General features: G+C 73.7%; 43 protein-coding genes and 1 pseudogene (1 of these 44 running past the window's edge). 26 read left to right on the plus strand and 18 right to left on the minus strand.

Features of this window, described 5'->3' with window-relative positions; all coding sequences use genetic code 11:
* Positions 1 to 161: 161 nt before the first annotated feature.
* Positions 162 to 779 carry a DUF4126 domain-containing protein gene (locus ACGF7U_RS24410; protein ID WP_393110304.1) on the minus strand — a complete coding sequence of 206 codons (618 nt, stop codon included), beginning with the start codon at positions 777 to 779 and terminating at the stop codon, positions 162 to 164.
* A 71-nt stretch (positions 780 to 850) separates the two neighbouring features.
* On the opposite strand from ACGF7U_RS24410, the gene nucS reads away from it, so the two are divergent.
* The gene (gene nucS / locus ACGF7U_RS24415; RefSeq protein ID WP_076472317.1) at positions 851 to 1,510 is read left to right on the plus strand and encodes an endonuclease NucS; all 660 of its coding nucleotides are present in this window, start codon (positions 851 to 853) and stop codon (positions 1,508 to 1,510) included.
* Between the two features lie 33 nt (positions 1,511 to 1,543).
* Here nucS and ACGF7U_RS24420 read toward each other — a convergent pair whose 3' ends face one another.
* Positions 1,544 to 3,040: an aldehyde dehydrogenase family protein gene (locus tag ACGF7U_RS24420; protein WP_393110306.1), complete on the minus strand. Its 1,497-nt coding sequence runs from the start codon at positions 3,038 to 3,040 to the stop codon at positions 1,544 to 1,546.
* A gap of 320 nt (positions 3,041 to 3,360) precedes the next feature.
* Here ACGF7U_RS24420 and ACGF7U_RS24425 point away from each other — a divergent pair, with 320 nt between their 5' ends.
* From ACGF7U_RS24425 to ACGF7U_RS24455, 7 genes are all read left to right on the plus strand, one after another.
* Positions 3,361 to 4,005, plus strand: a complete 645-nt coding sequence (locus tag ACGF7U_RS24425; RefSeq protein WP_393110308.1) for an FHA domain-containing protein — start codon at positions 3,361 to 3,363, stop codon at positions 4,003 to 4,005.
* A 72-nt stretch (positions 4,006 to 4,077) separates the two neighbouring features.
* Positions 4,078 to 5,145 carry an alpha/beta fold hydrolase gene (locus tag ACGF7U_RS24430; RefSeq protein ID WP_393110310.1) on the plus strand — a complete coding sequence of 356 codons (1,068 nt, stop codon included), beginning with the start codon at positions 4,078 to 4,080 and terminating at the stop codon, positions 5,143 to 5,145.
* 182 nt (positions 5,146 to 5,327) lie between these two features.
* Positions 5,328 to 7,118 (plus strand): 3-hydroxyacyl-CoA dehydrogenase family protein, encoded by a 1,791-nt coding sequence (locus tag ACGF7U_RS24435; RefSeq protein ID WP_393110312.1) that lies wholly within the window; start codon positions 5,328 to 5,330, stop codon positions 7,116 to 7,118.
* A 41-nt stretch (positions 7,119 to 7,159) separates the two neighbouring features.
* A complete protein-coding gene (locus ACGF7U_RS24440; protein WP_393110314.1) occupies positions 7,160 to 7,654 on the plus strand; it encodes a SigE family RNA polymerase sigma factor in 495 nt (164 codons plus the stop codon).
* The gene (locus tag ACGF7U_RS24445) at positions 7,651 to 8,730 is read left to right on the plus strand and encodes a hypothetical protein (protein ID WP_393110316.1); all 1,080 of its coding nucleotides are present in this window, start codon (positions 7,651 to 7,653) and stop codon (positions 8,728 to 8,730) included. Before ACGF7U_RS24440 ends, ACGF7U_RS24445 begins: the two co-directional genes overlap by 4 nt.
* 57 nt (positions 8,731 to 8,787) lie before the next feature.
* Positions 8,788 to 9,114, plus strand: coding sequence for a hypothetical protein (locus ACGF7U_RS24450; protein WP_393110318.1), 327 nt, complete (start codon positions 8,788 to 8,790; stop codon positions 9,112 to 9,114).
* A gap of 66 nt (positions 9,115 to 9,180) precedes the next feature.
* Complete coding sequence (locus ACGF7U_RS24455) at positions 9,181 to 9,990, plus strand: alpha/beta hydrolase (RefSeq protein ID WP_393110320.1); 810 nt, start codon at positions 9,181 to 9,183, stop codon at positions 9,988 to 9,990.
* Positions 9,991 to 10,014: 24 nt separating this feature from the next.
* Here ACGF7U_RS24455 and ACGF7U_RS24460 read toward each other — a convergent pair whose 3' ends face one another.
* The 5 genes from ACGF7U_RS24460 to mce all read right to left on the minus strand — a co-directional run bounded on the left by ACGF7U_RS24460 (position 10,015) and on the right by mce (position 17,495).
* Positions 10,015 to 11,211, minus strand: coding sequence for an AI-2E family transporter (locus ACGF7U_RS24460; protein WP_393110322.1), 1,197 nt, complete (start codon positions 11,209 to 11,211; stop codon positions 10,015 to 10,017).
* 203 nt (positions 11,212 to 11,414) lie between these two features.
* Positions 11,415 to 13,643: a hypothetical protein gene (locus ACGF7U_RS24465; RefSeq protein ID WP_393110324.1), complete on the minus strand. Its 2,229-nt coding sequence runs from the start codon at positions 13,641 to 13,643 to the stop codon at positions 11,415 to 11,417.
* A 174-nt stretch (positions 13,644 to 13,817) separates the two neighbouring features.
* Positions 13,818 to 15,089 (minus strand): cell division protein DivIVA, encoded by a 1,272-nt coding sequence (locus ACGF7U_RS24470; protein WP_393110326.1) that lies wholly within the window; start codon positions 15,087 to 15,089, stop codon positions 13,818 to 13,820.
* Positions 15,090 to 15,383: 294 nt separating this feature from the next.
* The gene (gene ccrA / locus ACGF7U_RS24475) at positions 15,384 to 16,739 is read right to left on the minus strand and encodes a crotonyl-CoA carboxylase/reductase (protein ID WP_393110588.1); all 1,356 of its coding nucleotides are present in this window, start codon (positions 16,737 to 16,739) and stop codon (positions 15,384 to 15,386) included.
* A gap of 285 nt (positions 16,740 to 17,024) precedes the next feature.
* Positions 17,025 to 17,495, minus strand: coding sequence for a methylmalonyl-CoA epimerase (gene mce, locus ACGF7U_RS24480; RefSeq protein ID WP_393110328.1), 471 nt, complete (start codon positions 17,493 to 17,495; stop codon positions 17,025 to 17,027).
* 63 nt (positions 17,496 to 17,558) lie between these two features.
* Between mce and ACGF7U_RS24485 the strand changes: the two genes are divergently transcribed.
* The 6 genes from ACGF7U_RS24485 to ACGF7U_RS24510 all read left to right on the plus strand — a co-directional run bounded on the left by ACGF7U_RS24485 (position 17,559) and on the right by ACGF7U_RS24510 (position 24,755).
* On the plus strand, positions 17,559 to 18,758 hold the full coding sequence (locus tag ACGF7U_RS24485) for an acetyl-CoA C-acetyltransferase (RefSeq protein ID WP_393110330.1): 1,200 nt from the start codon (positions 17,559 to 17,561) through the stop codon (positions 18,756 to 18,758).
* Between the two features lie 177 nt (positions 18,759 to 18,935).
* Entirely contained in the window at positions 18,936 to 19,871 is a 936-nt protein-coding gene (gene meaB, locus ACGF7U_RS24490; RefSeq protein ID WP_393110590.1) for a methylmalonyl Co-A mutase-associated GTPase MeaB, read from the plus strand.
* A gap of 86 nt (positions 19,872 to 19,957) precedes the next feature.
* Entirely contained in the window at positions 19,958 to 20,371 is a 414-nt protein-coding gene (locus ACGF7U_RS24495) for an Asp23/Gls24 family envelope stress response protein (protein ID WP_393110592.1), read from the plus strand.
* A gap of 107 nt (positions 20,372 to 20,478) precedes the next feature.
* Positions 20,479 to 22,167: a methylmalonyl-CoA mutase gene (locus tag ACGF7U_RS24500; protein ID WP_393110332.1), complete on the plus strand. Its 1,689-nt coding sequence runs from the start codon at positions 20,479 to 20,481 to the stop codon at positions 22,165 to 22,167.
* A 199-nt stretch (positions 22,168 to 22,366) separates the two neighbouring features.
* Positions 22,367 to 23,284, plus strand: a complete 918-nt coding sequence (locus tag ACGF7U_RS24505; protein ID WP_393110334.1) for a tetratricopeptide repeat protein — start codon at positions 22,367 to 22,369, stop codon at positions 23,282 to 23,284.
* Positions 23,285 to 23,351: 67 nt separating this feature from the next.
* Positions 23,352 to 24,755, plus strand: a complete 1,404-nt coding sequence (locus tag ACGF7U_RS24510; protein ID WP_393110336.1) for an arginase family protein — start codon at positions 23,352 to 23,354, stop codon at positions 24,753 to 24,755.
* Positions 24,756 to 25,002: 247 nt separating this feature from the next.
* Here ACGF7U_RS24510 and ACGF7U_RS24515 read toward each other — a convergent pair whose 3' ends face one another.
* Positions 25,003 to 26,967: a penicillin-binding transpeptidase domain-containing protein gene (locus ACGF7U_RS24515; RefSeq protein WP_393110338.1), complete on the minus strand. Its 1,965-nt coding sequence runs from the start codon at positions 26,965 to 26,967 to the stop codon at positions 25,003 to 25,005.
* 290 nt (positions 26,968 to 27,257) lie between these two features.
* Here ACGF7U_RS24515 and ACGF7U_RS24520 point away from each other — a divergent pair, with 290 nt between their 5' ends.
* Positions 27,258 to 32,309 (plus strand): NAD-glutamate dehydrogenase, encoded by a 5,052-nt coding sequence (locus ACGF7U_RS24520; RefSeq protein ID WP_393110340.1) that lies wholly within the window; start codon positions 27,258 to 27,260, stop codon positions 32,307 to 32,309.
* Between the two features lie 110 nt (positions 32,310 to 32,419).
* On the opposite strand, the gene ACGF7U_RS24525 is transcribed toward ACGF7U_RS24520, so the two are convergent.
* Together ACGF7U_RS24525 and ACGF7U_RS24530 are read right to left on the minus strand one after the other, a co-directional pair.
* Complete coding sequence (locus tag ACGF7U_RS24525) at positions 32,420 to 33,121, minus strand: class F sortase (protein WP_393110342.1); 702 nt, start codon at positions 33,119 to 33,121, stop codon at positions 32,420 to 32,422.
* A gap of 1 nt (position 33,122) precedes the next feature.
* The gene (locus ACGF7U_RS24530; protein ID WP_393110344.1) at positions 33,123 to 34,232 is read right to left on the minus strand and encodes a hypothetical protein; all 1,110 of its coding nucleotides are present in this window, start codon (positions 34,230 to 34,232) and stop codon (positions 33,123 to 33,125) included.
* 610 nt (positions 34,233 to 34,842) lie between these two features.
* On the opposite strand from ACGF7U_RS24530, the gene ACGF7U_RS24535 reads away from it, so the two are divergent.
* The gene (locus ACGF7U_RS24535; RefSeq protein ID WP_393110346.1) at positions 34,843 to 36,618 is read left to right on the plus strand and encodes a glycoside hydrolase family 6 protein; all 1,776 of its coding nucleotides are present in this window, start codon (positions 34,843 to 34,845) and stop codon (positions 36,616 to 36,618) included.
* Positions 36,619 to 36,730: 112 nt separating this feature from the next.
* Here ACGF7U_RS24535 and ACGF7U_RS24540 read toward each other — a convergent pair whose 3' ends face one another.
* From ACGF7U_RS24540 to ACGF7U_RS24560, 5 genes are all read right to left on the minus strand, one after another.
* The gene (locus ACGF7U_RS24540; RefSeq protein WP_393110348.1) at positions 36,731 to 37,114 is read right to left on the minus strand and encodes a hypothetical protein; all 384 of its coding nucleotides are present in this window, start codon (positions 37,112 to 37,114) and stop codon (positions 36,731 to 36,733) included.
* Between the two features lie 88 nt (positions 37,115 to 37,202).
* Positions 37,203 to 37,532 (minus strand): hypothetical protein, encoded by a 330-nt coding sequence (locus tag ACGF7U_RS24545; protein ID WP_393110350.1) that lies wholly within the window; start codon positions 37,530 to 37,532, stop codon positions 37,203 to 37,205.
* 16 nt (positions 37,533 to 37,548) lie between these two features.
* On the minus strand, positions 37,549 to 39,207 hold the full coding sequence (locus tag ACGF7U_RS24550) for a sodium:solute symporter family protein (RefSeq protein ID WP_393110352.1): 1,659 nt from the start codon (positions 39,205 to 39,207) through the stop codon (positions 37,549 to 37,551).
* A 298-nt stretch (positions 39,208 to 39,505) separates the two neighbouring features.
* Positions 39,506 to 40,480 (minus strand): hypothetical protein, encoded by a 975-nt coding sequence (locus ACGF7U_RS24555; protein WP_393110354.1) that lies wholly within the window; start codon positions 40,478 to 40,480, stop codon positions 39,506 to 39,508.
* A gap of 10 nt (positions 40,481 to 40,490) precedes the next feature.
* Positions 40,491 to 41,084: a hypothetical protein gene (locus ACGF7U_RS24560; protein ID WP_393110356.1), complete on the minus strand. Its 594-nt coding sequence runs from the start codon at positions 41,082 to 41,084 to the stop codon at positions 40,491 to 40,493.
* Between the two features lie 295 nt (positions 41,085 to 41,379).
* Here ACGF7U_RS24560 and ACGF7U_RS24565 point away from each other — a divergent pair, with 295 nt between their 5' ends.
* The 8 genes and pseudogenes from ACGF7U_RS24565 to ACGF7U_RS24600 all read left to right on the plus strand — a co-directional run bounded on the left by ACGF7U_RS24565 (position 41,380) and on the right by ACGF7U_RS24600 (position 52,019).
* Positions 41,380 to 42,882 (plus strand): catalase, encoded by a 1,503-nt coding sequence (locus ACGF7U_RS24565; RefSeq protein WP_393110358.1) that lies wholly within the window; start codon positions 41,380 to 41,382, stop codon positions 42,880 to 42,882.
* A gap of 229 nt (positions 42,883 to 43,111) precedes the next feature.
* A pseudogene (locus ACGF7U_RS24570) lies at positions 43,112 to 45,505 on the plus strand (nitrate- and nitrite sensing domain-containing protein); the annotation flags it as partial.
* Between the two features lie 377 nt (positions 45,506 to 45,882).
* The gene (locus tag ACGF7U_RS24575; protein ID WP_393110360.1) at positions 45,883 to 46,305 is read left to right on the plus strand and encodes a roadblock/LC7 domain-containing protein; all 423 of its coding nucleotides are present in this window, start codon (positions 45,883 to 45,885) and stop codon (positions 46,303 to 46,305) included.
* Positions 46,295 to 46,684 (plus strand): DUF742 domain-containing protein, encoded by a 390-nt coding sequence (locus tag ACGF7U_RS24580; protein ID WP_393110362.1) that lies wholly within the window; start codon positions 46,295 to 46,297, stop codon positions 46,682 to 46,684. Before ACGF7U_RS24575 ends, ACGF7U_RS24580 begins: the two co-directional genes overlap by 11 nt.
* Positions 46,665 to 47,267 carry an ATP/GTP-binding protein gene (locus ACGF7U_RS24585; protein WP_393110364.1) on the plus strand — a complete coding sequence of 201 codons (603 nt, stop codon included), beginning with the start codon at positions 46,665 to 46,667 and terminating at the stop codon, positions 47,265 to 47,267. Before ACGF7U_RS24580 ends, ACGF7U_RS24585 begins: the two co-directional genes overlap by 20 nt.
* A 123-nt stretch (positions 47,268 to 47,390) precedes the next feature.
* The gene (locus ACGF7U_RS24590; protein ID WP_393110366.1) at positions 47,391 to 48,428 is read left to right on the plus strand and encodes a lactonase family protein; all 1,038 of its coding nucleotides are present in this window, start codon (positions 47,391 to 47,393) and stop codon (positions 48,426 to 48,428) included.
* A gap of 133 nt (positions 48,429 to 48,561) precedes the next feature.
* Positions 48,562 to 50,322, plus strand: coding sequence for a substrate-binding domain-containing protein (locus ACGF7U_RS24595; RefSeq protein WP_393110368.1), 1,761 nt, complete (start codon positions 48,562 to 48,564; stop codon positions 50,320 to 50,322).
* 215 nt (positions 50,323 to 50,537) lie between these two features.
* Positions 50,538 to 52,019: a sugar transferase gene (locus ACGF7U_RS24600; protein WP_393110370.1), complete on the plus strand. Its 1,482-nt coding sequence runs from the start codon at positions 50,538 to 50,540 to the stop codon at positions 52,017 to 52,019.
* A gap of 11 nt (positions 52,020 to 52,030) precedes the next feature.
* Here the strand turns inward: ACGF7U_RS24600 and ACGF7U_RS24605 are convergent, their stop codons facing one another.
* Positions 52,031 to 53,158, minus strand: a complete 1,128-nt coding sequence (locus tag ACGF7U_RS24605; protein WP_393110372.1) for a PP2C family protein-serine/threonine phosphatase — start codon at positions 53,156 to 53,158, stop codon at positions 52,031 to 52,033.
* 57 nt (positions 53,159 to 53,215) lie between these two features.
* Here ACGF7U_RS24605 and ACGF7U_RS24610 point away from each other — a divergent pair, with 57 nt between their 5' ends.
* On the plus strand, positions 53,216 to 53,794 hold the full coding sequence (locus tag ACGF7U_RS24610) for a MarR family winged helix-turn-helix transcriptional regulator (RefSeq protein ID WP_393110374.1): 579 nt from the start codon (positions 53,216 to 53,218) through the stop codon (positions 53,792 to 53,794).
* A 62-nt stretch (positions 53,795 to 53,856) separates the two neighbouring features.
* Here ACGF7U_RS24610 and ACGF7U_RS24615 read toward each other — a convergent pair whose 3' ends face one another.
* On the minus strand, positions 53,857 to 55,512 hold the full coding sequence (locus tag ACGF7U_RS24615; RefSeq protein ID WP_393110376.1) for a SpoIIE family protein phosphatase: 1,656 nt from the start codon (positions 55,510 to 55,512) through the stop codon (positions 53,857 to 53,859).
* Positions 55,513 to 55,642: 130 nt separating this feature from the next.
* The gene (locus tag ACGF7U_RS24620; protein ID WP_393110594.1) at positions 55,643 to 56,908 is read right to left on the minus strand and encodes an ROK family protein; all 1,266 of its coding nucleotides are present in this window, start codon (positions 56,906 to 56,908) and stop codon (positions 55,643 to 55,645) included.
* A 49-nt stretch (positions 56,909 to 56,957) separates the two neighbouring features.
* Between ACGF7U_RS24620 and xylA the strand changes: the two genes are divergently transcribed.
* Positions 56,958 to 57,671: the 5' portion of a xylose isomerase gene (gene xylA / locus ACGF7U_RS24625; RefSeq protein ID WP_393110378.1), read on the plus strand. Its footprint extends 474 nt past the window's final position; only the first 714 of its 1,188 coding nucleotides appear in the window; its start codon is at positions 56,958 to 56,960; the stop codon falls past the right edge of the window.

Genomic DNA, 57,671 nt, shown 5'->3' on the forward strand with positions numbered 1-57,671 from the left:
CCTCGTCGCCCAGCACTGGAACAACTGACACAGACATTCCACGCAAGGGGGACCGCCGGCCGGCACCTGTCACGGGTGCCGGCCAGCGGCACATCCACACGCGACGGCCGGCACCCCGACACGGGGCGCCGGCCGTCGGCGCGTCGACCGGCGTACGGCGGTCAGACCCGGAAGCCGGCGGCCCGCGCCGCCGCACGTTCCCGGCGGCGGTCGGACCGGCGGCGCAGGACCCAGAAGAGGAACAGGACCAGCCCGGCAAGGAATGCCAGCACCAGCACCGGCAGGAGGATCGCCACCACCGACACGACCACGCTCGTGGCGTCTTCGGCGGTGCTGGCCACGGGGGCGCCGACGCCGGCCGTGGTGGCGTTGATGACCGGCCGGGCGGCGGACTTGAGCAGGTGCACGCCGAGGGCGATCAGCACCCCGGTCACCACCGGGACCCACTGGTTGGAGGAGAAGAAGCTCCCCGGGTCGCTCACCGTCACCGTCTCCGACGAGGCTCCCGCGCCGAAGGCCAGGCCGCCGGCGGTCGGCCGGACGACGGTCTGCACCACATCGTTGACGTGGTCGACCACGGGCACCTTGTCGGCCACCACCTCGATCACCAGCAGCACCGCCAGGATGGCGACCACCCAGCCGTTGCCGAGCCACTGCCAACCGGCGGGCAGGTCGATCAGGTCGGTGTAGCGGGCCAGCAGCCCCATGGTGAGCAGGGGGATGTAGGCGTTCAACCCCGCCGAGGCGGCGAGGCCGGTACCGGTGAGAACTTCGAGCACCGTCTCAGCATCGCACCGGCACGCCAGTGCCGCTCGCTGGCGCGGGCCGGGGTCTCGGCTACCCTCGTCGGGTGCGGTTGGTGATTGCGAAGTGCTCGGTGGACTACGTCGGACGGCTGTCGGCTCACCTGCCGCCGGCCACCCGGTTGCTGATGGTGAAGGCGGACGGGTCGGTGTCGATCCACGCCGACGACCGGGCGTACAAGCCGCTGAACTGGATGAGCCCGCCCTGTCGGCTGGAGGAGGCCCCCGGCGTCTGGCGGGTCGTCAACAAGGCCGGCGAGGAGCTGCGGATCACCCTGGAGGAGATCTTCCAGGACACCTCGTACGAGCTGGGCGTCGATCCGGGCCTGCGCAAGGACGGCGTGGAGGCGCACCTCCAGGAGCTGCTGGCGGCCAACCCGGAGACGCTCGGCGAGGGGTTCACGCTGGTCCGGCGGGAGTACATGACGGCCATCGGCCCTGTCGACCTGCTCTGTCGGGACGCCAACCAGGGCGCGGTGGCGGTGGAGGTGAAGCGGCGCGGCGAGATCGACGGCGTGGAGCAGCTCACCCGGTACCTGGAGCTGATGAACCGCGACCCGCTGCTCGCGCCCGTCGCCGGCGTCTTCGCCGCGCAGGAGATCAAGCCGCAGGCCCGCGTGCTCGCCACCGACCGGGGCATCCGCTGCGTGGTCGTGGACTACGACAAGCTGCGCGGCATCGAGCGGGACGAGCTCACTCTCTTCTGACGCCGTCCGCCCGGTCGATCGGTTATCCGACAGTCACCTGCCGTACATCGTCTTGATGGCCCGCACGAGCCGGGCGACGTCGGCCGGCGTCCGCTCGAAGGTCGTGGAGGCGAGCAGCGACCGGGCCCGCCGCCGGGTGATCGCCTTGGCGCGGCTGAACTCGCGCAGCCCGTCCTCGCCGTGGATGCGGCCGAAGCCGGAGTCGCCGACGCCGCCGAACGGCAGCGTGGACATCCCGGCGAAGGTCAGCGTCGAATTGACCGACGCCATCCCCGAGCGCAGTCGCCGGGCGATCGCCACCGCACGCCGCCGGCCGAAGACCGAACCCCCCAGGCCGTACGACAGGGCGTTGGCCCGGGCGACGGCCTCGTCGGCGTCGCGGACCCGGTTGACGGTCAGGGTCGGGCCGAAGGTCTCCTCGCGTACGGCGAGCGAGTCCTCCGGGACGTCCACCAGCACGGTCGGTCGCACGTACGGGGGCTGCACCGCGTCGGCGCCGCCGAGCACCGCCCGGCCGCCCCGGGCCAGCGCGTCGTCGATGTGCCGACGGATGATGTCGAGCTGGCTCGGCATGGTGATCGGGCCGATGTCGGCGTCGTCCGGGCCGACGGTCAACCGGCCGGCCCGCTCCACCACCTTGTCGACGAAGGCGTCGAAGACCGGCTCGACCGCGTAGACGCGTTCGATGCCGATGCAGGTCTGGCCCGCGTTGGTCAGCGCGCCCCAGACGCACGCCTCGGCGGCGGCGTCCAGGTCGGCGTCGGCGTCGACGATCATCGCGTCCTTGCCGCCGGCCTCCAGCAGCACCGGCGTCAACGACTCGGCGCAGGCCGCCATCACCTTCCGGGCGGTGGCGGACGAGCCGGTGAAGGCGATCTTGCCCACCCCGGAACGGCAGAGCGCCGCGCCGACGTCGCCGAGCCCGTGTACCGCGGTGAACACCGGCCGCTCCGGCACCACCTCGGCGAACGTGTCGACCAACCACTGCCCGACGGCGGGGGTGTACTCGCTCGGCTTGAACACGACCGCGTTCCCCGCCGCCAGCGCGTACGCGACGGAGCCGATCGGGGTGAAGACCGGATAGTTCCACGGGCCGATCACGCCGACCACGCCGTGCGGTTGGTATTCGAGGTGCGCGGAGAACTCGGCCAGGACGAGCCGCGAGCGGACCCGGCGGGGCCCCAGCACGCGGCGGGCGTTGCGGGCCGCCCAGTCGACGTGCTCGACGGCGGTGACGATCTCGACGACGGCGTCGGCGACCGGCTTGCCCCCCTCGGCGTGCACCAGGTCGGCGAGTTCCTCGATGCGCCGGGCGAGCAGGGCGCGCCACCGCAGCAGCCGCTCCTTGCGACCGGTGAAGCCGAGGCCGGCCCACCACTCTCCGGCCGGCCGGACCAGGTCCACCGCCCGTTCGACGTCCTCCACGGTCGCGACCGGGAGGCGACCGACCTCGGCGCCGGTCGCCGGGCTCGTCGAGACCAGCCGACCGTCCTCGATGACCGGGGCGCCCGGCAGATGTACAGCCGTCATGGCGGAAGTCTAGACCCGAAGATTACTCGCCGGTAGGCCACCGACCTGCCGGTCGGGCCCGCCCGACCCGCCCGTACCGGAGGGACCGCGCCCCGCGCCCGGCCTCGTCGAACGCGGCGGTGCCCCTTCCGTGAGAAGCGGTAGACGCCCCGGCGTGCCGGGCGGGGTCGCGTTCTCCGTCGGCCGGTGGCCGCCGGTCCGGTGAACCGGAGGTGTCCGGCCGGGGGAGCGGAGGTGACCGCCCGGCGGTCGATGGCGACTACGGTGTGGTGGCAGGCTGACGCGCGGGGTGACCGTGTGGGGTGGAGGGCTGGCTGTCCATGGAGGAACATCCGGAACTGATGCCGTTGTTGACGGTGGCCGGCGGGGCGATGCGGGGCCTGAGCTTCCGGGTCGGCCCCGCGCGGCAGGTGATCGGCCGCGCGCCGACGGCCGACATCGTCGTACGCGACGCGCACCTGAGCCGCCGGCACGCCGAGGTCTGGCTGACGGGCGAGGGCGCCTGCCTGGCGGACCTGGGCTCGACCAACGGCACCTGGCTCAACGACCGGCGGATCAGCGGCGTCGAACAGTTGGCCGACGGGGACGTCATCCGGGTCGGGCGCACCGAGCTGCGCCTCTTCGATCCGGGCGTGGCGCGGACCGATCCGGTGGGGCTCACCTTCGGCCGGCCGCGCCGCGACCACCGCCCGACGCTGCCACTGCCGATCGCGACCCCGGCCCTGCCGGGCGGCGATGCAGTCGCGGTGCCGGCCCTGCCGGGCGGCGACCTCGCAGCGGCCCCGGCCCTGCCGGGCGGCGACGCCGTCGCGGTCCCGGCCGTCGCGGGTGCCGGCGCGGTGGCGCCGTTGTCGGCCCCGGCCCTCGCGGGTGGCGATCCGATGCCGCCGTCGGTGACCGCGCCGGCGCTCCCGGCCGCCGACCCGCCGCTGCCGGTGGCCGCGGTGGGGGCCATCCCGTCCTGACCCGCCGCCACACCTCGCGACCAGGGAACATGGCGGGTGGACCCATGGACGCGGCCGGGCCGCCGTGGCAGCATGCCGCGGATGGAGACCGGACAGCAGCTCGTGTCGGCGAACGGAATCACCCAGGCGGTGCGGGTGGCCGGGCCGCCGGACGGCGTGCCGGTGCTGCTGATCCACGGCAACTGCTCGTCGGCGGCCTTCTGGGAGCCGCTGGTGCGGCGGTTGCCGGACACCCTCCGGGTGGTCGCCCCCGACCTGCGCGGCTACGGGTACACCGACACCGCCCCGGTGGACGCGACCCGAGGGCTGGCCGACTTCGCCGACGACGTCGCCGCGCTGCTCGACGAGCCGTCCCTGTTCCCGCCCGCCGCCCGGCCGGTGGTGGTCGGGCACTCGCTCGGCGGGGGAGTGGCCATGCGGCTGCTGGTCGACCACCCCGACCGGGTGGCCGCGCTGCTGCTCGCCGCGCCGGTCTCGCCGTACGGCTACGGGGGCACCCGCGACCTGGCCGGCACGCCCACCACCGCCGACTTCGCCGGCACCGGCGCGGGCACCGCCAACCAGGAGTTCGTCAAGCGGCTGGCCGCCGGCGACCGGGGCGCGGACAGCCAGGCCAGCCCGCGCAACGTGCTGCGGGCGGCGTACGTGGCGGACCCGGCCTCGCTCGGCGAGGACGAGGAACTGCTGCTGGACACCCTTCTCACCACGGCGACCGGCGACGACAACTACCCGGGCACGGCGGTGGACTCGGCGAACTGGCCCGGCACCGCCCCGGGTCGGCGCGGCGTGCTCAACGCGCTCTCCCCGGCGTACTTCCGGGTCGCCGACGAACTCGTGGCCGTGGCCGGCAAGGCGCCGATCACCTGGATCCACGGGGACGCCGACGTGATCGTCTCGGACACCTCGCTGTTCGACCTGGCCCACCTGGGCTCGCTGGGCGTGGTGCCCGGCTGGCCGGGGGCCCAGGAGTGCCCGGCGCAGCCGATGGTGGGGCAGACCCGGGCGGTGCTGGAGCGCTACGCGGCTGCCGGCGGCGCGTACCGGGAGGTGCTGCTGCCCGGCTGCGGGCACAGCCCGCACCTGGAGCGGCCGGCCGAGTTCGTCGCGGAGCTGCTGCGGCTGACCGAGGGGGCGGCCTGACGCCGGGCGACCCGACAACAGGGCCGGTCCGACGACCGGGGTGGCCCGACGAGCGGGCGGCCCGGCGGGTGGCCCGTGAAATATCCCACGGCGTCTCGACAACCGAACGTCACGTGGCAGACTCGCGCGCATAACCTTAGTGGCCGTTCATGCGGCCGTGCGGAGCATTGGGGAGGCCGGTCGTGGCGCGCGAGTTCACCAGCGTGGGCGTTGTGGGTCTGGGCACCATGGGTGCCGGCATCGTCGAGGTCTTCGCGCGCAACGGCGTCGACGTGGTCGCGGTCGAGATCTCCGCGGCCGCACTGGAGCGCGGCCGGGCCACCCTGACCGGGTCGACGGACCGGGCCGTGACCAAGGGCAAGCTCGCCGAGGCCGACCGGGACGCGCTGCTGGCCCGGATCGACTGGCAGGTCGGCCTGGACGCGCTGCACTCGGTGGACCTCGTCATCGAGGCGGTGCCCGAGCACCTGGACCTGAAGCAGCGGATCTTCGCCGAGCTGGACCGCGTCTGCAAGCCCGAGGCGATCCTCGCCACCAACACCTCGTCGCTGAGCGTCACCGAGATCTCCGTCGCGACCAGCCGGCCCAACCAGGTGATCGGCATCCACTTCTTCAACCCGGCGCCGGTCATGAAGCTGGTCGAGGTGGTCCGGACGGTGGTCACCTCCGCCGACGTGGTCGCCGACGTCGAGGCGCTCTGCGCACGGCTGGGCAAGGTCGATGTCACCATCAGCGACCGGGCCGGCTTCATCGCCAACGCGCTGCTCTTCGGCTACCTCAACCACGCCGTCGGCATGTTCGAGTCGCACTACGCGACCCGCGAGGACATCGACGCGGCCATGAAGCTCGGCTGCGGCCTGCCGATGGGCCCGCTGGCGCTGATGGACCTGATCGGCCTGGACACCGCGTACGAGATCCTGGACACCATGTACCGGCGCGGCGGGCGCGACCGCCGGCACGCCCCGGTGCCGCTGATCAAGCAGATGGTCACCGCGGGGCTGCTCGGCCGCAAGTCCGGCCGGGGCTTCTACACCTACGAGCGGCCGGGCTCCCCGGTCGTCGTACCCGACGAGCAGACGCCGGCGGCGACGGAGTCGGCGCTCGCTGACGGCGCCCGGGCCATCGCCAAGGTCGGCGTGGTCGGCTCCGGGACGATGGCCACCGGCATCATCGAGGTCTTCGCCAAGGCCGGCTACGAGGTCGTCTCGGTGACCCGGGGCGCGGAGAAGTCCGCCAAGGTCTTCGAGGCGGTCAAGACCTCGCTCAACAAGGGCGTCGTGCGCGGCAAGCTCAGCGAGGCCGACCGGGACGCCGCGCTCGGCCGGATCAACTGGTCGGCCACCCTGGAGCACCTCGCGGACGTCGACCTCGTGGTCGAGGCCGTGGTCGAGGAGCTGAGCGTCAAGAAGGCCCTCTTCGCCAGCCTCGACGAGATCTGCAAGCCGGGCGTCGTGCTCGCCACCACCACCTCGTCGCTGCCGGTGATCGACGTCGCGATGGCCACCCAGCGGCCCGCCGACGTGGTCGGGCTGCACTTCTTCAACCCGGCCCCGATCATGCCGCTGGTCGAGATCGTGCAGACCATCCGCACCTCGGCCGAGACCACCGCCACCGCCCGCGCGGTCTGCGCCGCGCTGGGCAAGACGGGCGTGGTCTGCGGCGACCGGTCCGGTTTCATCGTCAACGCGCTGCTCTTCCCGTACCTCAACGACGCGGTGAAGATGCTGGAGGCGAGCTACTCCACCGCCGACGACATCGACCACGCGATGAAGCTGGGCTGCGGCTACCCGATGGGCCCGTTCGAGCTGCTCGACGTGGTCGGGCTGGACGTCTCGCTGGCCATCCAGCGGGAGCTCTACCTGGAGCTGCGGGAGCCCGGCTTCGCGCCCGCGCCGCTGCTGGAGCACCTCGTCACGGCCGGCTACCTGGGCCGCAAGAGCGGCCGCGGGTTCCGCGACCACACCCGGCGCTGACCCCGGTCAACAGCGGGCCCCGGTGACGGCGTCCTGAGGGTGTGACCTTCGAGGAGTACGTCACCAGCCGCGGGCCGGCCCTGATCCGGCTGGCCCGGCTGCTGACCGGGGACGCGCACCGTGCCGAGGACCTCACGCAGGACGTGCTGGCCCGGGCGTACGTGCACTGGCGCAGGATCGCCCGAGCGGACCGGCCCGACGTGTACGTGCGCCGGATGCTGGTGAACGCCAACGCCTCCTGGTGGCGTCGCCGATCCAGCCGGGAGCTGGCCGTGGACACCTTCGCCGAGCGGGCCCACCGCGGCGACCTCGGTGGCGAGGCGGCCGACCGCGACGAGATGTGGCGGCTGATCCAGGTGCTGCCCGACCGTCAGCGTGCCGTGTTGGTGTTGCGCTACTACGAGGACCTGGACGACGCCACGATCGCCCAGATCCTCGGCTGCTCGCAGGTCACCGTCCGCACCCATGCGATGCGGGCGCTCACCCACCTGCGGGAGCGCTGCGGCCTCCCGACGACCAACGGGAGCCGGCCGTGACCGACCTGGACGAGCGGATCGCCTCGGTGCTGCGGGAGCGCGCCGAGGGGGAGACCGACACGCACCGGCTGCTGCTGGCCTCGCGGGCCCGGGGCCGTCGCCGCCAGCTGCGTCGCCGTACCGCCACCGGCACGGCGCTGGCCCTGGTCGGGGTGCTCGGCCTCGTCGGGGTGACCGGCACCGACGTCGGCGGGCTGACCGACCGGCTGCCGTGGACCGCCGCCACGTCCGGCGTCGCCGCCCCGGTGCCGCCCCGGGTCGACGGGGTACAGGGCGCCGCCCGGCGGCCCGACCTGGTGGGCGCCGACCCGAACGTGCTCCACCTGGGCGTGGACCCCGGCCGGGCCCGCTACCTGCGCTGGGCCGTCCACCCCGCGAACCGGGTCGAGTCGATCCAGTTCAGCGTCGGGGGCGGGCGGCCGGTCACGGTCGAGGTGAGCCCTTCCGCCGACGCCGTCGACCAACTCCTGCTCGACGGCGTACCCCTCCAGCAGTCCGTGACCGGGCTGACCTTCGACGGCTCCGTCCGGCAGTTCGGCGGCACGGCCGGTGGGCTAGTCACGGCCTGGCAGCCCGTGCCCGGCCTGTACGCCCGGGCGAGCACGCTCGGTGGCGACCGGATGGCACTCGCCAGGGCTGTGAACGCCGTCCGCTGGGACGAGCCACGACGGTGCGCGGTGCCGCTGCGCCTGGACGCCCTGCCAGCGGGCGCGACGGTGAGCGACTGCTCCGTCGACGCCACCGCCTTTCCGACCGGACTCCGGGTCGACCTCACCCTCCAACGGGAGTCGTCGGCGGTCATGTGGGTGCGGCTGGTGTACGGGGCACAGATCGCCGGGAGCACCCTCGAGAGCAACCGCACGGTGGGTGGGCGACCGGCGCACCTGCACCGGGACGGCAGGACGCTGGAACTGCTCGGCATCCCCAAGGCGCACGTGACCGCCGAGTTCGGCTCGCCGTTGCCCGGGACGGCCCCGCCCGCGGGCTACCCGGCTCTCACGGAGGCCGACGCGGCGACCGTGCTGGCCGGGGCGCGGATCGCGACGGACCTGACCGACCCCGACACCTGGGAGTGACGGGCGTCGCCGCCCGACCCGGGCCGGTCCGGCCGGCGGCCCGTACGCTTGGCAAGCGTGAGCCCCCGTCGCAACCGACCCCGCCGCGATGAGACGGCGCACCTCGACTCCGACCGGGTCCGCCAGGGCGTCGCCTCGGTGCAGCAGTGGCGCGACGGCGAGTGGCAGGTGCGCGGGATCGGCGGTGGCGCGTCCACCAAGACGTACCGCTGTCCCGGCTGTGACCAGGAAATCCGGCCCGGGGTGGCGCACCTGGTGGCGTGGCCGGCGGACGGCCGGGGCGACCTGACCGACCGGCGGCACTGGCACAGCGGGTGCTGGCGGGCCCGGGACCGGCGCGGGCCGGCCGTCCAGCGCGGCCGGGGCGCCCCCCGCTACGGCTGAGCGATCTGGATCACCCTGTTTCCGCCCCGCCCGGCGTTTGCCGACGGCACGGGTGAGACTGGAGGGGTGAGCACACCGATCCGCGCGTCCACCATCCTGCCCGGGCGCCGCGAGGACATCGAGCTGCACACCGCGGACGGCCTGCGGCTGGTCGGCGAGCTGGCCCGGCCGCTGGACCGCGAGCCGGTGGCCACCCTCGTCTGCCTGCACCCGCTGCCGACGCACGGCGGGATGATGGACAGCCACGTCTTCCGCAAGGCGGCGTGGCGGCTGCCGGCCCTGGCCGACCTGGCGGTGCTCCGCTTCAACACCCGGGGGACCACCAGCCTGCGCGGCACCAGCGAGGGCGCCTTCGACAACGCGGTCGGCGAGCGCTTCGACGTCGCCGCCGCGATCGAGTACGCCGAGTTCCACGAGCTGCCGGACATCTGGCTGCTCGGCTGGTCGTTCGGCACCGACCTGACCCTGAAGTACGGCTGCGACCCGGCGATCACCGGGGCGATCCTGCTCTCCCCGCCGTTGCGCTTCTCCGCCCCGGCGGACCTCGACCACTGGGCCGCGTCCGGCAAGCCGCTGACCGCCCTGGTGCCCGAGTTCGACGACTACCTGCGCCCCGACGAGGCGCGGGAGCGCTTCGCGGCGGTGCCGCAGGCCGAGGTGGTCGGGGTGCCCGGCGCGAAGCACCTCTGGGTCGGCGACGCCGAGACCGTGCTGGACGAGGTGGTCCGCCGGGTCAATCCGGCCGCCGCCGTGCCGCTGCCCACGACCTGGGACGGCCCGGTGGAGACGGGGGACGTCAGCGCGTACGCCGACCGCACCGTGGCCTCCTTCGCCGACCGTCCGGTGCCCGGCCCGCCCGCCGGTGGGGCCGGCTGACCGGGACGGTCGACGCCGGCGGGATCAGCGGGACTCCTGCCGGGGCAGGATCACCTCCCGCAGGATGAGCTGGAACGCGGCCACCGCCGGAATCGCGATCAGCGCGCCCACGACGCCCAGCAGGGACGCGCCGAGCAGCGCCGCGACCAGGGCCGCCACCTCGTTGACCGCCACCGACCGGCGCATGATCTTGGGATAGATCAGGTAGTTCTCCACCTGCTGGTAGACCAGGAAGAACACCGCGCAGGCGATGCCGATCCGCAGGTCGGTGGCGAAGGCGACCAGGCTGACGATCACCGCGCCCAGGGTGGCGCCGATCTGGGGGATCAGGTCGGTCACCGCGACCACCACGGCCAGCGCGAACGGGTACGGCAGGCCGACGACCAGCGCGAAGACGAACGTGGTCGCGCCGGCCAGCACGGCGATGCTGATCGCGCCCACCATGTACGCGCCGACCTTCGCCAGGATCTCGTCGCCGATCAGCCGCACCCGGTCGCGGCGGGACCGGGGCACGAGTGAGTAGCCCAGGTCGCGGAGCCGGTCGAAGTAGACCAGGAAGTAGATCGTCAGCACCAGCACGGTCAGCCCCCGGAACACCGTGCCGAAGACCAGCTGGGCCCCGCCGAGCACCCCGCCGAGGGCCTGGCCGACCCGCTCCGCGTTCGCCGCGTCCTGCACCCGCTCCATCAGGTCGTACCGCTCCACCAGGTCGTTGACCGTCCGGTTGCGGCGCAACTCCTCCAGATAGCTCGGTAGCTGGTCGATAAACTGCCCGGTCTGCGTGACGATCGGCGGCACCAGGGCGAACAGGCCCCCGCAGAGCAGCAGCACGACGGTCAGCGCGACCGCCGCCACGGCCGCGCCGTGCGGCAGCCCCCAGGAGCGCAGGCGGACCACGGCGGGGTGCAGGCCCACGGCGAGGAAGAGCGCGATGACCACCAGGATCAGGATTCCGGCCGCGTTGCGCAGGCCCAGGAAGAGGGCGTACGCGAGCAGCACCCCGACCGCCCCGGTGAAGCCGACCAGGAAGCTGCTGCGCCGCAGCGGTCGCCCCGGCGTGCCGAACCGACCCGAGCCGACGACCGGCTGCGCGGCGCCGCCCGCCGCCGCCTCGGCCTCGGGCACCACCCCGGCCGGTTCCCGCCCCGGCCCGGCGGCCGGGTCCGGGTTGGGGCCGGGCTCCCGGTCGGCGCCCGGCCCCGTCGGTCCGTCCTGTGCCATCCCGGACCTCCCTGGTCGACTCCCGCCGGCACCCGCTGGAGCGCCCGGACCCGGGACCCGTGTCCGGAGGCTCCGATCAGGAGCGTAGTGGCCGTTCGGGCGCCGACCGACCCCGTCCGTCGAGGGTGGGTGGCGTCGGCCGGGCGACCGGCGGCAGGCCGGCCACCGGGCAGGAGTCGCCTCCCGCCCGGTGGCCGGCGCGGTCAGTCCTTCTCGACGACGACCTTGCTCGGCTTGGCGCTGCGCTCGTCGGTGGTCGGCTTCGCCGGCCGCTTGCCGTTCTCGCCGGTGCTGGTGATCTTCGTCGGGGTGGCGTCCCGGCCGCCCTCGCCCGGCACCGCCGCCACGGTCGGCTCCCCGTCCACGCCGGCGCTGGCGGTGCCGCCGTCGACGGTGGTCACCGTCGCGACCCTGGCGTCGTCCGGCTGCCCTGCGTCGGCCGGCTCGATCCGGCCCTTGGCGGGCTGCCCGGCCGCCGCCGGCTCCACCTTGGCGGGCTTGCCGTCCGCGGCGGGGACGGTCTCCCTCTTCGCGCCACCCGCCGGCGCCGCGCCCGCCCCGGCCGGCGCGGTTTCCTTAGCCGTGCCCGCTCCGGCCGGCGAGGTTTCCTTCCTCGCCGCGCCCGCCCCGGCGGTCGTCCCGTCGCTGCGGGACACGGAGGGGCCGACCGCCCCGGCGGTCGACGCCTTCGCCCCGTTCGCCGTGGCCGCGCCGGACGCGGTCGGAGTCGGCCCGCCGCCGGCCACCGCCGCGGCGGCGCCGTCGGTCCCGCCCGGCCGGTCGGCCGCACCGAGCAGCCCCAGCCGGAGCTCGGCCACCTGCCGCTGGAGTTCGTCGGACTCCTGCCGCGACTTCCAGGTCTCCTGCCGCAGGTCGGCGAGCTGCTGCTGGGCCTGGGCGATCTCCAACATCACCTGGGCGAGCTGCTGGCGGCCGGCGGCGGCCTCCTGCTGCGTGGCGGCGAGGTGCTGCTGGGTGGTGGCGAGGTGCTGTTGCGTGGTGGCCGCGTACTCCTCGAACTGGCGTCGGGAGGTCGCCACGTGCTCGTCGGCCCTGCGCCGTTTTTCGGCCGCCTCCGACTCGGCCCGGCTGAGCAGCGCCGCGGCCTCCTCCTCGGCCTGCCGGCGCATCATCAGCGCGTCGCGCTCGGCGGCCTGGCGGACGGCGGCGGCGCCCTGCTCGATCTCCTGCTTGCGGCTGGTGTACTCCGACTCCAGCGTGGCGCGGCGCGCCTCGAAGCCGGACTCCAGCTCGTCGTGCCGGTTCTTGTGCTGCGTCTCCAGCTCGGCGAGGCGGGTCTTGTACTGCTTCTCCAGCTCGTCGCGGCGCTTGGTGAACTCCTGTTCGGCGGCGGACCGGCGCTGGGCCAGCTCGCGCTCCGCGGCCTCGCGGCGGCTGTTGACCTCCTGCTCCACCCCGGCCCGCCAGGCGCCCAGCTCCTGCTGCGTCTGCGCCCGGGCCTGCTGCACGTACGCCTCGGTCTCCGTGCGCATCCGCTGCACGTACGCCTCGGTCTCGGCGCGGTTGCGCTTGGCCGCCTCGGTGGCCTGGGTGGTGAGCCGCTCCGCCTCCTGGCGGGCCTTGTTCCGGGTGGCCCGGCCGGCCTCGGCGGCGTCGTCGATGATCTGCTTCGCGTCCCGCTGCGCCTTGGCGTGGGTCGCCCGGCCCGCCTCGGTGGCCTGGTCGATCAGGCGCTTGGCCTCCTGCTGGGCCTTGGCGTGCACCTCCTTGGCCGCCTCGCGCAGCTGGGTGGCCTCCTGCTGCGCCGTGGCGTGAGCCTCCTTGGCGGCCTCCCGGAGCCTGGTCGCCTCCTGCTGGGCCCGGTGGTGGATCTCCTTGGCCGCGTCCCGCAGCTGGGTGGCCTCCTGCTGGGCCTTCGCCAGGGCCTCCTGGGCGGCCTTGCGCAGCCGCGCGGCCTCCTCCTTGGCGGTCTTGACCGCGGCGTCGGCCTCGGCCCTGCGGGCCGCGCTGTGCCGCTCCTCCTCGGCCCGGCGGGCGGCCAGTGCGATCTCGAAGTCCTTGAGCGCGGTGGCGGCCTGCTCGCGGGCCTCCTCGACGATGTGCTCGGCGGCGGCCCGGCGCGCCTCGATCTCCTCGTTGGCGGCGGCCAGGATCGCGTCGGCCTGCTCCTCGGCGAGGGTGAGGATCTGCTCCACCCGCGGGCCGAGGTGCCGGAAGGAGACGTTCTCCAGGGCGCCGGACGACTTGCGTGCCTGGGCGAGGTCGCGCTGGAGCACCTCGACCTGGCCGGCCAGCTTGTGGATTTGTGTGTAGGCCTGTTCCCGTTCGGCCGCGAGGGCCGCGATCTCGTGCTCCGCACGAGCGACGTACCGGTCGACCTGTCGTTTCTCGTACCCCCGCAGAGCGGACTCGAAGCTGGGCTCCGTGGTCACGTCCCCGCCGAGAGCGAACAGTTCCTCGCCGTGCGACATGCTCCCATCCTCACACGCATCCGGGCCTGCTGGGGCGATACGGACGCCGTGGATGGGACCTACTTCACTGCCGTCACGCCCGGGCAATTCCCTGACCGGGAAACGCATACGGCGCGGGGCACACCGGTAACCCGGTGTCACCCCGCGCCGTCGGTCATGCCCCGGTCGGGTCGGTCAGTTGGACGTCTCGGCGGCCACCCGCTCGTCCGCGCCGTCGGCCTTCTTCGCCTCCGGCTTGGCGGGCGCGGCGGGCGCGGCCGGCGGCGCCGCCGGCACGCCCGGCACGATCCCGGCGAGGCCGGAGAGCATCTGGCCGAGCTGCGAGGTGACGGCGTCCTTCTGCCGGGTGAGGTCCTCGACCTCGCGACGCGCCGCCTGGGTGGTCAGCTCGGCCTCCGTGCGCGCCTCGGTGAGCAGCCGCTTCGCCTCGGCCTTCGCCTCGCTCAGCGTCTTGTCGGCCAGCGCCTTGGCCTTGTCGACCGTCTCGTTGGCGGTGCGCTCCGACTCGACCCGGCGGGCCTCGGCGCGCTGCTCGATCTCCTTGGCCCGCTCCTGGGCGGCGTGGGCCCGCTGCTCGGCCTCGCTGACCAGCTTCTGGGTCTGCGCGACCTGGGCCGCGTGCCGCTCCGACTCCTCGCGCTCGGCCTTCTCCCGGCGCTCGGCGAGCTGGAGCTCCAGGGCCTGGAGGTCCTTGTCGCGCTTGTCCCGCGCGTCCGTGAGCAGCTTGGTCGCCTCGGCGCGCTTCTCCTCGGCCTCCCGGGCGGCCTTCGCCCGCTGCTGGGTGATCTCCCGCTCGGCGGTCGCCCGGAGGGTGGCGACCTCGCGCTCGACGGTGGACTTCAGCTCGGCGACCTCGTGCGCCGTGACCGTGCGCAGCTGCTTCGTCTCCCGCTCGGCGTCGGCGCGCAGCGTGTCGGCCTCGCGCCGGGCCTGGACGCGGACCTCGGCGGCCTCCCGCTCGGCGGCGGTGCGGACGCTGCCCGCCTCCCGCTCGGCGCTGGCCTTCATCGCCGCCGCCTCGGCCCGCGCCTTGTCGGTGATCTCGCGGGCCTCGAGGCGCGCGGCGGAGAGGATGCCCTCCGACTCGCGCTTGGCCTCGTTGCGGTGGTCGTTGGCCTGCTCCTCGGCCAGCCGGAGGATCTGCTCGACGCGGGTGCCGAGGCCGGAGAGGGTGGGCCGGCTGTTCTCCTCGAGCTGCTTGTTGGTGTCGGCGAGCTTCTGCTCCAGCGCGCCCATGCGCTGTTCGGCCTGACGGAGCCGGCGCTGGGCGTCGTTCATGCGCTGCTCGGCCTCGGCGCGGGCCTGCTCGGACTGGGTCAGCGCGGCCGTCATCCGGCCGATGAAGTCATCGACCTGGTGGGTGTTGTAGCCGCGCAGGCCGACGGTGAAATCGGGCTGTGAGTTCGCGTTATCGAAGAACGCAAGAGGGGAGGACTGCTGGGGCATTGGGACATACTCGCAGACTCCCCAGGGTGCTTCGCAAGAGCGGTCCCGAGCTTTCGTGTCCTCTTTACATGGTCAACTGCCGGCGTGCCGGAAGCCCGGACCAATCGGCGATCTTGGCAGGTCCCGGGCGGGTCGGACGGCACGGAGAGTGACTACGGAAAGGGCCGCGGGATCGTCCCCGCGGCCCTTTGTCGCGCCATGGTCCGGGTCACTCGAATGAGCGCCGCCGCATCGGTGGTGAAAAGGCGATCCGCCGTTCGCCGCAATGGCCGACGGGCGGGTCGCCCCGTCGGGTCAGTGGCCGCGGAACCGGTTGATCGCGTCCTCGTGTCGGGAGCGCAGCTCGCGGTCGCGCACGCCCAGCCCGTCGGCGGGGGCGAGGCAGCGCACGCCGACCTTGCCCTGGTGGGCGTTGCGGTGCACCTCGTACGCGGCCTGGCCGGTCTGCTCCAGCGCATAGGTCCTCGACACGGTGGGGTGGATCTTGCCCAGCGCCACCAGCCGGTTGGCCTCCCACGCCTCGCGGTAGTTGGCGAAGTGGCTGCCGACGATCCGCTTCAGGTGCATCCACAGGTAGCGGTTGTCGTACTGGTGCAGGAATCCGCTGGTGGAGGCGCAGGTGACGATGGTGCCGCCCTTCTTGGCCACGTAGACGCTGGCGCCGAAGGTCTCCCGGCCGGGGTGCTCGAAGACGATGTCCGGGTCCTCGCCGCCGGTCAGCTCCCGGATGCGCTCGCCGAAGCGGCGCCACTCGTCCTGGTCCTGGGTCTGCTCGTCCTTCCAGAAGCGGAAGCCCTCGGCGGTGCGGTCGATGACCAGCTCGGCGCCCATCTTCCGGCACAGCTCCGCCTTCTCGGGCGAGGAGACCACGCAAACCGGGATCGCGCCGCCGTTGAGGGCCATCTGGGTGGCGTAGCCGCCCAGGCCGCCGGAGGCGCCCCAGATCAGCACCACGTCGCCCTGCTTCATGTTCGCCCCGTGGTGCGACACGAGCTGCCGGTACGCGGTGGAGTTGACCAGGCCGGGGCTGGCCGCCTCCTCCCAGCTCAGGTGGCGCGGCTTGGGCATCAGCTGGTTGGCCTTGACCACGCACAGCTCGGCGAGGCCGCCGAAGTTGGTCTCGAAGCCCCAGATCCGCTGCTGCGGGTCGAGCATGGTGTCGTCGTGCCCGGCCGCGTCCTCCAGCTCCACCGACAGGCAGTGCGCGACCACCTCGTCGCCCGCCTTCCACCGGGTCACCCCGGGGCCGGTGCGCAGCACCACGCCGGCGGCGTCCGAGCCCACCACGTGGTACGGCAGGTCGTGCCGGCGGGTCAGCTCGGACAGCCGGCCGTAGCGCTGGAGGAACTTGAAGGTCGGCAGCGGCTCGAAGATGCTGGTCCAGACCGTGTTGTAGTTGATCGCGCTGGCCATCACCGCGACCAGGGCCTCGCCCGGCCCGAGCTCGGGCGTCGGCACCTCCTGCACGTGCAACGCCTTGCGCGGGTCCTTGTCCCGGGTGGCCATCCCGTCGAACATCCGGGTTTCCTCCGCCCGCACCACCACGCCGCGGTACGACTCCGGCACCGGCAGGCCGGCGATGCCGGCGAGCTCCCGCTCCGGTTGGTCGGATCCCTCCGCCGCCATGATCGCTTCGAGGATGTCCTGCACGTCGACCTCCCGTTCGTCCGCACCCGCGCACGCGGGCCTGGGTGCTGCCATCGTCGGCGCGAGTGCGACCGACCCGCCATGTCGGCATCCGACACATCCGGCGACCGGTCGCGCTCCTGTGGGGCGGGACGTTACTGAACGGTAGCTAGGGCGGGAAGTCCTCTGTGAAAAACTGCATTGGCCGATGCGTGGAGGTGTCCGGGCGGCCGTCGTACCGCGCAGTGTCGCGCTCGGAGCCCGGTCGCGCACCGGCCCCCACCAGCGTGGTGGGGGCCTGTCGTGGCGTCAGTGCGCGGCGGGCTCGACCAGCTCGACCAGCACGCCGCCGGCGTCCTTGGGGTGGACGAAGTTGACCCGCGAGTTCGACGTGCCGCGCTTCGGGGTGTCGTAGAGCAGCTTCACCCCCCGCTCGCGCAGCGTCGCGCAGGCGGCGTCGATGTCGGCCACCTCGTACGCGACCTGCTGCACGCCCGGCCCCTTGCGGTCGAGGAACTTCGCGATGGTCGACTCGGGCGTCAGCGGGGCCAGCAGCTGCACGCAGCCGCCCTCGGTGGTCGGGCCGACCGCCAGCATCGCCTCGCGGACGCCCTGCTCCGTGTTGACCTCGGTGTGCACGCAGCGCATCCCGAAGGTGCGCTGGTAGAAGTCGATCGCGGCGTCCAGGTCGGGCACCGCGACCCCGACGTGGTCGATGCGGCGCAGGCCGATGTCTGTGACAAAGTCGGCAGCGGTCTCGACGGGGGAGTTCTCAGCCATGGCGCTAGTCTGACCGAACAATCGTTAAGGCGTACAGGTCGGCACCCCCCTCGGAGGCAGGTAATGGCTTCGGTGATCGTCAGCGGCGCGCGGACCCCCATGGGGCGCCTGCTGGGCAACCTCAAGGACCTCTCCGCGACCAAGCTCGGCGGCGTGGCGATCAGGGCGGCGCTGGAGCGCGCCGGCGTCGCCCCCGAGCAGGTCCAGTACGTGATCATGGGTCAGGTGCTCCAGGCCGGCGCCGGGCAGATCCCGGCCCGCCAGGCGGCGGTCGAGGCGGGCATCCCGATGTCCGTGCCGGCCCTGACCATCAACAAGGTCTGCCTCTCCGGCCTGGACGCGATCGCCCTGGCCGACCAGCTCATCCGGGCCGGCGAGTTCGACATCGTGGTCGCCGGCGGCATGGAGTCGATGACCAACGCCCCGCACCTGCTGCTCGGTCAGCGCGGCGGCTACAAGTACGGCGACGTGGTGGTCAAGGACCACATGGCGCTGGACGGGCTCACCGACGCCTGGGACTGCTGCTCGATGGGCGAGTCGACCGAGCGGCTCGGCGCGAAGCACGGCATCAGCCGCGAGGAGCAGGACGCGTTCGCCGCGGCCAGCCACCAGCGGGCCGCCGCCGCGCAGAAGAACGGCCACTTCGCCGACGAGATCACCCCGGTGGTCATCCCGCAGCGCAAGGGCGACCCGCTGGTGATCAGCGAGGACGAGGGGATCCGCCCGGACACCACCGCCGAGTCGCTGGCGAAGCTGCGCCCGGCGTTCACCAAGGACGGCACCATCACCGCCGGCAGCTCCTCGCCGATCTCCGACGGCGCCGCCGCGGTGGTCGTGATGAGCAAGGCCAAGGCCAAGGAGCTGGGCCTGACCTGGCTGGCCGAGATCGGCGCGCACGGCAACGTGGCGGGGCCGGACAACTCCCTGCATTCGCAGCCGTCCAACGCCATCCAGCACGCGCTCAAGAAGGGCGGGCTGAGCGTCGAGGACCTGGACCTGATCGAGATCAACGAGGCGTTCGCCCAGGTCGGCATCCAGTCCACCCGTGACCTCGGGGTCAGCCCGGACAAGGTCAACGTCAACGGCGGCGCGATCGCGCTGGGCCACCCGATCGGCATGTCCGGCGCCCGGCTGGTGCTCACCCTCGCGCTGGAGCTCAAGCGCCGCGGCGGCGGCACCGGCGCGGCGGCGCTCTGCGGCGGCGGTGGCCAGGGCGACGCCCTGATCATCCACGTCCCGGGCAGCAACGAGGGCCGTCAGTGAGCGCGGCGCGCTGACTGGTTCCGGTCCCTGACGACACGAAGACAGCACGGTGAGCGGGAGGAGCGAGCCGGTCTTGCGAGCCCCGCGGTCGCGAACAGAGGCAGCACAGTGAGCGAGATCGTCGACAATGGCCCGGCGGCGGGCGCACCCCCGGTGCGCCGCAGCCGGGACGTGCCGATGCTGGTGGAGCGGGCCCGCGCGGGGGACCCCCGCGCGGTGGCCCGGCTGATCACCCTGGTCGAGTCGGGCGACGAGACGCTGCCGCGGATCGCGGCGGCGCTCGCGCCGTACGCCGGGCAGGCCCAGGTGGTCGGCCTGACCGGCTCGCCCGGCGTGGGCAAGTCCACCACCACGAACGAGCTGGTCCGGGCGCTGCGCGCCCGGGGACACCGGGTCGGCGTGCTGGCCATCGACCCGTCCAGCCCGTTCACCGGTGGGGCGATCCTCGGCGACCGGGTCCGGATGCAGGACCACGCCACCGACCCGGGCGTCTACATCCGCTCGATGTCCAGCCGGGGCCACCTCGGCGGACTGTCGGCGGCCACGCCGCAGGCGGTGCGGGTGCTGGAGGGCGCCGGCTGCGACGTGGTGCTGGTGGAGACTGTCGGCGTCGGCCAGGCGGAGGTGGAGGTCGCCTCGCTGGCCGACACCACGCTGGTGCTGCTCGCCCCGGGCATGGGTGACGCGATCCAGGCGGTCAAGGCCGGCATCCTGGAGATCGCCGACGTCTTCGTGGTCAACAAGGCCGACCGGGACGGCGCCGACGCCACGGTGCGCGACATCCAGGGCATGATCGCCCTGGGGGAGCGCGGGCCGGGGCAGTGGCGGCCGCAGGTGGTGCGCGCGATCGCCGCGCGGGGCGAGGGGATCGACGACATCGCCGCCGCCATCGACAAGCACCGGGGCTGGCTGGTCGAGCACGGCGAGCTGCGCCGCCGCCAGGAGGCGCGGGCCGCCGCCGAGATCGAGGCGATCGCGCTGGGCGTGCTCCGCGACCGGATCGGCTCGCTGCGCGACGGCACGGAGTTGCCGGCACTCGCCGCGAAGGTGGCCGAGGGCGCCCTCGACCCGTACGCGGCGGCCGATGAACTGCTCGCCCAGCTCGGCTCCTGAGGCGGCCACGCCGCGCCCCGCCGAACTAGTACGCTCGCACCGCTCCACGGTCCCGTGGGGCGGTGTGCGGCCGAGTGGGGGAGACCATGGGCGACGAGGCGACGCGGGAGCTGTCGGTGACGCCGGACGCGGTGGCGGGCGGAAGCACGCACGTCTCCGACGAGGTGGTGGAGAAGATCGTCGTGGCCGCCACCCGGTCCGTGCCCGGGGTGGCCGAGTTGGGCGGGGACGTGGCCCGGTTCTTCAACGCGGTGCTCGACAAGGTCGGGCTCGACCAGGTCGGCGACGCCCGGCGGGGCTGCTCGGCCCACGTCACGAACGGCGCGGCGGTGGTCAACCTGGTCATCGTGATCGAGGCGGGCCGGCCGGTGCCGCAGGTGACCGACGCCGTCCGGGCGAAGGTGACCGAGGCGGTCGAGGCGTACGGGCTGCGGGTCGACGAGATCAACATCCGGGTCGACGACGTGGCCATGGGCGAGCCCGCCGCGCCGACCGCCTGACCGTGGCGGCAGCTCGGGTTACCGGCCGGTACGAGTTTCCTTAGCGATCGTTCAGGCTGGGCTCTACACTCGACGTGCAGTCGAGGACTCGAGGAGGAGCCCTGCGGATGAACGCCGACGAGATCGCAGCCGGACGGGCACGCTGGCAGGCCCGCTACGACGCCGCGCGCAAGCGGGACGCCGACTTCACCACGCTCTCCGGGATGCCCGTCGACCCGGTCTACGGGCCGCCCGAGGGTGTCGCCTACCCGGGCTTCGAGCGGATCGGCTGGCCGGGCGAGTACCCGTACACCCGGGGCCTCTACCCGACCGGCTACCGCGGGCGGACCTGGACCATCCGGCAGTTCGCCGGCTTCGGCAACGCCCGGCAGACCAACGAGCGCTACAAGATGATCCTGGGCGCGGGCGGCGGCGGCCTCTCGGTCGCCTTCGACATGCCCACGCTCATGGGCCGGGACTCCGACGACCCGCAGTCGCTCGGCGAGGTGGGCCACTGCGGCGTCGCCGTGGACAGCGCCGCCGACATGGAGACGCTCTTCGACGGCATCGACCTGGCCGGCGTGACCACCTCGATGACCATCTCCGGGCCGGCCGTGCCCGTGTTCTGCATGTACCTGGTGGCCGCCGAGCGGCAGGGCGCCGACCTGTCCCGGCTGGACGGCACGCTGCAGACCGACATCTTCAAGGAGTACATCGCGCAGAAGGAGTGGCTCTTCGACCCCGAGCCGCACCTGCGCCTGATCGGCGACCTGATGGAGTACTGCGCCCGGGAGATCCCGCGCTACAAGCCCCTCTCGGTCTCCGGCTACCACATCCGCGAGGCCGGCGCGACGGCCGCGCAGGAGCTGGCGTACACCCTGGCCGACGGGTTCGGCTACGTCGAGCTGGGGCTCTCGCGCGGGCTGGACGTCAACGTCTTCGCCCCCGGCCTGAGCTTCTTCTTCGACTCGCACGTCGACTTCTTCGAGGAGATCGCCAAGTTTCGGGCCGCCCGGCGGATCTGGGCCCGCTGGCTGCGCGAGGTCTACGGGGCGACCAGCGAGAAGGCGCTCTGGCTGCGGTTCCACACGCAGACGGCCGGGGTGTCGCTGACCGCCCAGCAGCCGGTCAACAACGTGGTGCGTACCGCCGTGGAGGCGCTCGCCGCGGTGCTCGGCGGGACCAACTCGCTGCACACCAACGCCCTGGACGAGACCCTGGCCCTGCCCACCGACGAGTCCGCCGAGATCGCCCTGCGTACCCAGCAGGTGCTGATGGAGGAGACCGGGGTGACCAACGTGGCCGACCCGCTCGGCGGGTCGTGGTACGTGGAGGCGCTCACCGACAAGATCGAGGCCGAGGCGGAGGCGATCTTCGCCCGGATCCGGCAGCTCGGCGGGGAGGGTCCGCACCAGATCGGTCCGATGACCTCCGGCATCCTGCGCGGCATCGAGGACGGCTGGTTCACCGGCCACATCGCGGAGTCCGCCTTCGTCTACCAGCAGGCGCTGGAGAAGGGCGAGAAGAAGATTGTCGGGGTCAACTGCCACACCGGCACGGTCGCCAAGGACCTGGAGATCCTGCGCATCTCGCACGAGGTGGAGCTGGAGCAGCGCCGCGTGCTGGCCGAGCGGAAGGCCAACCGGGACGAGGCGGCCGTCAATGCCGCGATCGAGCGGATGGTCGCCGTCGGCCGGACCGACGGGAACATGATCCCGGCCATGCTCGACGCCGTCCGCGCGGAGGCCACCCTCGGCGAGATCTGCGACGCCCTGCGCGCCGAGTGGGGCATCTACCGCGAGCCCGCCCGCTTCTGACCCCACCCCTCACCGCCGCCCCCCGCTCCCGCGATCTTGCGCTTCCTGCCCGGCGAAAGCCGCGTACGCCGCGTGCCGGGGGCCGAAAGTGCAAGATCGCGGAGAGCGGGGCGGGTGGGCGGGAGCAGGCGTGACAGTTGCAACTGTCGCCGTCGCGGTTGATCTGAGTTCGGCGGGTCGCGTGCGAGACTAGGTAACCATGAGCGACCCACGGATCACCTCGTCGATCTTCACCCGCGGCGCGGTCGACCTCAGCGCGCTGCGCACCCCCGCACCGACCCCCGCCCGCACCTCCGCCCCCGTCCAACCGGGCCCCTCGGCCAACCTGCCCGGTGCCGCCGGCGGTGGCGTCAGCGTCATCGACGTCAGCGAGGCGACATTCCAGTCCGAGGTCCTCGAACGCTCGCTCACCACACCGGTGATCGTGGACTTCTGGGCCGAGTGGTGCGAGCCGTGCAAGCAACTCTCGCCGGTGCTGGAGCGGTTGGCCACGGAGGGCGGCGGCGCCTGGGTGCTCGCCAAGATCGACGTGGACGCCAACCCGCGGATCGCCCAGATGTTCCGGGTGCAGGGCATCCCCATGGTCTACGCGGTGGTCGGCGGCCAGCCGATCGACGCCTTCTCCGGCGTGGTGCCCGAGGCGCAGCTGCGCCAGTGGATCCAGGCTGTGCTCAAGGCCGGTGGCGTGACCGTCGCCGAGCCGGAGGATCCGCGCCTCGACGAGGCCGACGACGCCCTGATGAGCGGCGACCTCGACGCGGCCGAGCGGGCGTACAAGAAGATCCTCGCCGAGTCGCCGGCGGACGCCGCGGCGGAGGCGGGCCTCGCCCAGGTCGGGCTGGCCCGCCGGGTGGCGGGAGCCGACCCGGGCGCGGCGATCGCCGCCGCCCAGGCCAACCCCGACGACGTCGAGGCCCAGCTCCTGGCCGCCGACATCGAGGTGCTCAGCGGCCAGGCCGAGGCGGCGTACGCCCGTCTGGTGGGCCTGGTCCGCCGCACCGCCGGCGACGACCGGGAGAAGGTACGCCAGCACCTGGTCGGCCTCTTCGCGGTCGCCGGACCGGAGGACCCCGCGGTCGCCTCGGCCCGCCGGGCGTTGGCCAGCGCCCTGTTCTGAGCACGCAGCACGCCAGCGCGGGCCGGCGTTCCGGCCGGCCCGCCCGACTCTTCGAGGACGGGAGCCCATGATGCGCCGGATCGCCGTCCTCGACGCGCCCAGCAACCTCGGCCTGCGCCCACCCACGCCCACCTCGGTGCCCGGTTGCGCCAAGGCCCCGGGCGCGCTGCGCGACCAGGGGCTGCTCGCCCGGCTGCGGGCCCGGGACGCCGGCTGCCTCACCGCGCCCCGCTACGATCCCGGCGACTGGCGCCCCGGCGACGGCGTCTGCCACGCCCGGGAGATCGCCGACTACTCGGTGGCGCTCGCCGAGCGCATCGGCGCGATCATCGACCGCGGGGAGTTCCCGCTGGTCCTCGGCGGGGACTGCTCGATCCTGCTCGGCTCGGCGCTGGCCATGCACCGGCTCGGCGAGGCGGTCGGCGGCCGCATCGGGCTCGTCTTCGTCGACGGCCACTCCGACTTCCGGCACCCCGGCAACGCCTCCTACGTGGGCGCGGCGGCCGGTGAGGACCTCGCGCTGGTCACCGGGCGGGGGCAGGCCGACCTGGCCGCCATCGAGGGCCGCCGACCCTACTTCCGGGACATCGACGTGGTGGTGCTCGGCATCCGCGCGCAGGACGAGTACCGGCTCGACCTCCAGGCCGCCGGGATCACCACCCGGCCGGTGCCGGCGCTGCGCGCCGAGGGCGCCGCGCGCACCGCCCAGTGGGCCCACGAGCAGCTCGCCGACTGCGCCGGCTACTGGGTGCACATCGACGTCGACGTGCTGGACCCGGCCGTGATGCCGGCCGTCGACGCCCCCGACCCGGGCGGCATCGCCTTCGCCGAGCTGGAGATCCTGCTGGCCGGGCTGGTCGACACGCCGCACTGCCTCGGCGTCGAGCTGACGGTCTTCGACCCCGACTACGACCCCGACGGGGCGTACGCGGCCGAGATCGTCAACACCGTGGCGGCCGGGCTGCGCCCCGTCTCCGCGCCGGGCGCGGTGCCGCCCCGGCTGCTGCCGGGCCCGTCGGCGGCTGCCCCCTCGCCGGTCCCCCCGGCGCGGCGGGGCAACGGCCGTCCCACCGAGGCCCCGAGCATGCTCTCCCCAGCGGCCGCCCCGGCGTTTGTCTTGCCCCCCGCCCCTGTTCCCGCCGTCGAGGACGACGGCGAGGACGCGGGCGGCGCCGAGGAGCGCGCCGAGGACGATGCGCCAGCTCTCCCCGGACCGATCGGTCCGGTCGCCCCGGTGGCTGCCGGCTCCGCCGCCCGGGTCGAGCCGGGTCAGGTGGGACCGGGCCAGGTGGGACCGCACGACTCCGCCGGTCCGGTCGGGCCGGAGCCGCTGGCGCCGGAGCCGGTCGGGCCGCCTGCCTCCGCCGGCCCGGGCCTGCTGCGCCGGGCGCCGCTGGCGGGTCTCGCCCCGGAGGCCGCGCTGCCCGCGACCGACGACGGCCCCCCGCCGCCCACCGCTGGCATCGCCTGACCGACGATGCGGGCGCGGCGCAGGAAGCCGCTTCGGGCGCTCCGGCGCACCGAGGGCGTCCCGGCCGCTCCGGCTGCTCGGGGCGCGCCGGCCGTTCCGGGGGGCGATCCGCGGCCGGCTGGCCGAACCGGGACGAACCTGATCAGGATCGGGCAGTCGGTCCGGGGGTCGGGTGGGCGTCACCACCGGGGGGCGCCCACCCGGCGACGGGCGTGACGCGTCGGTCGGGCCGGCGTGTGCTGGCGCGTCAGCGGGGGAGGGCGCGCAGGAACCGTTCGGCGATCGGTACGGCGGTGGCCGTGCTGGCCCCGCCCTGCTCGACGAAGACCGCGAACGCGACGTCGCCCTGCCAGCCGACGAACCAGGCGTGCGTGTGCGCCGGGTTGTTGTCGTACTCGGCGGTGCCCGTCTTGCCGTGCACCGGAGCGCCCGGCACGTCCTTCAGCGCGCTGCCGGAGCCGGCGGTGACCACCTCGCGCATCATCGCCCGCACCGCCTCGACCGACTCCGGCTTGAGCTGGGGGCCCGGTTCGGCCGGCTTCGCCGGGGCCGGGTCCAGCACCAGCTTCGGCTGCTCGAACCGGCCCCGGGCGACCGCCGCGGTGGCGGAGGCCATGGCCAGCGGGCTGACCACCGTGGTGCCCTGCCCGATCGCCGCGGCGGCCTGCTCGGTCGCGCCGCCGTTCGCGGAGACCTTGCCGGTGAAGGCGTCCAGGCCGAGGTCCCACTGCCCCTCCAGACCCAGGGACCGGCCGGCGACGGCCAGCCCGTCGGGGCCGAGCTTCGGCGCCAGCGCGGTGAACGCCGTGTTGCAGGACCTGGCGAAGTCGGTACGGAACGGCACCGAACCCAGCTCGAAGTTGTCGGAGTTCTTGAACGGCCGGCCGTCCACGGTGAACGTTTTCGGACAGGCCACCGTCGCGTCCGGGGTGACCGCACCCCGGTCGAGCAGGCCGAGCGCGCTGACCATCTTGAAGGTGGAGCCCGGCGGGACCTGGGCGGTGAAGGCCAGGTTCTCCCCGGCCGCGCCGGGACCGTTGGCGGCGGCGAGGACGGCGCCGTCGCTGATCCGCACCGCCACCAGCGCCGCCCGGCGCTTCTCGGCGCGCAGGGCGGCGTCGGCCGCGTTCTGCGTGGCCACGTGGAGCGTCGTCTTCAGCGGCTGCCCCGGCTGCGGCTCGCGGCGGAACACCTCGGTGCCGGTGGGCACCAGCGTGCCGTCCGGGCCGGGGCGCTCGGTGATCACGGTCAGCCCGGGCGCGCCGCGCAGCCGCTCGTCGTAGCGGCCCTGGAGGCCGCCGTGGCCGACCAGGTCGCCGGCCGCGTACCGGTCGGGGTGCTTCGCGAGATCGTCGGCCTGGGCCGGGTCGACGGAGCCGAGCACCGCCCGGGCGAACTCGCGGGTGGGCGCGAGGTCGATCTTGTCCTTGCGGAACTTCGTGCCCGGCAGGTCGTAGATGCGCGATCTGATCTGGCGGTACGCCTCCTCGCGCAGCGTCACCACCTCGACGAACGCGCCGGGATCGGCGTCGGCGAGCCGCTTGGGCAGGCCGGAGAGGTCCACCGGCGGGGTGATCGCCGGCCGGATGGCCCGGAAGGCGGCGTCCAGCTTCCGGCTCAGCCCCGCGACGTCGGTGACCTCGCTCGGTTGCAGCCCCACCCGCACCACGGGCCGGGGCGCCACGATCGGCTGGCCGGCGCCGTCGAGCACCGCGGCCCGGGGGCCGGCGTCCCGGCGCAGCCCGAGGCGGTCGCCCCGGCTGAGCTGCTCCTGCACCAGCCGCGGCTCCCAGATGACCCGCCACCCGTCGTCACCGCCCCTACTGAGCCGGACCTGCCGCTCGTACGCCCAGCGGGTCTGGCCCGGGAGGGTCCACTCGACCCTGACCACCGCCGTCGCGAGGTCCGCGGTGATCTTCGCGTCGCCCTGCCTGGTCAGCGCCGGCGGCGTGGCCGCGAGCTCCCCGGACAGCTCCTTGATCTCGCGGGACACGTCGGCGGCCGGCACCTTCGCGCCCGCCGGGTCCACGAACCCGACGGCCTGGAGGTCCCCGGAGCGCCAGCCGGTCAGGAACGCGTCGACGCTGCGCTCCGGACCGTCACCGTCCGAGCACGCGGTGAGCGCGACGGCCGCCAGCGCGGTCGCGGCGAGCAGGGCCAGCGGCGGGCGGTACCGGTTGCGGCGGTGACGGCTGGGGTACGAGAGGTGCATGGAGCGGGTCCCTCCGGGTCTCGAACTGCCCCTGCACGCTAGTACGCAGGCGCCGGCCGCACGGCCCCTGCCCCGCGTGACGTGCGCAAAGACGGAGCAGTGACGGTGTGATGAACAACCCGAGGCGGGGTACTCCCCGAGCGGCCAACCTCGTACCCGCAACGGGTGAAAGGACAAAGTCCGGAACCGGACGTCCGCACCGTGGTCCGCCGACGAAGGGGCGGAACGGCAGGGCCTAGGCTGGGCGGCAGAGTGACCCACAATGCGGTGGGTCGAGGGGAGTGGCACCGATGGACCGGCGTCCGGCGATCAAACCGGGACCCGACCTCCGGCAGGATGACACCAGCCGGGACGACAGCTTCGATTCGGCAACCGACGGGGACGGCTTCGGCCGGCTCGACACAGGAGTGACCGGGATGACCGGTTCGAGCATCGACACGATCTACGATCTGGGGCTGCCAGCCGACGCGCTGGCCGACGACGTGGAGGACAACGAACTCGACGAGCCGGTACCCAACGCGGAGCGCCTGGTGGCCCAGGCCGTGGCGCTCGCGGGGGACGACCACGACGCGGCGACACTGGTCAGCCGCTTCTGGCGGTTCGCGCCCGACGAGGAGCTGATCGGCTTCACCGCCGAGGAGATGCTCGACGCGGCCCGCGCGCACCGGGACCTGGCCCAGCAGCGGGTGCCGGGCGAGTTGAAGCTGCGCATCCACGAGCCCGACGCCGACCAGCACCACACCGTCATCGAGATCGTCACCGACGACATGCCCTTCCTGGTCGACTCGGTGACCGCCCTGCTCAACTCGCACCACCTGGACGTGCACCTGCTGGTGCACCCGCTGGTCGTGGTGCGGCGCGAGCCGCTGGGCCGGCTGGTCGAGGTGGCCGCCGACGTCGAGCCCGACGACGCCATCGCCGGTGACCTGGTCGAGAGCTGGATGCACATCGAGGTCGACCCGGTCCGCGACGCCGCCGAGCGGGAGAAGCTGCGCCGGGAGCTGCAGCGGGTCCTCACCGACGTGCGGGAGGCGGTCGAGGACTGGCCGAAGATGCGCCAGCGGGCCCTCGCCCTGGCCGACGAGCTGGCCGCCGCGCGGACGTCGGACAACCGGCCGCCCGTGCCGGAGAAGGACATCACCGACTCGGTGGAGCTGCTCCGCTGGCTCGCCCACGACCACTTCACGTTCCTGGGTTACCGGGAGTACCGCCTGGTCGACACGAGCGACGGCGGCAAGGCGCTGGAGGCCGCGCTCGGCACCGGGCTGGGTATCCTGCGGCAGGACTCGCCGGATGCCCGGCCGCTGTCGTCGATGACGCCGGAGGCGCACGACAAGGTCACCGAGAAGCGCCTGTTGATCATCACGAAGGCCAACTCCCGGGCGACCGTCCACCGGTCGGCCTACCTGGACTACATCGGCTTCAAGGTGTTCAACTCGGCCGGCGAGGTGGTCGGCGAGCGGCGCTTCCTGGGCCTGTTCTCCACGGCCGCGTACCGCACCAGCGTGCAGGAGCTGCCGGTGGTCCGCCGCAAGGTGGCCGAGGTGCTGGACCGCTCCGGCCTGAGCCAGCGCAGCCACTCCGGCAAGGACCTGCTGCAGATCCTGGAGACCTACCCGCGCGACGAGCTGTTCCAGATCAAGACCGAGGACCTCTACCACGCGGTGATCGGCGTGCTGCGCATGGCCGGCCGCCGGCAACTGCGGGTGTTCCTGCGCCGGGACGCGTACGGCCGGTTCATCTCCTGCCTGATCTACCTGCCCCGGGACCGGTTCACCACGCAGAACCGGCTGCGGATGCAGGACATCCTGCTGCGCGAGCTGAACGGCGTCGGGGTCGACTACACCACCCGGGTCACCGAGTCGATGCTCGCCCGGGTGCACTTCATCGTCCGGACCGACCCGAACCGGGCTCCGGGCGACATCGACGCCGACCTGCTCGCCGAGGAGTTGGCCGACGCCACCCGGCTGTGGGACGACGACTACCGGCTGGTGCTGGAGCGCAAGCTCGGCGACGAGCAGGCCAAGCACCTCTTCGCCCGGTACGCCGACGCCTTCCCCGAGGGCTACAAGGACGGCCACACGCCGTACGAGGCGATGAAGGACCTGGCCAAGCTGGAGCTGCTGGAGGAGCCCGGCCAACTGGAGATGCACCTGTTCCGCAAGCAGCTCGCGCCGCGGGCCGGCGGGCGGGGGCCGGACGTCGACGGCGCGATGGACGTCCGCTTCAAGGTCTACCGGTACGGCGAGCCGATGATGCTCTCGGCCGTGCTGCCGGTGCTGCACTCGCTCGGCGTCCGGGTGGTCGACGAGCACCCGCACGAGGTGGACCGGATCGACGGCCGCGTCTACCTCTACGACTTCGGGCTGCGGCTGCCCGAGGGGCACCAGGAGCTGGCCGAGGTGCGCCCGCACGTGGAGAACGCCTTCGCGGCGGCCTGGCGGGGCGAGGCCGAGGTCGACGGCTTCAACGAGCTGGTGCTGCGTGCGGGGCTCACCTGGCGGCAGGTGGTGGTGCTGCGGGCCTACGCGAAGTACCTGCGCCAGGCCGGCACGGTCTTCTCCCAGGAGTACATGGAGTCGACCTTCATCGCGTACCCGAAGCTCGCCGCGCTGCTGGTGGAGCTCTTCGAGGTCCGGTTCGCGCCGGGCGCGGTGGACCACGAGGAGCGGCAGCAGCGCAGCAAGAGGCTGGTCGAGGAGATCCGCGACGCGCTGGACGACGTGGCCAGCCTCGACCAGGACCGGATCCTGCGCTCCTACCTGACGCTGATCCAGGCCACCCTGCGCACCAGCTTCTACCAGAAGCGCTCCGACGGGCGGCCGAAGTCGTACGTCGCGCTCAAGCTCGACCCGCAGGCGATCCCGGACCTGCCGGCGCCCCGGCCGAAGTTCGAGATCTTCGTCTACTCGCCGCGTTTCGAGGGTGTGCACCTGCGGTTCGGGCCGGTGGCCCGGGGCGGGCTGCGCTGGTCGGACCGCCGGGAGGACTTCCGCACCGAGGTGCTCGGCCTGGTCAAGGCGCAGATGGTGAAGAACGCCGTGATCGTGCCGGTCGGCGCCAAGGGCGGCTTCGTGCTCAAGCAGAAGCCGGGGGACCGGGACGAGGCGGTCGTCTGCTACAAGGAGTTCATCTCGGCGCTGCTGGACGTCACGGACAACATCGTCAGCGGTGAGATCGTGCCGCCGGAGGACGTGGTCCGGCACGACGGCGACGACCCGTACATGGTGGTCGCGGCGGACAAGGGCACGGCGACGTTCTCCGACATCGCCAACGAGATCTCCACGGCGCACAACTTCTGGCTCGGCGACGCGTTCGCCTCCGGCGGCTCCGCCGGGTACGACCACAAGAAGATGGGCATCACCGCCCGGGGCGCCTGGGAGTCGGTGAAGCGGCACTTCCGCGAGATGGGCCACGACACCCAGACCCAGGACTTCACCGTGGTCGGCGTCGGCGACATGTCCGGCGACGTGTTCGGCAACGGGATGCTGCTGTCGGAGCACATCCGGCTGGTGGCCGCCTTCGACCACCGGCACATCTTCCTCGACCCGGATCCGGACGCCGCCACCTCGTACGCCGAGCGGAAGCGGCTGTTCGAGCTGCCCCGCTCGTCGTGGGAGGACTACGACGCGCAGTTGATCTCGGCCGGCGGCGGCGTGTACCCGCGTACCGCCAAGTCCGTGCCGATCTCGCCGCAGGTCCGTGAGCGGCTCGGCCTCGACGCCGACGTGGACCAGCTCTCCCCGCAGGAGCTGATGAAGGCGATCCTGACCGCGCCGGTCGACCTGTTCTGGAACGGCGGCATCGGCACGTACGTGAAGGCCTCCAGCCAGACCAACGCGGAGGTGGGCGACAAGTCCAACGACGCGATCCGGGTGGACGGCAGGAACCTGCGCTGCCGGGTGGCCGGCGAGGGCGGAAACCTGGGCTGGACCCAGCTCGGCCGGATCGAGTACGCCCAGACCGGCGGCCGGATCTACACGGACTTCATCGACAACGCGGCCGGGGTGGACTGCTCCGACCACGAGGTGAACATCAAGATCCTGCTGAACACGGCCGTCGCCGACGGGGCGCTGACCGTGCCCGAGCGGGACGAGTTGCTCGCCGAGATGACCGACGAGGTCGCCGAGCTGGTGCTGCGGGACAACTACGACCAGGCCCGGGCGATCAACAACGCGCAGGCGCAGGCGGCCTCGCTGCTGCCGGTGCACCGGCGGATGATCACCGAGCTGGAGCGTTCCGGGGCACTGGACCGGGCCCTGGAGGCGCTGCCGCCGGACGAGGAGCTGGCGGCGCGGACCGAGTCCGGGTTGACGGCGCCGGAGTTCGCGGTGCTGCTCGCGTACGTCAAGATCGTCCTAGAGACGGAGATCCTGGCCGAGGGGCTCGCGGACGAGGAGTGGACGACCGAGGTCCTGGTCAACTACTTCCCGACGCCGATGCGCGAGCGGTTCGCCGACCGGATGGGGCAGCACCGGCTGCGTCGGGACATCGTGACCACCGTCCTGGTCAACGAGGCGATCAACCGGGGCGGCATCTCGTTCGTCTTCCGGGTCGTCGAGGAGACGGCCGCCTCGGCGGCGGACGTGATCCGGGCGTACGTGGTGGTCCGCGAGGTGTTCGGGCTGCGCGAGCTGTGGAACGCCGTGGAGGCCCTGGACAACAAGGTCGCCCCCGAGCTGCAGACCAGCGTCTACCTAGACACCCGGCGGCTGCTGGACCGGGCGGTGCGGTGGCTGGTCACCAACCGCCGCTCGCCGATCGACGTGCCGGCGGAGATCGCCCGGCTGCGCGACGGGGTGGCCCGGCTCCTGCCCGATCTGGAGGAGCGCTTCTACGGCAGCGAGCGCGAATCGCTGGCGGCCCACATCGACTCGCTGACCCAGCGAGGGCTGCCGCGCGACCTGGCCGAGCAGGCGACCCGGCTGATGTACAGCTTCGGCCTGCTCGACGTCGTGGAGACAGCGGCGAGCAGTGGGCGCGACGTCGGCGAGGTCGCCTCGGTCTACTTCGTGCTCTCCGACCGGTTCCGGGTCGACTCGCTGCTGTCGAAGATCTCGTTGCTACCGCGGGAGGACCGCTGGCAGACGCTGGCCCGGATGGCGCTGCGCTACGACCTGTACGCCGCGCTGGCCGCGCTGACCGCCGAGGTGCTCGACTCCACGCCCGGCACCCAGCCGCCGCAGGAGCGGGTGCTCCAGTGGGAGCAGGCGAACGCCACGTCGATCCACCGGGCCGAGCGGGCGATGGGGGAGTTCGACGAGTCCCGGGCGGACCTCGCCGCCCTGTCGGTGCTGCTGCGCCAGATCCGCACCCTGGTGCGGACCTCCGCCGCCGCCTGACGCCGGGCACGCCGCGCGGTCCGGCCGGTCGGGGAACCGACCGGCCGGACCGCGCCGTCTTTCCGTCGGCCGGGCGTCGCGCCGTGGGAACGCCGCGGCCGGCCGGCGGGTCAGGCGGGCATGGAGGCGAAGACGACCACGTTGTCCGGGTAGCTGCCGGCGGCCCGGTCGAAGACGCCGCCGCAGGTGACCACCCGCAGGCCGGGCCGGTCGCTGGGGCCGTAGACCTGCTCGGTCGGGAACTCGGTCTTCGGGTACGCCTTCACCGACTCGACCGTGAAGGTGGCCTGCTGCCCGTCCTCGCGGGTGACCGTGATCGTGTCACCGGGTTGCAGGGCGCCGAGGGAGAAGAAGACCGCCGGCCCCATCGCCGCCGAGTCGACGTGCCCGACGATCACCGCGTTGCCGACCTCGCCCGGGCTGGGCCCCGGCTCGTACCAGCCGGCGAGCTGCGCCTGCTCCAGCGGAGGCACCTGGACGGTGCCGTCCGGGTTGGTGCCGAGCGACATGATCGAGGCGTCGACTCCGATCCGGGGGATGGAGATCGTGGTGGGGGTGGAGCGGGCGAGGCCGCTGGCGGCCCCGCCGGCCACGTCCGGGTTCACGCCGTCGGGCCCCGGCACGTCGGCCACCGCCGGCCCGCTGCTGGCCGGCGCGGCCTGGGCCAGGGGTTGGGGAGGGCGCGGAGCGGGCGTGGTCTTGAGCGAGGCGCCGATCATGCCGGCGCCCACCATGGCGAGCAGGACGACGACGGCCGCGCCGGCGGCGCGCCACGGTCTCCCGTGACGGCCGCCGGCCGGTGTCGCCGTCATGTCAGACGAAGGACTCATCGGTCCGACGCCGACGCATCAGCACGAGGCCCCCCAGGGCCGCCGCGCCGAGCAGGCTCGCCCCACCGGCGGCCAGGCCCCGGTCGGTGCCGGCGCCCACGCCGCCGTCGCCGCCGTCGACCCCGCCGCGGGGCAGGACGACCAGCTCGCCCTCGCCGCACGAGCCCTTGAGCTTGTAGCGGCCCGGCTTGGCGTTCTCGGAGACCTCGGCCTCGCCGTAGTAGACGAAGTCCCGCTTGTGCTCCCAGCGGTCCTTGTCCTTGCCGTAGCCCTCGGACTCCTCGTCGGACCAGCCGTTGTCGTGGCCCTTGCCGCCGCGCTCGTCCGAGCCGCGCCCGTCGTGGTCCTTGCGGTCCTCGCGGCGGTGGTCACCACGGTCCGAGCCGCGCTCGTCGGAGCCGTACCCCTCGTGGCCGTACCCGTTGGAGCCGTACTCCTCGTGGTCGTACCCGTTGGAGCCGTACTCCTCGTGGTCGTACCCGTTCGAGCCGTACCCCTTGTGGTCCTTGCGGTCCTCGCGGCCGCCCCGGTCGCCCTCGGCGTCCTGGCCGTGCTCGTAGCCCTTCCAGTCGCGCTCGCCCTCGTTGCCGGCGGCGTCGGCGCCCCCGCCCTGACCGGCCGGCGGCTGGCCACCGTTGGCCGGCGGCTGACCGCCGTTGGCCGGTGGCTGGCCACCGTTGGCCGGCGGCTGACCGCCGTCGGCCGGCGGCTGGGGCCGCCCGGTGCCGTCGTCCGTCGGACGCGGCTTCGGGGTCTCGTCCTTGCCGTCGTGGTCGCGGCCCTTGTCGTGGTCATTGCCCTTGTCGTGGTCGCGAGAGCCCTCCTCCCCACGCCGGTCGGTGCGGTCCTGGGCCGGCTTCAGCTTGACCTTGCCGGTGACCTTGGACCATACGTAGGCGTGCTCCTGGGGCTCCGGGCAGATCTCGAGCAGCTTGACCGTGTCGCCCGCCTTGACGACGTGGGGCTTGGCGTAGACCTTGCCCTCGTTGTCGTGGTGGCCGTCCGCGAACGCGATCCCCGGCGTGAACACGAGCAGGGAGGCGCCACCGAGGGCAGCGCCCGCAACGACCTTCCCGAGCATCTTGTTTGCCATGACCTGCGTCACTCCATCCCTGTTGTCCTGGGCTCGGTCGACAACCGAGCTACGGACGACGTTAGACCGTTTCACGACCTATGCAGGGAAAGATTCGTGTTTTGACCTTTGTTGCTGATGGAGGCGATAGGAGTGTTAAGCAGCGGTTTTGCGGCGTCCGGTTGGCCGTCGCGACGTTGCCGCCCGGCTGCGCCCCGAACGCCCGCTCGGTCCGTCCGGGCGCTCGGGCGGCCGGCGTCCGGTCCCCATCGCCCGTCCGGCCCCACGGCGCCTCGTCGCGCCACGGCGCCGCTGCGCCGTCCCGTCACCGCGCCACTGCGTCGTGGCGCTTACATCGAGGCGTTGCCATGGAAGCGCTCCCATGCAAGAATCTCCGCACGCGGTTCTTCAGGAGCCACACCGCGCAGGCAGGAGTCGAGGGCAACCGGTGCGCCGGACGACCTCCCGCCTCCGGCCGGCCGTCGCTGCCGGTCGCACCACCACCACGCCCGTCCGGGTCGGGCACCCCCGAAGAATCCCGTTGGCGCCGGCGGTCGTCCGCACAGGACGCCCACCGGGCCGTATCGCCGGGCCGTTCGCGGATCCGGTCTCGCCCAAGGAGATCAGTGGCATGAATGTGTGGAGAAGGCTGTCCGGCCCACGCCGGGCCCTCGCGCTCGGCGGCGCGGGCGCCCTGGTCGCGGGCGGACTGGTGACCCTTCCGGTTACCGTGGCGCACGCCGCGACCCAGTGCGACGTGTCGTACACGACCAGCGACTGGCAGGGTGGATTCACCGCCACCGTCAACATCAAGAACGTCGGTGACGCCCTCAACGGCTGGACGCTGGGCTTCACCTTCCCGGACGGCAACCAGCGGGTGCAGCAGGGATGGTCGGCCCGCTGGTCGCAGTCGGGCCAGAACGTCACCGCGCAGAGCGAGTCCTGGAACGGGTCGGTCGCCAGCGGGGCCACGGTGAGCATCGGCTTCAACGGCGCCTGGAGCGGCAGCAACCCGAAGCCCACGTCGTTCACCCTCAACGGGGTGACCTGCAACGGCGGCACCACCCCCACGACGCCGCCGCCCAGCACCCCGCCGCCGACGACGCCCCCGCCGACGACCCCGCCGCCCACCACGCCTCCGCCCGGGCAGCGGGTCGACAACCCGTACCTGAACGCCCAGGGGTACGTGAACCCGGAGTGGAAGGCGAAGGCCGAGTCCGTGTCGGGCGGCAACCGGGTGTCGAACAACCCGACCGCCGTGTGGCTGGACCGGATCGCCGCCATCAACGGCACCCCGGACAGCAGCTCCAACGGCGCGATGGGCGTCCGGGACCACCTGAACAAGGCGCTGGAGCAGGGCGCGAAGTACATCCAGTTCGTCATCTACAACCTGCCCGGCCGGGACTGTTCGGCGCTGGCCTCCAACGGTGAGCTGCGCGCGGACGAGCTGCCCCGCTACAAGGCCGAGTACATCGACCCGATCGCCGCGATCCAGGGCGACCCGAAGTACGCCAGCCTGCGGATCATCAACATCATCGAGATCGACTCGCTGCCGAACCTGGTGACCAACACCTCCGGCCAGCCCGGCGGCACCACCATGTGCGACACCGTCAAGGCCAACGGCGCCTACGTTAACGGCGTCGGGTACGCCCTGGCGAAGCTGGGCGCGATCGGCAACGTCTACAACTACATCGACGCCGCCCACCACGGCTGGATCGGCTGGGACAGCAACTTCGGCCCGGTCGCCGACCAGCTCAAGGCCGCCGCCGTGGCGTCCGGCAGCACCGTGGCCAACGTGCACGGCTTCATCGTCAACACGGCCAACTACTCCGCCCTGCGCGAGCCGTACGTCAAGGTCACCGACTCGGTGAACGGCCAGACCGTGCGGCAGTCCAAGTGGATCGACTGGAACCAGTACGTCGACGAGCTGTCGTTCGCCCAGGCCTTCCGGCAGAAGCTGGTCTCCGTCGGCTTCGACAGCAACATCGGCATGCTGATCGACACCTCCCGCAACGGCTGGGGCGGCTCCGCCCGGCCCACCGGCCCCGGCCCGTCGACCACCGTGGACGCCTACGTCGACGGGGGTCGGGTCGACCGCCGCTTCCACACCGGCAACTGGTGCAACCAGGCCGGCGCCGGCCTGGGCGAGCGCCCCAAGGCCGCCCCGGAGCCGGGCATCGACGCGTACGTCTGGGTGAAGCCCCCGGGCGAGTCGGACGGCTCCAGCAAGGAGATCCCCAACAACGAGGGCAAGGGCTTCGACCGGATGTGCGACCCGACCTACACCGGCAACGCCCGCAACGGCAACAACATGAGCGGCGCCCTGCCGGACGCCCCGATCTCGGGCGCCTGGTTCCCGGCGCAGTTCGCCCAGCTCATGCAGAACGCGTACCCGCCGCTGTCCTGACCCCCGCGCCCACCCGCCGCTGGCAGTAGGTGAGGCACTCCAGCGGCAGGTTCCCCGGGCCCCCGGCCCGACCGCTCGACGGTCGGGCCGGGGGCCCCCTCGCGTACCGCGGTCAGGGGACCGTCTTCTCGATGGCCGCCCGGCCCATCTCGGCCAGGTCCCGACGGGCCCGCTCGATGTTCTCCGGCGTCAGGTCCTGGCCCCGGGCCGCCACCAGGTCCTCCGGCTCCCAGGGCTGCTCCGCGCCGGTGCGGATGTTGTCCGGGGCCGCCCCCGTGCCGGTGCCGGTGGCCCCGGTGCCGGCGGCGTACGGGTCGCCGATCAGTTCGTCGGTCGGCGCGCCGCCCTCCGGCCGGTCACCGGGCTGCGTGAACGACGGGGTGTCCCGGTCGGCGCCGCCGCCGGTCATCAGCTGGGGGATGCCGGTGTCGTCCTCGACCGCCGCGGCCACCTCGGGGCTCTCCTCCAGCGGTCGGTCACGGTCACGATCCGTCATGTCGCTGCCCTCCTGCCGCCAGGTGGTTTCCTGATCCTCCTCGCGTACCCCGCGTGGCGGCGCCCATGCCCGGATGCCGGCCGGACGCTCAGCGCCCCTCGTCCGGGGCCTCCGATGGCCGGGCCGACGTGTCCGGCGGCTGGGCCGGGTTGCGCCACTGCCACAGCAGCATCAGCACGCCGAACACGAGCATGCCGAGGCCGGCCCAGAGGTTGATCCGGACCCCCTGCGCCTTCTCGACGGCCGAGGCGCCGTCGAAGACGCCGACCAGGGTGACGATCGCGCCGTAGACCGTGAACAGGCCACCGATCACCCGGCGGATGTCGAACAGCCGGGCGGCGGCGGACCGGCGGCGCGCCTCCTCGGTGGCCTCGACCATCTGGTCGTGCCCGCGCGGGTTGAGGTCGTCCATGGGCATGGCCGAGCACCCCTTTCTAGAAGACCGGCAGGTAGAGGAGGAGGGAGAGCGCCACCGCGAGCACGCCGAGCAGCACCGGCGAGCGCCACCAGACCCGGTCGCCGGCCAGCACGTCGCCCTTCAGGTCGACACCGCCCATGCCGTAGACCAGCCCGCGCAGGTCGTCGTCCCGCTTCGGCGCGGTGAACGGGGTGACGACGGCGGCGACGACGGCGACCGTGACGAACGCGATGCCGGCGCCCCAGAAGCTCTCCTCCAGGTCGGAGTTGAAGTGGACCACCCCGGCCTTGTAGAGCAGGTAGGTGGCCAGCGCCGCCAGGGTGCCCAGGAGCAGCGAGAGGAAGCCGGCCGCCGCGCTCATCCGCCGCCAGAACATGCCGATGATGAAGGTGGCGAACAGCGGCGCGTTGAACAGCGAGAAGAGCGCCTGGATGTAGTTCATGATGTTGCTGAACCCGGCCGCGATGAACGCGGTGCCGATGCCGATCAGCACGCCGCCGACGGTGGCCCAGCGGCCGACGCGGATGTAGTACTCGTCCGGCCGGTCCCGACGGATGTACGACTGCCAGATGTCGTAGGTGAACACGGTGTTGAAGCCGCTGACGTTGGCCGCCATGCCGGCCATGAACGACGCGACCAGGCCGGTCACCGCGATCCCGAGCACGCCGTTGGGGAGCAGGTCGCGCATCAGCAGCGGGATCGCGTTGTTGTAGACCAGATCGCCGCTCTCCGCGCCGAGCCCCCGCACCGTCACCAGGGCGACCAGGCCGGGGATCACCGTGACGACCGGGATGAGCAGCTTCGGGTACGCGGCGATGATCGGTGTCCGCCGGGCGGCGCTCATGTTCTTGGCTGACAGCGCGCGCTGCACCTCGGCGAAGTTGGTCGTCCAGTAGCCGAAGGAGAGCACGAAGCCGAGGCCGAAGACGATGCCGAGCCAGTGCGCGCCGAGCGGGTTGCCGGTGGTGCCGGTGTCCTGCCAGGTGTGCAGTCCCGCCTCGCCGAGCTTGGAGTCGCGCACCACGTCCATCAGCCCGTCGATCCCGCCAACCTTGACCAGGCCGAGGATCGTGATCGGCAGCAGCCCCGCGATGATCACGAAGAACTGGAGCACCTCGTTGTAGATCGCCCCGGAGAGCCCGCCCACGGTGATGTACGCCAGCACGATCAGCGCGCCGACCACGATGGCCACCCAGAGCGGCCAGCCGAGCAGCGCCTGCATGATCAGCGCCAGGGCGTAGAGGTTCACCCCGGCGATGAGCACCTGGGCGACCGCGAAGCTGAGCGCGTTCAGCAGGTGGGTGGGGCGGTTGAAGCGCAGCCGCAGGTACTCGGGCACGCTGCGGACCTTGGAGCCGTAGTAGAACGGCATCATCACGATGCCGAGGAAGACCATCGCCGGCACGGCGCCGATCCAGTAGTAGTGCAGCGTCATCGCGCCGTACTGGGCGCCGTTGGCGGCCATGCCGATGATCTCCAACGCCCCCAGGTTGGCCGAGACGAAGGCGAGGCCGGTCACCCAGGCCGGCAGCGAGCGGCCGGAGAGAAAGAAGTCGACGCTGGTCCGGATCGCGCGCCGGGCGGCGAAGCCGACGCCGAGCACCGTGACGAAGTAGAGCGCCAGGATGCCGTAGTCCAGGACGTTCATGTTCAGCCGCAGGCCCCCGCCGTCCATCCCGCCACCTTTCGTCCACCGTCCGCGCCGGCTGCGTGCGCGCGTGCTCAATTACCCGGATCGCGAAGTTCGACGCCTGCGCGGGCTGAGTCGTCGTCGATCGGCCCGCGTCGTCCCCCCGGGGGTCGCCCCGCCGCCGGGCCCGGTGGTGGCCACCTTCCACACGGCGATGACCCTGCCCCGCCCGCGGACGCATCCGGGCGCCCCGGCCGGTGCTGTCGCGCCGCCCCCTTCGCGCGCCGCCGCGGACGCGACCGGGCGCCCCGGCCGGTGCAGCCGGGGCGCCCGCGGGGACCGGTCAGCGTCCGAGGACCCGGTCCAGGAAGTCGCGGTAGTGGCGGACGGCCATCCGCAGCTGCTCCGTGTCGGCCGAGCCGGCGTCCTGCCAGCCGCCCAGCTTGTTCTTCTGCGCGGACAGCGCCGAGGCGAGCGCCTGGATGGCCTCGTCGACCAGCGACTGCGCCTCCCCGGCCGCCGCGCGCGGGTCGTCCACGAACCGCAGCTGGACGTCCCGCCAACGGTCCCGGAAGCCCTGCGCCGTCGCCCGGTCGAAGAGCGAGGCCGGCTCGGCGGCCACGGTCGACCCGGCCGGCCGGGACGTCCCGGCGGCCTTCAGCGAGCCGGCGGCGCCCGTGCGCCCGGCCGACCCGTGCTCGGCGTCCGGGTCGACCATCGCGGGAGTGGCGCTGCCGTACCCGGTCGCGCCGGCGGCCTCCGGGTCGCCGGTCCACCCGGTCAGGTCGGCCCGGCGCTCCGGCCGGCCGTCGGTGGCGTCCGGCGGCAGCACGGTCGGGCCGCGGCCCGGCTTCCCGCGCTCGTCGGGGTGGTCCTCGCCGTGCCCGCGGGCGTGGTGGAACTCCGCGGTCGGGTCGGCCCGACGCCCCTCGCGCGCACCGTCCACGGCGCCGTCGCCCGGCCGGGCGGTCGACTCCGCGCGCGGGTCGGGCTCCTTCTCCGGGTCGGGATTGGCCAGGGCGGACGCGGCCACCGCGCCGCCCACGGTGGTGGCGCCGAAGGCCGTCGGCACCGGGCCGGGCTCGTGGAACTCCGGCCGGCCGTCGTCCCGGCCGCCGGTGCGCCCGTCGTCGTCGGCGGCGCGGCCCGGGGTGCGCCCGCCGGCGACCGCCGGGTCGTCGAAGGTGCCCCGGTCGTCGAGGGCGTCCTCGGGCACCTCGGAGCGGCCGGCCTGGTCGCCCGGCGGCGGCACCGGCACCGGCGCGGAGCGGACGGCCTCGGGGTGCTCGTTCTCCACCCGCTGCTCTTCCTGTCGCATCGCGGTCTCCTCAGCGGTTCGTGACGTCGTGCTGGCTGGCCGGACTGCGCTGCTCGGGTGGCCGGTGTCCCACCGGTTCCTCGCCGAGCAGGTCGGCGAAGAGGGCGCGGTAGTGGACCACGGCCTGGCGGAGCTCCTCGGTGCTGGCCTCGCCACGCGAGTTGCGCAGGTGGATCTCGTGGGCGTCGCGGTAGTGGCCCAGCGTGCGGGCGTGTTCCACGGAGAGGTGGGCGATCTGGTCGGAGAATTCGCCGGTCGGGTAGCCGCGTTCGGCGATGAGCCGGGTGACCAGTTCGTCGGCGTCGCCCACCGTCTCGGCGGGGGAGTCCACGAAGCGGACCTGCAGCTCCTCCCAGGCGGCGGCGTAGCGGGCGCGGGACTCGGGGGCCAGGGGGGTCAGCGTGAGCTCGGCGTGGCGGCGCTCCCGTTCCCGCAGCTCGCGTTCGGCGGCGGTACGGCTGTCCCGTTCGGCGACGGCGCGGTCGTACTCGGGACCGAACCGCGACCGCAGCGCCCGGCGGCGCGCGTACGACCGGGCGGCCACGGCCAGCGCCGCGATCACCAGCACGACGAGAACTATGACGATTACCTGCGTGGGCGACATGGCTCCTCCTTCGCCGGTGGTATTCCCTCCGCTCGGTGATCGCCAATCCCGTTCCGGGGCACTTTCCTGACGAACCGACCGGGTGGGCATTCCCGGTGCCGACATGACAAGTCACACAGAGCCAATGCCTCCGAAAACTTGATTCGTTCCAGAAAGCGCGCTTGGGTGGGGTGATGCCGGTCGCCGCCGCCCTCGCGGTGGAGCGCACCGAGGTCACCCACCGGGGCCGGTGCCCCAGGTGGCGGCGACCGCAGTACCGGTGACGCCGGCCGCCACCCCGATCAGGAGGAGCGCCATGAGCGACCCGCAGGCCGACAAGCCGATCCTCACGACCCGGCAGGGTCACCCCGTGCACAACAACCAGCAGCAGCGGACGGTCGGCTCGCGTGGCCCGGCGACGCTGGAGAACTACCACTTCCTGGAGAAGATCAGCCACTTCGACCGGGAGCGGATCCCGGAGCGCGTGGTGCACGCCCGCGGCTTCGTGGCGCACGGTGAGTTCGAGGCGTACGGGACCATCGGGACCGGTGACCAGGCCGTGCCGGCGTCCACCTTCACCCGGGCGAAGCTGTTCCAGGGCAAGGGCAGGAAGACCCCGGTCACCATCCGCTTCTCCACCGTCATCGGCGGCCGGGACTCCTCGGAGGCGGCCCGCGACCCACGTGGCTTCGCGGTCAAGTTCCGCACCGAGGACGGCAACTGGGACATGGTGGGCAACAACCTCCAGGTCTTCTTCATCCGCGACGCGATCAAGTTCCCCGACGTGATCCACGCGCTGAAGCCGGACCCGGTGACCTTCCGCCAGGAGCCGAACCGGATCTTCGACTTCATGTCGAACACGCCCGAGTCGATGCACATGCTGACCTGGCTCTTCTCCCCGTACGGCATCCCGAGGAACTACCGGACGATGCGCGGCTCCGGGGTGAACACCTACCGCTTCGTCAACGCCGAGGGCGAGGGCGTGCTGGTCAAGTTCCACTGGCTGTCGCAGCAGGGCGAGCACAACCTGACCCAGGCCGAGGCCGACGCCATCCAGGCCACCGACCTGGGTCACGCGTCCAAGGACCTGTACGAGGCCATCGAGCGCGGCGACCACCCGAAGTGGGAGCTCAACGTCCAGATCATGAGCGACGACGAGCACCCTGAGCTGGACTTCGACCCGCTCGACGACACCAAGATCTGGCCGGAGGAGGACTTCCCGTACCTGCCGGTCGGCATGATGACGCTCAACCGCAACATCACCGACCACCACAACGAGAACGAGCAGATCGCCTTCGGCACCGGCGTGCTTGTCGACGGCATCGACTTCTCCGACGACAAGATGCTGGTCGGCCGGACGTTCTCCTACTCGGACACCCAGCGCTACCGGGTCGGCCCCAACTACCTCCAGTTGCCGGTCAACCGGCCCCGCGAGAACGTGCGGGTCAGCACCAACCAGACCGGCGGCCAGATGGCGTACGGGGTGGACGACCGGGGCGCCAACCCGCACGTCAACTTCGAGCCGTCCTCGGTCGCCGGGCTCCGGGAGGCCGACGAGTCCTACCGGGAGTACCGCCCGTTCGTCTCGGGCCAGATCATGAAGGCCCCGATCGAGCGGCAGGACAACTACTCCCAGGCGGGCCGCCGCTACCGGGAGATGGCCGACTGGGAGCGGGACGACCTGATCCTCAACCTGGTCACCAACCTGGCCCGGTGCGACAGGCACATCCAGGAGAAGATGGTCTGGCACTTCAGCCGGTGCGACGAGGACTACGGCCGTCGGGTCGCCGAGGGGCTCGGCATCGCCGCCGGCGCCTGATCCGCACCGCCCACCGAACGCCCCGCCGATCCCGGCGGGGCGTTCGTCGGGTGTGGACGTCCGTCCGGTAGGCCCGGCGCGACGGACGGTAGTGCATCGGGCGGGATTTACGTATCCTGCCCAAGGCGTCAGCCGGACGGGCCGGCACCGTGGGCCGGGACCGTCCGTCCCCGACGCTGCCCGGCCGGCGCCGGCGCCTCCGCAGCCACACCTTCCGGGCGAGGTCTGATTGAACACCCGCGACTGGCCGATCCGCTCCAAGCTGACCGCGCTGGTCGTCGTTCCCGTGACCGCGCTGCTGGCGCTCTGGATCTTCGCCACCACACTGGCCTTCGGCCCGGCCCTCGACCTGCTGGCCGCCCGGACCCTCCTCTACGACCTCGGCCACCCCGGCGAGACGGTCGTGGCCGAGCTGCAACGGGAGCGCCGGCTCTCGGTGGTGCAGTTGGCCGGCGGGAGCGTCGCGCCCGGGCTCGCCGAGCAGCGCCAGCGGACCGACCGCGCGGTCGCCGAGCTGCGCCGCCGGGTCGGCGGGGAGGAACTGCGCGACGCCGCCGACGACCTTCTCGACGCCCGGGTCGACCAACTGGTCACCGCGCTGGAGGCGTTGCCCACCGGGCGGGGCTTCATCGACCGACGCGAGGTCGACCGGGCCGGCGCGGTCGGGCTCTACAGCGGCATGATCACCTCGGCCTTCCAGGCGTTCTCCGCCATGGCGAACCTGCCCGACCGGGACCTGAACCGCGAGGCGCTCGCCGTCACCGCGCTGGGGCGTTCCCGGGAGCTGCTCGGCCAGACCGACGCCCTGCTGGCCGGGGCGTTCACCGCCGGGCGGTTCGGCGAGGGCGAGCACACGCAGCTGGTGCAGACCATCGCCAACCAGCGGTTCCTCGCCGAGGCGGCGGTCGCCGACCTGCCCGACGCGGAGCGCGTCGCGTACCAGCGGTTGACGGAGGGGGAGGCCTTCGGCCGGCTGCGGACGATGCAGGACGCCCTGGTCGGAGCCCGGTCGTCGACCCGGCCGGTGGTGGAGCCGGGGCGGTGGCAGGCCGACTACGAGGCCGTGCAGCAGGCGCTGCGGGAGTTCGAGCTGGCCCAGGCCGACGGCCTCGCCGACCGGTCGGTGCCGACGGCCGTCCGCACCCTGGTCCGGCTCGCCGCCGCCGGGCTGCTCGGGCTGGCCGCCGTCGTGGTCTCGGTCCTGGTGGCGCTGCGGGTCGGCCGTTCCCTCGCGCATCGGCTCACCGCCGTACGCACGGCCGCCCTGGACATGGCCGAGCACCGGCTGCCCGACGTGGTGGCCCGACTGCGCCGGGGCGAGCAGGTCGACGTCGCCCGGGAGGCGCCCCCGCTGGAGTACGGCGGCGACGAGATCGGCCAGGTGGCGCGGGCGTTCACCGAGGTGCAGCGGACGGCGGTCCGGTCGGCCGTCGACGAGGTCACCCTGCGCCGGGGGCTCAGCGAGGTCTTCCTCAACATCGCCCGGCGCAGCCAGGGGCTGGTGCACCGGCAGCTCGCCCTGCTGGACCGGATGGAGCGGCACACCGAGGATCCGGACGAGCTGGCGGAGTTGTTCCGCGTCGACCACCTCGCCACCCGGCTGCGGCGGCACGCGGAGGACCTGGTCATCCTGGCCGGCGCGGCGCCGGGGCGGGGCTGGCGCAACCCGGTCGCGATGGTCGACCTGATCCGGGGCGCCATCTCCGAGGTGGAGTCGTACGACCGCGTCGACATCGCCGCCGTGCAGCCCGGCGGCACGCTGGGCCGGGCCGTCGGCGACGTGATCCACCTGCTCGCCGAGCTGATCGAGAACGCCACCGCGTTCTCCCCGCCGCAGACCCGGGTGGAGGTCTCGGGTCAGCATGTGGCGAACGGGTACGCGGTGGAGGTGACCGACCGCGGCCTCGGCATGTCCGCCGCCGCGCTGGAGGACGCGAACCGGCGGCTGGCCCGGTCGCCCGACTTCGAGCCCACCGAGACGGCCCGGCTCGGCCACTTCGTGGTGGCCCGGTTGGCCGCGCGGCACGGCGTCCGGGTGCGGCTGCGCCCGTCGGACGGCGGTGGACTGACCGCCGTGGTGCTCATCCCGGCCGACCTGGTCACCGACGAGCCGTCCCTGCTGCCGGCGGAGACCGGGCCGGCCGAGCGCCCGTCCGGGACGGCGCCGGAGGAGCGGCGGTTGGCCCGGGCCGGCCGGCTGAGCACGCTGCCCCGGCCCCGTTCGGCCCGAGCCGCCGTGCACACCGGGCCGGACCAGGCCGCCGGTCCCGTCTCCACCGGGGCGGTCGGGACCGCTCGTGCCGCCGGACAGGACCAGGTCCGCCCCGGCTCCCCCGCCGGGCCGGTGCCCGGCGGCCCCGGCCCGGCGGAGAGCGCCGGGGAGGTGGACGGGCTGCCCCGTCGGGTGCGGCGTCGCGGCCCGGCCGGCCGGCCCCGGCACCCGAGCCCGAACGCCCCCGATGCCCGGTCGGCCGCCGGAGGAACGGCGGCGCGGCGGCCCGCCGTGGACGGCCCGACGCTGGGACAGCCCGTGCTCGAGAGCCCCACCCCGCGCACCCCCGAGGAGGCGCGGCGGGCCATGTCCGCCCTGCAGGCGGGCACCGCCCGTGGCCGTGCCGCGGCCGGCGGCGCCACCGTCGGTGTCGGGCCCGGCGCGTCCGCCGGTCGCACGGCCGCAGCCGGTGGTGCGGTGGCCGACGGTGAGCCGGCCGGTGGTCCCGCGACCGTGGGCCCCGCAGCCGGTGGTGCCGCGACGGGTGGTGCCGCGACCGTTGGCCCCGCGACGGGTGGTGCCGCGACCGTGGGCCCCACGGCCGGTGGCGCGGCGGCCGGGGGCCCCGTCGGTGACACCGCACCGGAGCGGACCACGGACCCGACACCGAAGGCGCCCCCGACCCCGGCCGCGACGCCGATCCCGACCCCGGGCCCCGCCCCGACCCCGATGCCGGCCGAGGCGCCGGCGGACCCCGACCCCGTGACCGTGACTGAGAGGGACGCCTGATGCTGCATCCGACGAGGCAGAGCGCCGATCTCGCCTGGTTGCTCGACGATCTGGTGGAGCGGGTGCCGCCCGCCCGACAGGCGGTGGTGCTGTCGGCCGACGGGCTGTTGCTCGGCTCCTCCGCCGGCCTGGACCGCGCCGACGCCGAGCACCTTTGCGCGCTGGCGTCCGGCTTCTCCAGCCTGGCCCGGGGCGCGAGCCGGCACGTGACCGGCGGGGCGGTCCGGCAGACCGTCGTGGAGATGGAGTCGGCGTACCTCTTCGTCACCGCCGCCGGGCAGGGCGCCTGCCTGGCCGTGGTGAGCGACGCGGACGCGGACATCGGCCTGGTGGCGTACGAGATGGCGATGCTGGTCACCCGGGTGGGGGAGTACCTGAGCGCCCCGGCCCGGTCGACGGCGGGGGTCGCCGATGCGGGCTGAGTCCCCCGGTCCGCAGCACGAGTGGCTCGACGACGACGCCGGCCCCGTGGTGCGGCCCTACACCCTCACCGGCGGCCGGGTGCGGTCGTCCGCGGGTGGCTTCGACCTGGTCGCGTACGTGCTGGCGGAACCGGGCGCCGACCCGGCCGCCCATCCGGAGCTGCAACCGGAGCACCGGCGCATCGTGTCGCTGGCGGCCCACCCGGTCCCCGTCGCCGAAGTGGCGGCCGAACTCGACCTCGCGCTCGGCGTGGTCCGCGTCCTCCTCGGCGACCTGCTGGCCAAGGGGCTGGTCGCGGTGCACCAGCCCACGGTCGCCGCCTACCTGCCCGACGACGACATCCTCAAGGCGGTGGTCAGTGGACTCCGTGCGTTATGACCGGGCCGGATCCGGCACCCGGATCCCGCTCGCGCTGAAGATCCTGATCGCGGGAGGCTTCGGCGCCGGCAAGACGACGCTGGTGAGCGCGCTCAGCGAGGTCCGGCCGCTGCAGACCGAGGAGGTACTGACCGGGGCCGGTATCGGCACCGACGACCTGTCGGGCGTCGAGGCGAAGTCGACCACGACGGTGGCGATGGACTTCGGCCGGATCACGATCAACGACGACCTCCAGGTCTACCTGTTCGGCACGCCGGGGCAGGACCGGTTCTGGTTCCTCTGGGACGAGCTGGCCTTCGGCGCGCTCGGCGCGGTGGTGCTCGCCGACACCCGCCGGCTGGCGGACTGCTTCCCGTCGATCGACTACTTCGAGCAGCGGGGCGTCCCGTTCGTGGTGGGCGTGAACTGCTTCGACGGCGCCCGCCGGTTCAACCTCGAGTCCGTACGCCAGGCGCTGGACCTCGACCCGGACGTGCCGCTGGTGCTCTGCGACGCGCGGGACCGGCAGTCCGGCAAGGAGGTGCTGATCGCCCTGGTCGAGCACGTGGCCCGGCAGCGCGGCGAGCCGGTGCCGGCGGCCTGAGCCCGACGGCGGGGCCCGTGGCGACGGGCCGGTGCGATTCGGCGCCGCTTTCGGGACTAAGCGGACGGCGCGGCGGGAAGCCTCTGGTTGGATCGACGGAGGAATCGGCGGAGGGTGGATCCGGTGACGGAGCAGGGCGCGATCGTCCACATCGGCGGCTACACGGAACACAGCGGGGGCCGGGGCAGCGGCATCGTCGCGGCGCGGCGGGACCCACGCTCCGGCGCGTTGTCCCCGCTCGGCGCCGTCGCGGTCACCCCGTCGCCCTCCTTCCTGGCCCGGCACCCGCGGCTGCCGGTGCTGTACGCGGTCAACGAGCTGCCCGAGGGGGAGGTCAGCGCCTACCGGGTCGCCGCCGACGGCGACCTGACCCCGCTCGGCACCCGGTCCACCGGGGGCGCGGAGCCCTGTCACCTGGCGGTCGTCCCGGACGGCGGCCACCTCGTCGTGGCCAACTACGGCGGCGGCAGCGTGGCGGTGTTCCCGCTCGACCCGGACGGGATGCCCGGCGAGCGCAGCGACCTGGTGGAGCACGAGGGGCACGGGCCGGACCCGGAGCGGCAGGAGCGGGCCCACGCCCACATGGTCAACCCCGCCCCCGGCCGGGGCCCGCTGCTCGCGGTCGACCTCGGCACCGACTCGATCTACCGCTACGACCTGGACGCCGCCTCCGGCCGGCTGGTGCCCCGGGCGCCCCGGGTGCGCACGGCCTCCGGCTCCGGCCCCCGGCACCTGGGCCGGCACCCCGACGGCCGACGCTGCTGGGTGGCGGGGGAGCTGGACGCCTCGGTCACCGCGTACGAGCTGACCGCCGAGGGCGCGCTGCACGAGCGGGGTCGGGTCGACGCCAGCGACCGGGCCGGGCACGTCCAGCCGTCGGAGATTTCGGTCGGCCCGGACGGGCGCTTCCTCTACGTGGCGAACCGGGGGGTGGGCACGGTCGCGGTCTTCGCCGTGGCCGGCGAGCTGCCGGAGCTGGTCGCCGAGGTGGACACGGGCGGGGAGTGGCCGCGGCACTTCGCCCGGGCGGGGGAGCACCTCTACGTCGCCGACGAGCGGGCCGACATGGTCCGGGTCTTCCGGGTGGACCCGGCGACCGGCGTCCCGGCCCCGGTCGGGGAGCCGGTGGCGGTGCCCAGCCCCACCTGCGTCCTGCTCTGACCAGCCTAGATCGACGCGTCGAGGCGACACGGTCACTCATCGTCAACAATTCGGTGGTCAACTGTTTCTGCTGCGGTAACTTTCGTCCGAACGGTTGTGGCAGTCACCTCGGCGGGTCCGCAGTATGGTCAGCGTGTCAGCAGGCCGCCATCGCATGCGCTCCAACGTTCACGCAGCTACCGCCGCTGCTGCCGTCGGCGTGCTCGCCGTAACGGCGGGCGGCTGGTTCGGCTACCAGCAGCTGGCACAACGCGACTGCTCCGGCAGGATCGAGCTGTCGGTCGCCGTCGCCGCCGAGCTCGCCCCGGCCGTCGACGCGGCCGCCGCGCAGTGGGTGAAGGACGGGGCCGCGGTCGGCGGGACCTGCATCGCGGTGAACGTCTCGGCGACCGACCCGGTGGACGTGGCCGCCACGGTCGCCGCCAAGCACGGCGTCACCCTGGCCGGCGTCGGGCAGGCCAGCGGCACGGCGGTCAGCCCGGACGTCTGGGTGCCCGACTCCTCGACCTGGCTGCTGCGGCTCAAGACCGGCGGCGCCACCGCCTTCGAGCCGGGCAACGGGGCGTCCATCGCCCGCAGCCCCGTGGTCGTGGCGATGCCGGAGCCGGTGGCGTCGCGCCTCGGCTGGCCGCAGAAGAAGTTCAGCTGGGCCCAGCTCCTCCAGCAGGTCCAGAGCGACAAGCCGCTGCGCACCGGGATCGTCGAGCCCACCCGGGACGCCGCCGGCCTGTCCGGCCTGCTCTCGCTGACCGCCGTCGCCGGCGCCTCCGGCGGTCCGGACGCCGAGCGGGACAAGGTCGCCGCGCTGCGGGCGCTGGCCACCGACCGCTCGGCGCTGCGGCCGGACCTGCTCGCCCGCTTCCCGACCGCTTCGGACCCGACGACGATCGCCAGCAGCCTCGGCGCGGCGGCGCTCTCCGAAGAGGACGTGATCCAGTACAACAGCAAGAAGCCGCCGGTGCCGCTGGCCGCGCTCTACCTGGAGCCGGCGCCCGCGCCGCTGGACTACCCGTACGCGGTGCTGCCCGGCATCGAACCGGCCAAGGCGTCGGCGGCACGGGTGCTCTACGAGGTGCTCACCACCGACGACTTCCGCGACAAGCTGGCGGCCCAGTCGCTGCGGGCGCCGGACGGCAACTGGGGCGCGGGCTTCGACGCGCCGCAGGGCGCGCCCAGCCCGGCCGGTGGCGCGCCGGCGCCGCCGGCGAACGGCGGCACCGCGGCGACCGGTGGCCTCGACCCGCAGAGCATGGACCGCGCGATCTCCAGTTGGTCGATCGCCACCCAGTCCGGTCGGATGCTCGCCGTCATCGATGTCTCCGGCTCCATGAAGGAGAAGGTGCCGAACGCCGGCAACGCGACCCGGCAGCAGGTCACCGTGGAGGCGGCCCGGCGCGGGCTGAACCTCTTCGACGACTCCTGGTCGATCGGCCTCTGGACGTTCTCCACGGAGCTGGTCGGCTCCCGCGACCACCAGGAGCTGGTCGCGATCGGGCCGCTGTCCCGGCAGCGCGGCAAGCTGGAGCAGGCGCTCGGCTCGATCCGGTCCTCCAGCGGCAGCACCGGCCTCTACGACACGGTGCTGGCCGCGTACCAGAAGGTGCAGGACAACTGGGAGCCCGGGCGGGTCAACTCGATCGTGCTGTTCACCGACGGCAAGAACGAGGACTCCGACGGCATCACCCAGCAGCGGTTGCTGGCCGAGCTCAACAAGATCAAGGACCCGGAGCGGCCCGTGCAGGTCGTGATCATCGGTATCGGCGGCGACGTCAGCAAGGCCGAGCTGAAGTCGATCACCGACGTGACCGGCGGCGGTGCCTTCGTCACCGAGGACCCGACCAAGATCGGCGACATCTTCCTCAAGGCGATCGCGCTGCGCAAGGCCCCGGCCTGAGTAACGACGCAGGGCACAAGGGCCCGTCACACCCGCCGGATCCGGTAACGCGGGCCCTTCCGCGGACACGGATCCGTCGGGGAAAGTGACGGCAATGCGTCGGAAGCAGTCGGCCAACACCGTTGTCGGGGCAGGATGTCGTAGTGCTCCGTCGCCGGCCCGCGATCCGGGCCGCCCGACGACAGGGCCGTCGGCATGCGAAGTGGGGAGGGCCGGTGACCTCGGCGACGCTGTTGACCCCCGCCAGAGCGGCGTCGAGGCCGGACCAGTGGTCCGGGCCGGCGGCCCGCACGGACGAGCGTGCCTACGTGCGGGCCCTCGTGGTGCTGGACACCACGGTCCTGACCATCGCCGTGCTCATCGGCTACGTGACCCGCTTCGGGGACGAGACCCCCGGCGGTTCGAAGATCCCGTACGTCGTGGTGGCCCCCGGGCTGGTCCTCGCCTGGCTGGTCTCGCTGCGGGTGCTGCGCTGCTACGACGACCGGGTCCTCGGTTACGGTGCGGACGAGTACCGCCGGGTCAACGCCGCGAGCCTGCGCCTCGCCGGCGGCATCGCGATCGTCGCCTACATCGCCGAGGTGGGCGTCTCCCGGGGCTTCCTGGCCATCTCGTTCGCGGTGGGCACGCTCGGCCTCGAGGTCGCCCGCTTCGCCGCGCGCAAACGGCTGCACCGGGCGCGGTCCCGGGGCGCGGGCTGGTCGCGGAAGGTGCTGGTGGTCGGCGACACCGCGCACGTGCTGGAGCTGGTGCAGACCCTGCGTCGCGAGCCGTACGCGGGCTACCAGGTGGTCGGCGCGTGCATCCCCGACGCGCTGCTCGCCCCGGTCGCCCAGCGACTGGGCGACGTCCCGGTGGTCGGCTCGTTCCGGGGCATCCCCGAGGCGGCAACCGCCATCGGCGCGGACACCGTCGCGGTGACCGCCTCCGGCGAGCTGACCGCCACCCGGCTGCGCCGGCTGGGCTGGCAGTTGGAGGGCACCGGCGTCGACCTGGTGGTGGCGCCGGCGCTGACCGACGTCGCCGGCCCGCGCATCCACACCCGGCCGGTCGCCGGCCTGCCCCTCATCCACGTCGAGGCGCCGGAGTTCCGCGGGGCGCGCAAACTGGTCAAGGGCTTCGTCGACCGGGCGGCCTCCTCGCTGGCCCTGACGCTGCTGCTGCCACTGCTGGCCGTCATCGCGCTGGCCATCAAGCTCGACAGCCGGGGGCCGGTGTTGTTCCGCCAGACCCGGGTCGGGCAGGGCGGCCGGGAGTTCGGGGTCTACAAGTTCCGCACCATGGTGGTCAACGCCGACGCCCTGCTGGCGGAGCTGGCCTGCCGCAACGAGACCGACGGCCTGATGTTCAAGATGCGCGACGACCCCCGGGTGACCCGGGTCGGCCGGCTGCTGCGCAAGTGGTCGCTGGACGAGCTGCCGCAACTGGTCAACGTCCTGCTCGGGCAGATGAGCCTCGTCGGCCCCCGCCCACCGCTGCCCTCCGAGGTGGCCCGCTACGACGGGGACGTGGCCCGGCGGCTGCTGGTCAAGCCCGGCATGACGGGGCTCTGGCAGGTCAGCGGGCGGTCCGACCTCAGCTGGGAGGACGGCATCCGGCTCGACCTCTACTACGTGGAGAACTGGTCGCTCGCGGCGGACCTGACGATCCTCTGGAAGACGTTCGGCGCGGTGGTCAACAGCCGCGGGGCGTACTGACCGGCCCGGCGTCAGTCCTGCGGGCCGGTCCAGTCCAGGCACACCACCACCGCGTCGTCGACCAGGTCACCGGCGACGAACGCGCGCAGGTCGCCGATCAGCGAGCGGACCGCGTCCAGCGGCTCCATCGGCCCGGTCCGGCGCAGGAACCGGTCCAGCGCCGTCTCGCCGTACCGGACGTCCTGCCCGGTGGCCTCGATGACGCCGTCGCTGACCACGAAGATCCGGTCGCCCCGGCACAGCTCGAAGCGCTGCTCGTGGTAGTCGGTGGCCTCGAACATGCCGAGCGGGAACTGCGCCTCCAGCGGCAGCTCCCGTACCTCCCCGCCGCGCAGCAGCACGAGGCGCGGGGAACCGGCGTCGACCACGGTCAGGGCGCCCGAGCGCAGGTCGAGTTCCATCAGCAGCGCCGCGAGGTGCCGGTCGCCGCGGTGCAGGTCGTAGATCGCCTGGTCGGCGAGGGCCGCCTGGTCGGCCAGGCCGAGCCCGGCCCGGCGGGCGTTGCGCAGCGCGTACGTGGCGAGCGAGGTGAGCATCGAGGCGGCCACGCCCTCGCCCGTGCCGTTGATGGTGGACAGCCAGAGCCGCTGACCGTCGTCCGACCAGTCGAAGCTGTCGCCGCGCACCGCGTACGCCGGTTCGAGCTGCCCCGCGAGGCTGAACGAGGGGCGGATCCGGCTGCGGCCGGGCAGCATCTCCCACTGCATCTCGGCGGCGAGGGTGAGCCGCCGGCTGCGCCGCGCGGTCCGGTACAGGTCCGTGCCGGCGGTGACCGCGGCGATCTCGTGGGCCAACGCGGTGGCGATCTCCGCCAGCTCGCCGAGCGCCGCCCGGTCGCCGGGCACGGGCGCCACCCGCAGCACTCCCCGGCGTTCCCCGCGCATCGAGACCGGAAGGTACCCGGTGCCGTCGGCGACGATCGGCGTCTGGTGGTCGAAGCAGCGCCAGGCGGGGTGCCCCGGGCCGGTGACCGCCTCCCCGTCGGCGAGCGGCAGCAGAGCCGACAGCCGGTAGTCGACCTGCAACAGCTCGACCCGGGTGACGCCGTACGCGGCCAGGACGTCCGCGATCCGGTCCAGCAGGAGTTCGGCGGGCGCCTCGTTGAGGGCCCGCCGTGCCCGGTTGACCGGTTCGCTCATCGTCGCTCCTTGGTCGCGAGCCCGCACCAGCGGTTTCGGAGTAGTCTCGGGCGCACCATGGCGGAACTGCACGGTCCCCCCGGGCCCCCGACGAGTATGGCTGCCGAGCTCGACGCGGTGGCCGGTGCCCTCCTGACCGTCTGGGAGGCGGCGCGGGAGCGGACGACCAGCCGCGTCTCCGGTGCCCAGTTGCGCGCGATCATGCTCGTCGAGCAGTACGACGGGATCAACCTCCGCCGCCTGGCCACCGGGCTCGACATGCTGCTCTCCTCGGCCAGCCGGCTCTGCGACCGGCTGGTCGCCGCGGGCATGCTGGAACGCGAGCCCGGCCGCCTCGACCGGCGGGAGATCGCGCTGCACCTAACCCCGGAGGCGCACCGGCTCCTGGCCGAGCTGCGCGACGACCGGCGTCAGCAGCTCGCCGCGATCCTCGCCGACATGGACCCGGAGGGGCGGCAGGCGCTGCTGCGGGGCATGCGGGAGTTCGACGAGGCGGCGCGCCGCCGGGACGCGTCCGTCCAGTCCGTCGAGCCGGCCCATCCCCGGTTCGACGCGGGCGGCCCGGCGGAGCGTCCGGTCGGGCTACCGGCGCAGGAGTGGCCCGCAGCGGAACCGCGGGTGGCCCGGACGGCCTGACCCGCGGGGCGGTCGGCCCCGCCGGTCGGCCGCCCGAACGTGGTGCGGGCCGCCGACCGCCGTCACACGTCGGGCGCCGCGGCCACCGCGAGCATCGCGATGTCGTCCTGGCTCTGCCCGTCCAGCCACTCGTCGACCAGGCGCAGCAGCCGGTCGACCAGCGCGGCGGGGGCCAACCCGGCTGCCGAGGCGAGCGCCGCTCGCAGCCGCTCGTCGCCGAACGTCTTGCCGCCGCGGGAGCCGCCGCGCGCCTCGGTCACCCCGTTGGTGTACGCGAGCAGCAGCTCGCCGGGCGCGAGCCGGACCTGCGCCTCGGCGAACCGGGCGGCGGCCAGCGCACCCACCGGCATCCCGCCGACCGGGACCGGGGCGACCCTGCCGTCGGCGCGTACGACCAGCGGAGGAGGGTGGCCGCCCCCGGCGACCCGGACGGTCAGCCCGCCGCCGGGGGCGCTGCCCAGCGTGCCGAGCAGCAGGGTGGTGAACTGGCTGCGCCGGGCCGCGTCCGGGGCGTCGAAGAGCGCGCGGTCGAGCAGGCGGATCAGCTCCAGCGGCCGCTGCTCGACCAGCCGCAGGGTCTGCAGGGACTGGCGGACCCGCCCGGTCAGGACGGCCGCGCCGACGCCCTTGCCGCACACGTCGCCGAGGGCGAACATCGCTCCGCCGCTGATCGGGAACACGTCGTAGAAGTCGCCGCCGATGCGCAGCCGGTCGCCGGCGGCCCGGTACCCGCCGGCGAGCGCGGCGCCCGGTACGGCCGGCAGGTCGGGCGGGAGCAGGCTGTTCTGCAGCACCCGGGCGAGGTGGACCTGCTCGCCGTAGAGCTCGGCCGCGCCGAGGGCGGCGCCGACCCGCGCGGCGAACTCCCGGGCCAGCTCGATGTCCCGCCGGTCGAAGCCGGGGCGTCCGGCGCGGCGGGCCAGCACCAGGGCGCCGGCGGGGCCGCGCATCGGGCTGACCAGCACCGTGGCGGGCCGGCCGACGTCGGGCGGCAGCGCGGCGGCCAGCTCGGCGGGCTCCGGGTCGGGCCAGGGACCGGGGCCGCTGATCCCGCCGCCGAGCGCCTCGGCGAGGCCGGGCAGCGTGCCGGCCAGCGACCACGGGGCGAGCCCGGTCGTCGGCGCCGGGTCGCCCTCGGCGTACCGGACCCAGTGCGGCCGGTTCTCGGCGGGCGAGGGCGGCAGGTGGATCACCAGGGCCAGGTCGGCGAGGTAGGGGACGGGGAGCGTCGCCGCCGCCCGTACCGTCTGGTCGCGGTCCAGGGTCAGCCCGAGGCGGCTACCCGCCCGGGCGAGGAACGCCGTCCGGGAACGCTCGGCGCGCAGCGCCTCGGCGCGTGCGTGCTCCTCGGTGACGTCCCGCACGTACCACGCGTGCCGCCCGGCGCCCAGGTCCCGCCGTACGCCGCGCAGCCGGCGGCCCCGGTGCGCGGCGTCGAAGGCGTCCGCCCCGTCGCGGGCCGCCCGGGCGACCGCCGCCACGGCGCAGGTCGGCAGCTCCGTGCCCGGCACGACCTCGGGGAGGAGTTCGGCCGCGATCGCGTTGACCAGCGTCACCCGACCCGCCCCGTCGGTCGTCACGATCGCCTCGGTGAGCCCGTCGAGCAGTTCGCGGGCGAGCGGGGAGTCGGCCGGCAGCGCGTCGTCGGGGGAGCACGGGGGGTCGCCGGGGCCGGGCCGCCCGTCGCCGCCCACCCCGCCGCGACGGGCGGTGGTCACCGCCGCTCGCCGGGCGCCAAGGTCTGTCGACCTGTGCGCATGCTGGTCGTGCACTCCTCGGATGGGGGGTCGTTGCCTGGGGGCAAGCGTACCGAGGCGGTCGCCGGACGCCCATCGGAGCGAGTCGGGATCAGGGCTGACGGGCCAGCCAGCCGGCCGGGCGGGCGAGGATCCGGCGCACCACGGAGCCGGCCCCGCCGACGGCCGCGGCGGCGCCGCCGAGCGCCGCGGGACGCACGGTGACCGGCGACCAGGCCGCGGTGAGCACCCGGCGGGAGACCTCGGCGAGGACCGGCGGGCGGAGCCAGGGCGCCAGCGGCGCGTATCCGCCGCCGAGCACCACGGTGTCCAGGTCCAGCAGGTTCACCACGCCGGCCACCGCGACCCCGAGGGCGTTCCCGGCGTCGGCCAGGGCGCGCGACACGGCCGGGTCGTCGGCCGCGGCCAGCTCGGCCAGCCGGGTCGTGGCGGTGTCCGCCGGGAGGTGCGCGCCGGCCAGACCGGCCGCCGCGAGGATCGCCTCCTGCCCGGCGTACGTCTCCAGGCAGCCCCGGCCGCCGCACCGGCACGGCCGCCCGTCCGGGTGGACCGGGATGTGACCGATCTCGCCGCTCCAGCCGCGCGCCCCCCGGAACAGGGCACCGTCCAGGACGATCCCGGCGCCGATGCCGACCTCGCCGGAGATGTGCAGGAAGCTCACCGGGCCGGGCGGTCCGGCGTGCAGCTCGCCCAGCGCGGCGAGGTTGGCCTCGTTCTCCACGACCAGCGGTGGCACCCCGTCGACGTGCGCGGTCAGCGGCGGGTGTCCGTCGAGGAGCGCGGGGACGGGCACGTCACGCCAGCCCAGGTTCGGCGCGAGGCGGACCAGCCCGGCGTCGTCCACCAGGCCGGGCACCGCGAGGGCCGCGCCGGCCAGCGTGAGCCCTTCGCGTTCCGCGTCGGCGCGGGCCCGGGCGGCCAGGCCGGCGAGCCGGGCGACGGCCTCGGCGGGGGAGACCGGCCGGAGGTCGGCGCGGTGCACGGTGTGATGGCGGACCCGGCCGGCGAGGTCGACCACGCAGGCGGCCAGGTAGTCGACGTTGACCTCCAGGCCGAGCCCGGCCGGGCCGTCGGCGGCGAGCACCAGGCCCCGGGACGGCCGGCCCGCGCCGGTGCGCGGCGTCGGCTCCGCCTCGCGCACCAGCCGGCCGGCCAGCAGGTCCTCCACCACCGCCGAGACGGTGGCCCGGGTCAGGCCGGTCGCGGCGGCCAGCTCGGCCCGGGACGGCGGGCGGTCGGCGGCGGCGATCCGGCCGAGCACCACGGCGAGGTTCCACTCGCGCAGGCTGCCCTGCCGTACCGGCCCGGGCGGGGCGTCGGGTCGGGTCACCCCTTGACACTGCCACAGGCCGGCCAAATAATTCAACCACTGAACAAATAGCGGACGACACCCCCGGAGGTCTGCCATGGCACCCCGTCCCACTCCCGCCGACAAGTTCTCCTTCGGCCTCTGGACGGTGGGCTGGCAGGCCCGCGACCCGTTCGGCGACGCCACCCGGCCCGCGCTCGACCCGGTCGAGGCGGTGCACCGGCTCGCCGGCCTCGGGGCGTACGGGATCACCTTCCACGACGACGACCTGGTGCCCTTCGGCGCGGACGCCGCCACCCGCGACCAGCACGTCGCCCGGTTCCGCAAGGCGCTCGACGAGACCGGCCTGGTGGTGCCCATGGTGACCACGAACCTGTTCGCCCACCCGGTGTTCAAGGACGGCGGCTTCACCAGCAACGACCGCGACGTCCGGCGCTACGCGCTGCGCAAGGTGCTGCGCAACGTCGACCTCGCCGCGGAGCTGGGCGCCCGCACCTTCGTGATGTGGGGTGGCCGCGAGGGCGCCGAGTACGACCTCGCCAAGGACGTCCGCGCCGCGCTGGACCGCTACCGGGAGGCGGTCGACCTGCTCTGCCAGTACGTCCTCGACCGCGGCTACGACCTGCGCTTCGCGCTGGAGCCCAAGCCGAACGAGCCGCGGGGCGACATCCTGCTGCCCACCGTCGGGCACGCGCTCGCCTTCATCTCCACCCTCGCCCACCCGGACCTGGTCGGCCTCAACCCCGAGGTGGGGCACGAGCAGATGGCCGGGCTGAACTTCGCCCACGGCATCGCCCAGGCACTCTGGCAG

It is taken from the genome of Micromonospora sp. NPDC047670, from assembly GCF_043204915.1.
In the GTDB taxonomy this organism is placed as follows: domain Bacteria; phylum Actinomycetota; class Actinomycetes; order Mycobacteriales; family Micromonosporaceae; genus Micromonospora.

Bases quoted from the DNA above. Each gene is read 5' to 3' on its own strand.
- ACGF7U_RS24420 (WP_393110306.1), bottom strand. From the start codon at position 3,040: ATGACGGCTGTACATCTGCCGGGCGCCCCGGTCATCGAGGACGGTCGG.
- ACGF7U_RS24425 (WP_393110308.1), top strand. From the start codon at position 3,361: ATGGAGGAACATCCGGAACTGATGCCGTTGTTGACGGTGGCCGGCGGG.
- ACGF7U_RS24430 (WP_393110310.1), top strand. From the start codon at position 4,078: ATGCCGCGGATGGAGACCGGACAGCAGCTCGTGTCGGCGAACGGAATC.
- ACGF7U_RS24460 (WP_393110322.1), bottom strand. From the start codon at position 11,211: ATGGCACAGGACGGACCGACGGGGCCGGGCGCCGACCGGGAGCCCGGC.
- ACGF7U_RS24465 (WP_393110324.1), bottom strand. From the start codon at position 13,643: ATGTCGCACGGCGAGGAACTGTTCGCTCTCGGCGGGGACGTGACCACG.
- ACGF7U_RS24470 (WP_393110326.1), bottom strand. From the start codon at position 15,089: ATGCCCCAGCAGTCCTCCCCTCTTGCGTTCTTCGATAACGCGAACTCA.
- mce (WP_393110328.1), bottom strand. From the start codon at position 17,495: ATGGCTGAGAACTCCCCCGTCGAGACCGCTGCCGACTTTGTCACAGAC.
- ACGF7U_RS24485 (WP_393110330.1), top strand. From the start codon at position 17,559: ATGGCTTCGGTGATCGTCAGCGGCGCGCGGACCCCCATGGGGCGCCTG.
- meaB (WP_393110590.1), top strand. From the start codon at position 18,936: ATGCTGGTGGAGCGGGCCCGCGCGGGGGACCCCCGCGCGGTGGCCCGG.
- ACGF7U_RS24495 (WP_393110592.1), top strand. From the start codon at position 19,958: ATGGGCGACGAGGCGACGCGGGAGCTGTCGGTGACGCCGGACGCGGTG.
- ACGF7U_RS24500 (WP_393110332.1), top strand. From the start codon at position 20,479: ATGAACGCCGACGAGATCGCAGCCGGACGGGCACGCTGGCAGGCCCGC.
- ACGF7U_RS24505 (WP_393110334.1), top strand. From the start codon at position 22,367: ATGAGCGACCCACGGATCACCTCGTCGATCTTCACCCGCGGCGCGGTC.
- ACGF7U_RS24510 (WP_393110336.1), top strand. From the start codon at position 23,352: ATGATGCGCCGGATCGCCGTCCTCGACGCGCCCAGCAACCTCGGCCTG.
- ACGF7U_RS24515 (WP_393110338.1), bottom strand. From the start codon at position 26,967: ATGCACCTCTCGTACCCCAGCCGTCACCGCCGCAACCGGTACCGCCCG.
- ACGF7U_RS24520 (WP_393110340.1), top strand. From the start codon at position 27,258: ATGGACCGGCGTCCGGCGATCAAACCGGGACCCGACCTCCGGCAGGAT.
- ACGF7U_RS24525 (WP_393110342.1), bottom strand. From the start codon at position 33,121: ATGACGGCGACACCGGCCGGCGGCCGTCACGGGAGACCGTGGCGCGCC.
- ACGF7U_RS24530 (WP_393110344.1), bottom strand. From the start codon at position 34,232: ATGGCAAACAAGATGCTCGGGAAGGTCGTTGCGGGCGCTGCCCTCGGT.
- ACGF7U_RS24535 (WP_393110346.1), top strand. From the start codon at position 34,843: ATGAATGTGTGGAGAAGGCTGTCCGGCCCACGCCGGGCCCTCGCGCTC.
- ACGF7U_RS24540 (WP_393110348.1), bottom strand. From the start codon at position 37,114: ATGACGGATCGTGACCGTGACCGACCGCTGGAGGAGAGCCCCGAGGTG.
- ACGF7U_RS24545 (WP_393110350.1), bottom strand. From the start codon at position 37,532: ATGCCCATGGACGACCTCAACCCGCGCGGGCACGACCAGATGGTCGAG.
- ACGF7U_RS24550 (WP_393110352.1), bottom strand. From the start codon at position 39,207: ATGGACGGCGGGGGCCTGCGGCTGAACATGAACGTCCTGGACTACGGC.
- ACGF7U_RS24555 (WP_393110354.1), bottom strand. From the start codon at position 40,480: ATGCGACAGGAAGAGCAGCGGGTGGAGAACGAGCACCCCGAGGCCGTC.
- ACGF7U_RS24560 (WP_393110356.1), bottom strand. From the start codon at position 41,084: ATGTCGCCCACGCAGGTAATCGTCATAGTTCTCGTCGTGCTGGTGATC.
- ACGF7U_RS24565 (WP_393110358.1), top strand. From the start codon at position 41,380: ATGAGCGACCCGCAGGCCGACAAGCCGATCCTCACGACCCGGCAGGGT.
- ACGF7U_RS24575 (WP_393110360.1), top strand. From the start codon at position 45,883: ATGCTGCATCCGACGAGGCAGAGCGCCGATCTCGCCTGGTTGCTCGAC.
- ACGF7U_RS24580 (WP_393110362.1), top strand. From the start codon at position 46,295: ATGCGGGCTGAGTCCCCCGGTCCGCAGCACGAGTGGCTCGACGACGAC.
- ACGF7U_RS24605 (WP_393110372.1), bottom strand. From the start codon at position 53,158: ATGAGCGAACCGGTCAACCGGGCACGGCGGGCCCTCAACGAGGCGCCC.
- ACGF7U_RS24610 (WP_393110374.1), top strand. From the start codon at position 53,216: ATGGCGGAACTGCACGGTCCCCCCGGGCCCCCGACGAGTATGGCTGCC.